Source organism: Silvibacterium sp. (genome assembly GCF_047605705.1).
Classification (GTDB): Bacteria; Acidobacteriota; Terriglobia; order Terriglobales; family Acidobacteriaceae; genus Silvibacterium.
Genome location: NZ_JASGFD010000015.1, coordinates 1 through 57671 on the forward strand (window position 1 = coordinate 1; position 57671 = coordinate 57671).

Genomic DNA, 57671 nt, shown 5'->3' on the forward strand with positions numbered 1-57671 from the left:
GACACCAACAACCACGTCGTCCGCGAGATCGCGAAGTCCACCGGCGTCATAGGCGACAGCGCCGGGATGGGCGAGGGTCGCGTCGGTGGCAGCGCCGCTGTCGCCGGAGTAGCCGAGGGTCGCCGTCTGCCCGGCGACGGTGCCGGTGACGCGACCCGGCGTGACCTGCAGGATGCCCTGCGCATGCAGCGTCAGTGCGCCTGCAAAGCATGCCGCGAAGGTCGCGGTGCGAATAGCGGCAGGGGTACGCTTCATGCCATGGCCTCGGAGGTGCGAAGCCAACCCAGCATCTGCGGGTAGATGGTCTTCGTGGTGGGAGTCGTCAGCGTGGTGAGCCCGAGCCAGCCGAGATAGGGCACTCCGGCGATGCGGCCGGTTGCGACGTCAGCGCGCAGCTGCGGGGCCATGCCCTTGTAGCCCTGGTCGTGGAGGACGACTTCGAGCGGAATGCCGAGATGCAGGGCCGCGGCCGCGCTCCAAGCGATGGCGCCCATCTCGGACGCGGGATCGGTGGGGTTGCTGTCCGGGTCCGAGCGCTCTTCGGGCGTCATCACGGCAAGGTGGCCGGCTTCATGAAGCAGGTCGCCGGGATAGAGCAGCGTCTCGCGGTCCACGCGGATGCCGTTAGCGACGATGGCAATGCCCGGCAGCGTGCTGCGCGCGGAGACGGGAGCAAACTCGACGGTCAATCCCAGGTCCTCGAGAAACATGGCGATGGAGATGATCACGCCGTCGCGGTCGAAGGCGCCGTGTGTCATACCGAAGATGTCGTGCGGCGCGGCTGCGGGCTGCGCGGGCTGGAGGGACTCCGGCTCCCAGCGCATCTCCCAGAAGACTTCATTCGACGGCTGCTTCTGGAAGCCCAGCCGTTGATAGAGCCGCGCGGCGCGATTCTGCTTCGAGACGCTGAGCTCGATCGGCAGCCGTTCGACCTTCGCGAGCTGCTGCAGGCTGCGCAGCGCCCAGCTTCCAATGCCGCTGTTGCGATGCTCCGCGAGCACGGCGAGGTCGACGGAGCGATAGCCGTCCGCGCCGCGGTGTACCAGATGGCGTCCGACGACGGTGCCGTCAGAGCGTGTCAGGATCATGTTCAGCGAGCCTGGAAACTGACTGGCGTAGGCTCTCTCCCTGGCCTCGAACTGCATGCGGATGAGGGCGCCGGACTGCTCCTCGGAGAGCGCGAGGGGAGCGAGTTCCAGCCGCTTTTCGGCAGCGAACAGGGCGTACAGCATCTCCTCGTCAGAGTGGGATGCGGTACGCCATGTGAGCATGTCAGGGGAGGGCGTCATCGTGTCCGTTAACCGCGAGTGGGGAAGATGCCTTGCAGGGCGATGATGTAGTTCAGCGCGAGGTAAGGCTGGATATTGCTGTGCGGAAGGCTTCCGCCGGTGGAGGAGAGCTGGACCCCGGATAGATTCACTTGGCCGGTGGCAAGGGCAGCGAGGGTTCCGGCGCTGGCGGCCGGGGCGTAGTTCAGGTAATCCGTGCCCGCGCCGTCGCTGGCGTTCACGATGTAGTTGTTCGTCGGATCGTTCGTCGATCCGGTGCCGTTTCCGGCCTGGAGTGTGACCGCGCCCTGGCCCGCCGTCAGCGTGTGGGTGTGAGCGGGAAGCGTCGTGACATTCAAGGTGATGCTTTCGTCGCCGTCCTGCTGGCCGATCACGTAGTTGCTGAGGCCGATGCCCTGTCCGACTCCGACGGGAACGCGGCTCTGGAGATTGGGCAGCTGGAAGTTGGAGACGCCGTCTCCGCCATACGTGGTTCCGAGCAGAGAGAACAGTGCTGCGTTCTGGGCGATGCTGAGGGTCTGTCCCTGGCAGAAAGCCCATCCATACGGAGCGAAGTTCATCGGCCAAAGCAGGATCAAACCTAGATACGTTTCCATGACTCCTACCCTTTCTCGTATTCGGTTCGGAAGAGCGGTTGTGTCTACCGTCGTAGAGCCGGCCGGCGGCTCAGAGCGCGCCGGCCGGGCTCCGCAGCGGACCTATGGGCATTGACTACTGACACTGGAACGACCAGCCCAGGGTCTGGGCGGAAGTGGCGTCCTTGGCCATCTCGACGGTGATGAACTGGTTGGCGCTCACAGCAGCCGAGGCGGAGCAGCTGCCATCGCTGAATGTCGTACACGCCGCGAGCTCTGTTCCGAGCGAGCCGGTGGTGCCTGAGAAGGAAGCGGTATAGAGGTAGATCGGTGTTGCATTCAGGTCGCCGGTGACCGTCATCGTGGCCGTGCAGGCCGTAGGCACCCACACTGCTCCCAACGGCAGAGGCGTGGCCGAGAGTCCGTAGTAAGAGGAGTTGGGGGCCATGAAGGACGTGTTGGCCGTGCTCGTGACGCGGGAGCCATAGTAGAGCGGGATTCCGGAAGCGAAGGCGGAGCCAGTCGCGCCCGTCGCGCCGGTGGCACCCGCTGCGCCGGCCGCGCCCTGCAGACCCTGGGATCCTTGCGGGCCGGTGGCGCCGATGCCGCCGGCAGAAGCGATCTCCTGCCAGTAGGTGGTGTTGCTCGGATCGTTGCCGGAAGTGGGTGTGGCGTTGATGTAGATGTAGCTCGAGCCCTGGTCGCTGGTCTCGCAGAATCCGGATGACGGGCAGTAAACCACCGAACCGTAGGAGTAGACCGTCGAGCTCTGGTAGTTCGTCACTGCGCCGATGGTTCCGGTTGCGCCAGTTGCTCCGTTTGCTCCGGCCGCGCCGGTGGCGCCCGTGGAGCCGGTAGCTCCCGTAGCGCCTGCCGTGCCTGCGGTCCCCGTGGCGCCGGTGCTTCCCTGTGCGCCCTGAATACCTTGCGCGCCCACGGCCCCGGTTGCGCCCGTGGCGCCCGTCGCGCCGGTGGCTCCGGCGGTGCCGCTGCTCTGTACCCAGTAGGCGGAGTTGCTGCCGGGGACGACCGTGGTCGTGCTGGGACCATTGTTTGTGATCGCCAGGTACGTGGAGTTGTTGTATTCGACGACGGAGCCGGGTACGTAATCGATGGCCGTGTTATAGATACCGCCTGCCGCTGCGCCGGTCGAGCCGGTAGCACCCGTCGCACCTGCAGCACCGGTCGCTCCGGTGACACCTGTAAGGCCTGTGGCTCCCGTAGCGCCCGCTGCTCCGGTGGCGCCGGTTACACCCACAGCACCGGTCGCTCCGGTCGCGCCCTGAATGCCCGCGGGTCCTGTCGGCCCTACCGCGCCCTGAATCCCCTGGATCCCTTGTAGCCCTTGTATCCCTTGAATGCCCTGCGGACCAATCGCACCGGTTGCCCCGGTCGCGCCGGTTGCGCCCATCGAGGTGATGGTGACGTCGAGATCGGCGGCGTGGCCGGTCTGGTCATTTTCCTTCGAGTCGAGAACGATGCTCGCTCCCGAGGAGCTGAGCGCGATGCCGTAGTTGCTCGCGGGGGTGGTGATCCACGACTGCACCAGCGAGGTGAGGTCGACCGTGATGTAAGTGCCGGCGGTGGTCGTGGTGAAGCTGTTCACCGGCGTCGAAGCGATGGCGGGCAGGTTGCTGTAGGTGAGGCCCGACTCCGTCCAAGTTCCGGAGACGGCGGCGACATTCACCGTGCCCGCGGTGAAGACGCGGTTCACAAAGAAGGTGACCTTGGCCGCGGAGACCTGCGAGGCGGTGATGCCGGAGGGAAGATTCGAGAGGTCGAAGCGGATCAGCGTCGTGTAGCCGTTGCCGACGTAGAGGTTCGACAGATAGCCATAATTCGTCGATGCGCGGGATGCGCTTACGTGGGCATCGGCTGCGACGGGCAGGTCCGAGGCATGCGCTGCAAGAGACGCAAACCCAATCAGCCCGGATACGATTAACGCGCGCAGAGAGATAAGTCGGGCGACAGCCGATCCAACGTTCACGGGGACTCCAAGGCAATCTACAGGATCACGGCAAACACGCCGAGCGGGGTAAGAGAACAGAAAAAGCGCAGCACGCTATGTCATGGAAGAGAGTTGTTTTACTCTCCATGTCTTAGCTAGTATGGCAATGCATTACTCATGCTTCCGTAAGTGCAGACACAGTCTAACCTTATATGTCGATGTCGTGCTCTGGAAAAGTTACCTTTGGAGATGCATTTTTCTTGCGCAGCACGATTGTGATATCACTCGTGATTTCACCGCGGCAGAATTCGCCTAGGGAGCATGGCCGATGAAGGCGAGACTCTGGTTATGGCGCGGCGCCGCGCTGCTTGCGCTGCTGCTGGCCTACGCCAATGCATGGCAGAACGGCTTCCACTTCGATGATTTCCACACGGTGGTAGATAATCCGTCGATTCGCAGCCTGCACAATATCCCGCAATTCTTTCGCGACGCGTCGACGTTCAGCGTGCTTCCCGCGAATCGGACCTATCGCCCGATCGTATCTGCGTCGCTATCTCTCGACTATGCACTGGGTCATGGTTACCGGCCCGTGTGGTTCCACCTGTCTACTCTGGTTACCTATCTTGTCCTTATCTGGTTGTTATGCGTTGTCTATCGAAGGGCAATGATTGCCGCCGACATAGATAAGGATGCGTCCTTATCTGTGTCGACGGAGTTGCTGGCGCTCGGCGCGGCGATGTGGTTCGGGCTGCATCCCGCCATGGCCGAGACGGTCAACTATGTCATCCAGCGCGGAGACCTCTATGTCACGACGGGGTGCGTCGCGGCCCTGGCGGTGTGGATCGCATGGCCGAAGGGCCGCTGGACCGGCGTATACCTGCTGCCGCTGGTGCTGGCCCTGTTCTCGAAGCCGCCCGCGGCCGTGTTTCCCCTGCTGCTGATGCTGTGGATCTACTTCTTCGAGTCGGAAGGCAGTGCGTCGCGCCGGTGGCTGCGCAGCCTGCGGCAATCGCTCCCGGCGCTGGCGGTTACAGCCGGGCTCATGATGCTGCAGTCCCGCATGACGCCGAAGTCGTTTGTCGGCTCGGTCGATTCGGCCTATGCCTACCGCATCACGCAGCCGTATGTATGGCTGCGCTACTGCACCACGCTCTTCTTTCCTTTCCACCTGAATGTCGATACGGATTTGCGAGCCTACGATCACCTGGCTGCTCCGGTGCTGCTGGGCTTTCTCTTCCTCGCGCTGCTGATTGCCGTGATTGCCGCCTGCTGCCGCCATCGCCGCCTCTATCCCATTGCATACGGCCTGCTGTGGTTTCTCATCACGCAGCTGCCGACGTCGCTCTATCCGCTGTCGGAGGTGGAGAACGATCACCGCATATTCTTCTCCTTTGTGGGGCTGATCCTTGCGGTGGTGTGGGCTCTCAGGCTTGGGTATGGCTGGCTGCGGGAGCGGGCTCTATCGCCCTCGCTGCTGCGCGTGCCGGTCGTTGCGTCGGTGCTGCTGCTGGCCTGTTATGCCTGGGGCACGCACACGCGCAACGCCGTGTGGAAGAGCGAGGAGTCGCTCTGGCTGGACGATGTGCAGAAGTGCCCGCACAACGGACGCGGACATATGAACTACGGGCTGGCGCTGATGGCGCGCGGAGATGCCCAGGGAGCCGACCGCGAGTTCACCGAAGCGCTCCAGTACACGCCCAACTATCCGTCGCTGTTTATCAACCTCGGCGTGGTGAACGGGCTGCTGGGCAGGCAGGCCGTGGCGGAGCAGGCATTCCAGCACGCGCTCACGCTGGCTCCGGCCGATGACTCCACGCATGCCTTCTATGGCCGATGGCTCATCGAGCAGGGGCGCTTCGAGGAGGCGGCCGCGCAGGAAAGGCAGGCCATCGCGCTGAACCCCGCGCGCACCTTTCAGAGAGATCTGCTCGCGCAGGCGCTGGGGCCGCACGCCGCGCCGCAGAATGCGAACCTGCCGCAGGACGCCGGTTTCTGGATGAACGCTTCGCTGAACCTTTATCGCGCGGGCAGGTACGTGGAGTCGGAGGCGGCAGCGCGCAGGGCGCTCGTGCTTCGCCCCGGGCTTGCCAGCGCGCACAACAACATCGGTGCGGCCGAGGCGTCGCTGGGGCACTGGGATGCGGCGGTTGCCGAAGAGCAGCAGGCGCTTCGGCTCGATCCGAAGCTGCAGATTGCGGCCAACAACCTGCAGGCGTACCGGAACCACTCGCTCACGCTGGGGACGCAGCCCACGGCAGGCCAGCCGGCGAGTGTGGATGCGTGGATCAACCGCTCGCTCCAGCTGAACCGCGAGGGGCGCTTCGAGGAGAGCATCGCCGCGGCGCGCGCCGCGCTTCGCATGAATCCTTCGTCGGCGGAGGCATGGAACAACATCGCCGCCGGGGATGAGGCGCTGCATCGCTGGGACGATGCGATCGATGCTTCGCGCAGGGCGCTCGCGATCAAGCCGGATCTGCAGATCGCGAAGAATAACCTGGCATGGTCTCTGCAGCAGAAGCAGGAAGCCGCCGCCGGACGCGGCGATACGACGCCGCGCTGAGCAGGCCATCCGCCATGGAGATATCTTCACGTCAAGATACCGGCTTCCGGCCTCGCACGGCGGTTCTCGTCACGGCGGTGTGCCTCCTGCTGGCAGTGCCCATCGTGTTCCTGGTGGGGAGTCATGCGCGGAGCGAGCGCATCGCCGAGGCTCCTGCATCGCCTGCGGTAGTGAGCGCGCCCGGGGATGCAGTCCGGCAGTATGAAGATGCGGCGCGGCGTGACCCGTCACCGGAGAATCGCCTGAATCTTTCGATGGCCTATCTGCAGGCGCATGCGCCGGGCCGCGCGTTGGCGATCCTCGAGGCGCTGGTGCGGGAAGAGCCCGGGAATGCGCCGGTGTGGAACAATCTGTGCGTGGCGCATGTAGAGGTGCGCGACCTGGGAAACGCGATCCTGGAGTGCCGGCGTGCGATCGCGCTCTCGCCCGGCTTCCAGCGTGCGCGGAACAACCTCGCGTGGGCGATGCAGGAGTCTGCTGCCGAGCAGGCGTCCCTCGTCGCCCTGGAGCGCACGCCGCAGGCCGCGCGCGATGGACAATTCTTCATTCAGAAGAGCGCGTATCTCATCCACCTTGGGCGCTATGACGATGCGATCGTCGCGTTGCACGGAGCCTTCGCCATCGATCCGAAAGATCCGGACGCCGCGATCAACATGGGAACGGCGCTGATGCTGAAGCATTCTCCCGAGGAAGCGGTCTCGTGGTTCAGGAAGGCAGTGGCGTGGAGCCCGGATTCGCAGCTGGCGAAGAATGATCTTGCCTGGGCTGAGGGCCGGTAAGCTCTACGCGACGCTTGCCCTCGCGCAGCTTCCTCGCAAAGAGAACGATCATGAGCGCGAAGAGAAGCAATGCGGGGATCACGCGGTCTGCGCGGATCCACTCCATCTGCGCAGGCGTGATGGCGGCGTTGCGGGGCAGGAAGACGAAAAAGCTCGGCAGCCAGAAGCAGGCGGAGAGGCCGAGCGCGAGCTTCTTCATCCACAGTGCGGGATAGAAGCTTCGCGGCAGCAGGCACAGCGCGGCGGCCACGGGATACGTCGCGGTGTACTGGTACTCCCAGATAGTGGGGTAACTGAGGAAGTAGGCCGTGGCGCAGGCGCACACGACGAGCAGCGCCAGCTGCATCCGCTCTTCGCGACCCGTACTGCGGCGTGCCGCAAGCACGCTCATGGCGATCACCAGCAGATTCGGCAGCCAGTAAACAAATTCGGGTGTGCTAACTCCGAAGAGCGTGTCGAGAAAGAGCGGCAGCGACAGGACGTCGACATGGTTCAGGCGATAGCTGGACTGCGCCACCAGGTTGAACCAGTGCACGCTATTGTCGAGCATCTCGGGTGTCAGCTGAAATCCATTCGCGTAGATATTCATGTGCGTGCGCACCCATCCGGGATGCACGGCCAGCCACGCCAGCCGCGCGAGCGGCAGCGCCTGCGGATTGAGCGCGGGCAGCAACTCGAACAGCCCGGAGATACCGGCATAGATCGCAGTGGCGATCGCAGCCGCGCGCCGTGTCTCGCGCAACAGCAGAAGAAGCGGAAGCATCAGCAGGACGACAGGCTTCGAGAAGAACGAGAGCAGCAGCCCGATGCCGATCTCCCACGCGCCCTGCCTGCCTCTGGCGATGCGCAGCACACCGCAGACGATCAGCGTGAGAGCGAGGACGAGGAAGGCCTGCGGATTGCCGACATAGAGCATCCAGTACGTGGGAAAGCCGCAGAGGAAGAGCATCCAGAGCGCCCGCCGAAGCAGCGGATCGGTGGATTCCCGTGCGGCAATGAACGCCGCGGCGGCCATCAGCAGGATGGAAAGAAGGACGAACGCACCATAACCGGTCCAGGGCGAGAGCAGGCTCAGAAGGCTGCCGCACCACACGGCCAGCGCGGGATGGCTGAGGTACCAGGTCGCGGCCGGGCCATACGAGGCAAGCGAGAAGGTGTCGTAAGCGCTTCTGCCGCTCTCGAGATTGAGAAAAGCTCGCGGCAGGGAGAAGTAGTCGATGCCCTGCACGTGCGCGTGCGTGCTGTCGTAAAAGAACGCGTCGAGCAGGCCGATGCGCAGGCTAATGAGTTCGAAGAGCAGACACAGGCCTGTGATCGCAGGAAGAAGGACCGTGAGCCACGTGCGTGCTCTGCTCCGAATATGGCGATACACCCTACGCCTCCGAGCCGAAGACGAAGAGGCGCTGCACCGAGAAAGTGGCAAGCGAGAGGCAGGAGTCGACACAGAGCTTCGCCAGCAGAGCGTTCCAGTGGAGCCGGTATACGAGCAGGCTGATTACGCCGTAGCTGAGCAGGATCACGCCCGAGGCCAGCGCGTAGTACCGCCAGAGCGAGGCGCCCAGCGACGCGGGGCGCGAGGCGCGGTTGCGGAAGACGAAGCGGCGGTTGAGCTCGAAGTTCAGCAGCGAGCTGACTCGTCCCAGCAGGATGGAGAGCAGCAGCGAGCCCGTGGCAGTGTACGCGAGATAGAAGAGCAGGAGATCGAGCGCCGATGCAAGCAGCGAGGAAATATAAAACCGCACCAGTACGAAGTAGATACGCATGGAGTCGCGCACAGGGTTGAAGTGCGAGCCGCGGTTCCGGTCGAGATAGACCGTTTCGATGGGTATCTCCTGCGGCGGTTTTCCGCTGCGGCATAAGTGCGCGAGCATGGTCATTTCATATTCGTATCTCTCGCCGGGCAGGGTAAGCAGGGATGGCAGCAGCGCGAGGGGCAGGCCGCGAAGGCCGGTCTGCGTATCGGTGATGCGGACGCCTACGATGAAGGCGAAGACATGGCGGGTGAGAGTGTTGCCGAATCTGCTCCGCAGCGGGACGTTTGCATCGGCATTCGCGTCCACATTCGCATTGAGGCTGCGCACGCCCAGCACGGCGCGCTTTCCATCGTTGGCGGTGGAGGCTTCGAGTGCGCGGGCGACGCGGGCGATATCGTGCGGCGTGTGTTGTCCATCGGCATCGGCTGTGACCACGCCGATGCATCCAGGGAAATCTGTGAGCAGCGTGTTGAAGCCGGTCTTGAGCGCACGGCCCTTGCCGAGGTTGACGGCGTGTCTGCGGACTGCGACGCCGGATGCAGCGAGGCGATCGAAGATGGGCTGATAGGCGCTGCCGCTGCCGTCATCGATCACGAGTATCTGGAACGATCCCTGCTTTCGCAGTTCCTCGACTAATTGCTCCAGCGCCTCGGTCGGTCTCCATGCCGGGATAAGTACGGCAAGAGTGCGGGCAGCAAGGGAGGAATCCATTGCTGCCAATGTAGCAAGAAAGCGAAGTGATGCGTAGAGCCGAGAAATGAAGACTTAGGTCATGTCGACATATTCGATTGGCTGCTTTGTTTCTAAATTCGAAACTGTCATTCCGACCGAAGCGACCACAGGGAGCGCAGTGGAGGAACCCGCAGTGAGGCGGCCGGCTTCAGCACATCTTCGGATAGGCCGGACAAACTGCAGGTTCCTATACTGCGCGAGACAGGAAAACTGTCTCGCTTCGGTCGGAATGACAAGCTTCTTCTAAAAAATCCTGCAAAAGGCAGGCATTCACACTCTGTCGATACAGCTTAGGATTTCTTCGCGTTCAGCTCTTCTATCTGGTGGCTGGTAAGTACGGGAGCCATCGTCTCGAAGACGCCATCCTTCCGGACGAACTTGTGGAAGAGCAGCGCGGACATATGCATGAGGATCACCGCGAAGAAGGCGAAGGCGAGGAAGGTGTGCGCCTGCCGCAGGAATGCATAGAGGTCCGCATTTACGGGCAGGATGGGGAACAGGTGCACGCCGCCGAAGAGGATGACCGGGTGCGACGAGGCCGACAGCATGCCCCAGCCGATCAGCGGCATGCCGAGCATCAGCGCGTAGAGGACATACTGCGAGAGGTCGGCGGCGAGGCGCATCGGTGTGGGCATATCGGCCGGCAGCGCGGGCGAGCCATAGCCGAAGCGCATGGCGAGGCGGATGATCGCGAGCACCAGGATGGCGATGCCGAGCGGCTTGTGGATCTGTACCAGTGTTAAGTATTTCGGCGCGATCGTCGACACCATGCCGACACCGATGAACAGCATGGCGAGGATGCAGATCGCCATGAACCAGTGAAGGAAGCGCTGCGGCGCAGCGAACCGTTTGGGATCACTCATTGCTGGCCTCCTGAAGCGCTGCCGGATGCGGTGTGGGGATACTGCTTCTCTTCGGCCATGCGGCGGTCATAGGAGACGCGATAGGCCGCCGAGCGCGCGGCCGGGAAGCCGTCGTCGGATGTGGTGATGCCTGCGGGCAGAACCGAGGGATCGTAGTTGATGTCGCGGCACGGGCCGTCGGCCTCTTCTTCGATCTGGTTGACGGTCAGGGTGCCGACGTCCACGGTGCGGCGATCCTCAGGCCACGCCTTTGTCGGGTCCGAGGTGGGGTCGCCGGGGTTGGCGAGCTGCACCACCAGCTCCCAGTGCTGCGGGCCGGAGGCGACACGCTGCTTGATGTCGTCCTGCAGGAAATCGGGGCCGCGCTTGGCCAGCTCATCGGCCGAGAGAGCGACGGGCGCAGCCGAGGGGACGAGCGACCAGCGGACGGCATGTTTCGTGCCCGAGGCATCGACAAAGAGGAAGGAATTGAGGCCGTTGAAGCGGGTCTCCGTCCAGCTCTCGGTGCGCGGATGCGTCTTGACCCAGCCAATGAAGTTGAGGATCTCCGGATGTGCGGCGATGTACTGCTTCATCGCGTTCGGGTCCTTGCTCCCGGCGGCGCTGACGAACTGGAAGAAGGCGGTCGGCGTGGGCGCGGCGAAGAAAGGCGCGTCAATCATCGCCGAGCGCCACTCCTGCCCATTTGGCGTGGTGATGCGGATGCCGAGGCCGCGCACCTGCGCCATGGCATCGGGCATGTGCGGATCGCTGCCCGCGAGGTTGAAGCGGCCTACCACCGGGTACTGTCCCGTGGTGAAGACCTGCGCCGTCGAAAGCTCGGAGCCCGCGCCGTTGGCGTTGAAGGTGCCGGTAAAACAGATGCCCTTGGCGTGGTTGCGGCGATGGCCGAGCGCAGGTCCGCCCGGCGGCGCCAGCACGCCCACCAGCTTCTGCGGCGTCAGCCGCGAGGGTGAGAGCCATCCGGCGGTGTACGCAAAGCCCAGCGCAATGACCGCGGCCAGGGCGGCGATGCCGAGCAGGGGAAGGATCGGCAGAGACTTTCGCTCTGCGCCTGGCTGACTCATCGGAGACCTCCAAAAGGGATTCGCATGGCCCACCATAGCGTAGGAAGCGCTGCCGGGCAATTGGAGAATACGTTATGGCCGACTGGGTTTGCTTATGGCCTGCGCGTGCCGGTTGGAATGACAGAAACAGAAGTGAGCGAGAATGCGGGTGGCCACTCAAGCCCGGTGTTGGCTTGAGCGGGGGACAAGCGTACCCGATTCGACACGGAGGGGTTCGTGCCTTCCCACGTCTCAAAGTCGAGACGTGGGGCACCCTGATTTTTTGTGCCTTCCCCCAAGCGGAGCCTGGACGGGGCACCCTGTTTCGTTTCCGCATCAACAAAACTCTGTCCTCCCGACCGAAGCGCAGCGGAGTGGAGGGACCTGCGTTTCTTCCTGCATGAGCGAAGAACTGCAGGTTCCTCCACTCCGCGTCCTGCGGACGCTCCGGTCGGAATGACAGCGATTGCGGGAGGGTGGGAAATGCACCTACCCTCCACCCTCAGTATTGCGACGCCCTAAGCGATGCCGCCCATCGCGGGATCGCTGATGCTCGCCTTGCCTGTCTCCACGCGACCTGCGAAGCGGGCTGCCTCGGTGCCGTTCGCCGTCACGGTAAGGTCGTACCAGCCGTGGCTCTGCTCAAGCGGCAGTACGACGGAGATTTGCTGCGAAGGCGCGACGCTCTTCGTCACGGGCTTCGCCTTATAGGCGTTGTCTGTAACCGTCACGCTTACAGATGCTCCGGAGGGGTTGCGCAGGTGCATGACGGCGTTGCTGGTCGGCCTGCCGTCCTTCTGCTCATAGCCCAGGTGCGCTTCGATCTGCGGCGTCTTTGCCTCTCCGGTGACCGACCGGTAGAAGCCGTTCGGTCCGGAGACCTCGATCGCATAGCGGCCGTCGGCGAAGAGATCGAGCGCGTAGGGCACGGTGAGCGTGTCGCCTGCCTTCACGGCGTAGGTGGCCGCGCGCATGCCGTTCTTCGCCGTGCCTGCGCTCCTGTCGCTCAGGTTGCGCAGATAGATATTGAACGGTGCGCTGGCCTGCTTCGCGCTCAGCGCCACTTCGCAGTGCGTGCCATCGGCGCTCAGGGTGAAGTCCGCATGCAGCTCGTAAGGCAGCGCGCAGGATGGGCGCACGCCCTTCTCCTGCTGCGGCAGCAACGCGGAGTCATGCGGCGCGTGATTGATCTGATCGATCTGCTGCGCGGTGAGCTTCGTGTACCCCGATGGCACTTCGCGATAGCGCGCCTGCGCGATGCTCACCACGAACGTGTCGCGATTGACGAAATCGAGGTGCGCCTCCTTCGGATCGTGCGGGCGGAAGGTCGATGTCAGGTCGCCTGCGATGGCGCGGCGCCAGCTGCTGATGTTCTCCTCGCGCGGTGTCTTGCCGTACTTCTCCTGCACGAAGCGCTCGAGGAACATCAGCGTCGAGGTGTGGTCGAAGAGCTGCGAGTTCACATAGCCGCCGCGGCTCCACGGCGACGCGATGACCATCGGCACGCGGTAACCCATGCCGATGGGGCCGGTGCGCGCATCGTTCGGATCCACGCCCATGCGCAGCTCGTCCTCGCGATAGACATATTCGAGGCTGGTGTCGATGCCCTCCGACGCGCCGCCGGTCTCGGGGCGCTTCGGATCGGCCGCGACATAGGACGGGGCGTGGTCGAAGTAGCCGTCGTTCTCGTCGTAGGTGAGGATGAAGATCGTCTTCTTCCAGACCTCGGGATTTTTGGTGAGGATGTCCATCACCTCGGAGATATACCAGGCGCCGTACCACGGCGAGCTGGGATGGTCGGAGAAGCGCTCGGAGGCAGTGAGCCAGGAGACGGTCGGCAGCTTGCCCTCGTTCACGTCCTTGCGGAACTGGTGGAGGACATCGCCCTTCGGCACCTGGATGTTCTTGTCCTGCCCTTCGAACTTGAAGGGGAGCGTGTCCAGCGTGCGGTAATCGGGATCGCCGGCATTGGTGACGAAGGCCGCATGGAACAGAGCCTTCTGCTCTTCGGTGAGCTGGTTGTATTTGGCTTCGCCGCCGTTCGCAACCGCGGCACTGAGCGCGTCGAGCTGCGCCTGCACCACGGCCAGCTGCTTCTGCATCGCCGCCTTGGCATTGGGATCGCTGGTGGCGGCAATGCCGGCCTTGAGCTTGTCGGCGTAGGGCGTGAACTCCGCGAGCCAGCGCTTGCCCGCGGGAATGAAGCCGGGATACGCATCGACGTTATAGGCGTTGAAGCTTTCGAGAATGTTGTCGCCGAAGTTCGAGAGCCACGACTCTTCTTCGCCGCTCATCGGTGAGCGCGCGAGGTCGTTCTGATAGGACTTCCAGCGGATGCCCGCCTCGCTCAGCCGCTCGGGGAAGGTCTTCCAGGTAAGGCCGCCGTAGTCGAGCTGCTCGTTGCGGATGTGCACGCCCGCGTCGGCGCGTTGCTCGGGGCGAATCGTACCTGTCCAGAAGTAGCTGCGGTTCGGCGAGGTGCTGGTCATCACCGAGCAGTAGTTCTGATCGCAGACGGTAAAGGCATCGGCCAACGCGTAGTAGAAGGGCAGGTCTTCGCGCGTGTAGTGGCCCATGGTCAGCGGCAGGGGCGCGTAGTCTTTCTCGCCGGAGCGCTTGGCATCGAGCCAGCCATCGTGATGGCCCTCGTTCCACGCATCCACCTGGCTCTCGCGCGAGTGCGGCAGCGAGCCCATCCAGGTGACGCGCGTGTCGCGGATATCGAGCCGCCACGGCGCGTAGGAGTCGCCGGTGGCCTCGGTCTGCACAAAGACGGAGTTGCCGTTGGCCAGCCGCAGGGCGCGGGGATCGTTGTAGCCGCGCACGCCGCGCAGGGTGCCGAATGCATGATCGAAGGAGCGGTTCTCCTGCATCAGGATGACGATGTGCTCGGCATCGCGCCAGGTGGAGCCGGGCGCCGGTTCAATCGCGTATGCGCGCTGGATCGACTCCGGCGCAATGCCCGCCACGCCGGCCGCGCCGGTGGCCAGTGCCGCAAACTTCAAAAAGTCCCGTCGAGTATGCATACCTTTATCTATCGCACAGCCATGTTGGCGTTTTATGAAGCAGCCGCGTGAGGTTTCTCACAGGGGCGCGGCTCCATTTTCACAGAACGTTGATTTTCATTCAGCCGGGCGGTATCGTTCAAGCATCTGGTGTTCGGGAAGGCGGTGCGAATCCGCCACTACCCCGTAACTGTGAACGCGGAGAGGTCGGCAATTTGCGCCACTGGGCTTGGTCCTGGGAAGGCCGTTCGATCTTGGTGAGGCGTGAGTCAGGAGACCGGCCAGATGCCAGTCCGGGCTGATTCAACTTCGATGGGAGAGTTGAAGAGCATGAACGCGGGATCGCTTTCCTGGTCGCGTGGCAGCGGATCTATTGTCCATTCCCCCTATGCCTGTGCGCGTTCGCCGTTACGGACGCCGGAGAGCTTTGCATGCCTGCAAGCACACATGCGCGCGTAACCCTCGTTCTGGGCGGGGTGCGCAGCGGCAAGAGCCGCCATGCCCTGGAGATCGCCTTCAGGGCCGACCGCGTGACCTTTCTCGCGACCGCCGAGCGGCGCGAGGACGATGAGATGCGCCGCAAGATCGAGCGCCACCAGGCCGAGCGCCCGGCGCACTGGAAGACCATCGAAGAATCGCTGCATCTGGCTGAGGCGATCGCATCGGTCGAGGACTGCGACCTGCTGGTGGTCGACTGCCTGACCTTATATGCGGGCAAGCTGCTCGACGCCTACAGCGGTGACCCTGCATCGCAGATGCAGGCGGTCGCGGGTCTCTGCGATGCGCTGAAGGCAGCGCCCTGCCCGGTGGTGCTGGTCTCGAACGAGGTAGGCAGCGGCGTGGTTCCGGCCTTCGAGCTGGGGCGGCGCTATCGCGACCTGCTCGGCGAGATCAACCAGCGCGTCGCGGCCATCGCGGACCATGTTGTACTGATGGTCGCGGGGCTGCCGCTGGCGCTGAAGGGCACACTTTCTTAGCGTCCTGCATCGCGCGAGCCGATTGCGGCTCGTCTCGATGCAGGGAGTTCATTCACTCATAACCGAACGATCAGCAGGGTGTCGGGAAGCGCGGTGCAAATCCGCCACTACCCCGTAACTGTGAGCGCAGAGAGTGGTGCAGGCAGGTGGAACGCCACTGGAGCGATGCTCCGGGAAGGCAGCACGCACTTGAAGACGCGCGAGTCAGGAGACCGGCCCGGCTGTTGCACGAACCCGAGGGGGAAATATGTCTTTTTCTGTACGTCGATGGTCTGCCGTTGGTGGTGCCGCGCTTCTTCTTTTCCCGGTGTCGCAGCTTTCTGCGCAGAAGTCCGGTGATATTCACGGAACAGTAGTCGATCCTCTGGGCGCGGCCGTGGCCGATGCTTCCGTAAGTCTCGTCGAGAACGATCGCGTGGTCGCAAGCACGCGCAGCGACCGCAGCGGCGCTTATCACTTCGCCATCCCGGCCTCTGGCCGTTACAGTGTGCGCGCGGCCGCGCCATCCTTCCAGGCAGCCAGCAGCCAGACGGTGTATCTCACCGCATCCGAAGAAGACGAGCTGAACGTGACGCTGGCCACGCCCACGCTCACGCAGCAGGTCACCGTAACTTCGACCGGCTCGCCCACGCCCGAGGCGCAGACGGGCACCGCCGTCACGGTGATGCCCTCCGACGACTTCCGCTACGACACCGAGGTGCAGCAGCCGCTGCGCACGGTGCCAGGCCTGCAGATGACGCAGACCGGCGAGATGGGCGGCACCACCGCGCTCTACATCCGCGGCGGCGGGTCGGATGCAAACAAGGTGCTCATCGACGGCATCCCGGCCAACTCCATCGGCGGCGGCGTGGAGTTCGCGAACCTCGCAAGCACGGGCATTGCGTCCATCGAGGTGCTGCGTGAGCCCAACAGCGCGCTCTATGGATCGGATGCGCTGGCCGGTGTGGTGAGCATGACCACGCCGCGCGGCGCCACCGGACTGCCCTACTTCACCTACGATGGCGACGCGGGCAACTTCGGCACCTATCGCAACAACGTGACCGCTGGCGAGGCGTATAAGCACTTCGACGCGTACTCGGCCTTCGCGCGCATGGACACGGACAACAACATCCCCAACAGCGAATTCCACAACGCGACGTATGCGGGCAACTTCGGATGGACGCCGAACGCGGCGAACGATCTGCGCTTCACCGTGCGCCACGTGATCGTCTCCGCGGGCCAGCCGAATGCCATCGCGCTCTACGGGATTCCCGACGTCGGCCAGCAGAAAGAGCAGGACAACTACTACGGCGTGACCTGGAACAACCAGGCCACCGACAAGTGGCATAACATGCTGCGGTATGGCGGCCTGCGGCAGAACTCCGAATACAACGACTACGGCGCAACCGGCATTTACGATCCCGAGATCGGTTACTGGCTGGGCGCGCCCGAGACCATCACCGGCGCGAACGGCTACTCCGTGCACGGGCAGGCCATCTTCCAGTACAGCGACACCTACTCGCAGTACCTCTCGCCTTCGAGCCGCGACTTCGCCTATGTGCAGAGCGACTACAGCGTGACGCCGCACTTCCTCGCGCTCGGCGCCTTCAAGTACGAGCACGAATACGGCGCGGCCGGATATACCGGCGAGACCGCGAGCACCATCAGCCGCGACAACTATAGCTATACGTTGCAGCTCTCGGGCGATGTGCAGAACCGCCTCTTCTGGAACCTGGGCACGGGCCTGGAAGACAACGGACTCTTCGGCTTCGCGGCGACGCCACGCGCCTCGCTCGCCTACTACCTGGTGCGGCCTTCGGATCGCGGCTTCTTCAACGGCACCAAGCTGCACGGCAGCTTCGGCAAGGGCATCAAGGAGCCGAGCGTCTATGACCAGAGCAACTCGCTCTACGGGCTGCTCGCGCCGCTCACGGATGGCGCGCAGCTCATCTCCGAGTACCGCGTGACGCCGCTCGGCGCGGAGGATTCGCGCACCTATGACGCCGGTGTGGACCAGACGTTCCTCCGCGGCCGCGGCGTGCTTGGCCTCACCTATTTCCACAATGAGTTCACCAACGGTGTGGAATATGTGGATCAGGCCGGGCTCATCGAGCTGGGTGTTCCCGCCGCCGACCTGCCGACTTTCGAGTACGGCGGCGCGTACATCAACTCGCTGGCCTATCGTGCGCAGGGCGCGGAGATCGAGCTGCAGTATCAGCTCGGCTCGCATCTTTTCGCGCGCGGCGGTTATACCTACACCGATGCCGTGGTGCAGCACTCCTTCTCGAGCGATAACCTCTCGCCCAGCTACAACACCTCGTCGAACTTCAGCACCATTCCCATCGGCGCGGAGTCGCCGCTGGTGGGCGCGCGGCCCTTCCGCATCGCGCCGCAGACCGGCTACTTCGCGCTCAACTACACGCAGAAGAAGTTCTACGCCACGTTCACCGGCACGCTGGTGGGGCGCCGCGATGACAGCGACTTCCTCTACGACGCGAACTTCGGCACCAGCCTGCTGCTGCCGAACCACAACCTGCTCGGCGCCTACCAGCGCCTGGAGCTTGGCGGCGGATACCAGCTGTCGCACCGCGTGAATGTCTACACTGACATTCAGAACCTGCTGAGCGAGCATTACTTTGAAGCTTTCGGCTATCCGGCGCTTCCGCTCACCTTCCGCTCCGGCATTTCGTTCAACTTTGGAGGGTCTTCATGGAGTCTGAAGTAAGCGAGCTGTTGCACGGCATTGTTGCGCCGAGTGAAGCATGGCGTGGCAAGGCGCGGCAGCATCTCGATACCCTGACCAAACCCCTGGGAAGCCTGGGACGCCTCGAGGACATGGCCGCGCAAGTCGCGGCCATTCGCGGCGAGCGCATGGGTGAGCCCGTGCGCAAGGCGATCTTCGTCTTCGCCGCGGACCACGGCGTGACGGCCTCCGGCGTGAGCGCCTATCCGCGCGAGGTCACGGTGCAGATGGTGCACAACATCCTCGCCGGAGGCGCGGGTATCAGTGTGCTCACGCAGCAGCATGATGTGGCGCTGCACGTGGTCGATATTGGTGTGGATACGGACTTCGGTACCGGCGTTGGCATGGCGCCCAGCCTGCTCCATCACAAGGTGGCACGCGGCACGCGCAACCTGTTGCATGAGCCCGCAATGAGCCGCGAAGAAGTACTTGCAGCGCTGCGCGTGGGCTATCGTCTGGCGAGCGAAGCTGCGGCCGAGGGCTGCAATCTGATCGCGACCGGAGAGATGGGCATCGGCAACACCACGGCGGCCAGCGCCATCACCTGCGCGCTCACCGGCGTGGATGCGGCGCGTGCAACGGGTCGCGGCACCGGCGCGAACTCCGCAACCTATGCGAATAAGGTGCGCGTGGTGGAAGAAGCGGTCGCGAAGCATTGCCCTTCGCCCGCTGCGATTGCGCCCTTCGAGATTCTGCGCCGCCTTGGCGGTCTTGAGATCGCGGCAATGGCGGGCGTGGTGCTGGCCGCCGCGCGACATCGCATGGTCATGGTGCTCGATGGCTTCATCGCCACGGCTGCCGCTGCCGTGGCCGTGGGCATTGCGCCCGATGCGCTCGGCTATTGCATCGCGGGCCATTGCTCGGAGGAGCCCGGGCACAGCATCCTGCTCGACTATCTTGGCCTCGCGCCGGTGCTCTCGCTCGGCATGCGCCTAGGCGAAGGAACAGGCGCGGTGCTGGCCATGCCGATCATTGAGTCGGCGCTCGCGCTCTACCTCCGCATGGCGACCTTCACCTCGGCGGGCATCAGCGGAGCCACTCCGTGAATCCTCCGGCGCAGCCTCGGCGCGCGCAACCTTTGCGAATATGGTTCGACCTGCTCGCCGCTGTGCAGTTCCTCACTCGTCTCCCGGTGCCCACGGCGCCCTACGAGCAGGATTCGCTGGCACGCGCCGTGAAGTTCTTTCCGTTGGTTGGGCTGCTGATTGGCCTCGGCAGTACCGCCATCTATCGCCTGCTCACGCCGCACCTGCCCGCGCTGGCAGTGGCGCTGATGGTTGTCCTGTTCACGATTGTCCTCACTGGCTGTCTCCATGAGGATGGTCTCTCGGACGCTGCGGATGGCTTCGGCGGCGGATGGGATCGAGAGAAGGTGCTGGCCATCATGCGCGACAGCCGCATCGGCACCTACGGCGCGGTGGCGCTGGTGCTCAGTGTGCTGGCCCGCGTGCTGCTCATCGCCTCGCTCCCACAGGCGGAAGCCGGCGCCTACCTGATGGCCGCACCCGTGCTGAGCCGCTGGAGCACGCTGCCGCTCAGCTTCGCGCTGCCACCCGCGCGCAATCGCAGCGAAGGTCATGTGGACGGGCAGGGTGCGCGCATCGCGCGGCTGACGACATCGAGCAGCCTCCTCATCGGCAGCGTGCTCAGCCTCGTCATCGTGGCCGCGCTGCTGCGCTGGCATGCGCTGGCGCCGCTGCTCGCAAGTGTCCTCGTGACGCTCGCCACCGCGCTCTATTACCGCAGGCGCATCGGCGGCATCACCGGCGATTGCTTTGGCGCGACCAATCAGCTTACCGAGATCGTGGTGTATCTCTGCGGAGTGTGGGTCTAGCCATGGCACTGCTCTTCATCCGCCACGCCGAGACCGATCTCGCCGGACGCTTCTGCGGGCATGCCGATCCGCCTGTCCATGCGAAAGGACTCGCGCAGATTGAGAAGCTGTTGCAGACGCTCGAAGGTGAACGTATCGATGCGATCTACACGAGCGATCTTTTGCGAGCGCGAACCACGGCGAATGCGATCGGCAAAGCCTTTGGCATAGGACCGGTCACTCTACCGGAGCTGCGCGAGATATCGTTTGGAGAGTGGGAAGCGTTGAGCTGGGCGGAGATCGAAGATCGTGATGCAGAGTATGCGCAGCGATGGACGGCGGAGTTTCCGCATCTGCCTGCGCCGGGTGGTGAGCGCTTCGATGCCTTTCAGTCGAGGATTTTGCGCGTGGTGAAGGAGCTGTTCGCATCGCAGGCAGAAAAGCCGGCCGCGGTGGTGACACATGCGGGCGTCATGCGCGTGGTGTTGCAGTCGCTGTGCGGAGTGAGCGAGCAGGAAGCGTGGGAGCGCACGCGGCAGTATTGCGGTTTCTTCCGCTGCGAGGCAGGAAAACTGGTATGAGCAGGACATTGATGCAGGTGCGAGAGCTGGCGGCGTGGGGGCTCGATGAGGATGAGTACCGCGCAGCCGCATACAGCGGCGATGTGGATGCCGCCCGCGCCGCGCTTGCCCGGCGAGCGCCGTTCGATGCAGCCTCTGCGCTGGATCCAGAGAAGACCGACGCCTTGCAGACCAGCTTCGCGCAGCAGGAAACACGCTCCGATCTTCTCGCCGAAGTAGCCGGGCTTACATGGTCGCTCGGTGTGGTCGACTTGCGGCAGCTCCTTGCCTTTCAGCGCCGCATCACACTCGACCCCGCACTCGCCGAGCCGAAACTCCCCGCCGCTGACGACTGGGCCGCGCTGATAGACCTGTGCTTTGCGCGGCCAAAGGAAGTTCATTGCGATGTGCAGCATGAAGACGGTGCCCTGGTGCTGCGTTCCGAAAACCCGAACATGCAGGTCCGCATCACCGGCGACGTCGCGAGCCCTGTGGCCGTGCATACTGGCAGCCCGTTCTTTGAGGTAGCGGAGTATCGCGGGCGCTGGTTCCTGCGCGACGGCTATCACCGCGCCTACTCCTGCCTGCGCGCGGGAGTCTTTCATCTACCGGCCGTCATCGTCCACGCGAAAACGCTCGAAGAGCTAGGGGCGGTGCGCCCGTGGTTCTTTGCCGAGGATACGCTGCTCTCAGCGAGGCCTCCGCGCGTGCTCGACTTTCTCGACGACGCGCTGGTCCTCCGCTATCCGCGCCGGCCGCTGGTCAAGACCATTCGCATCACGATAGAAGAAACCTATACCCTCGAAGGAGAAGCACGATGAGCATCGCAACCAAACGTGGAGACGGCGGCCAGACAGGCCTCGCCGGCGGCATCCGGGTCTCGAAGGCGCATCTGCGCGTCGAGGCTTACGGCACAGTGGATGAGCTGAATTCGCATCTCGGCTTTGCGCGCAGCATCTGCCAGAACAAGGAGATCGCGACGTGGACCGAGGAGATTCAGCGCACGCTCTTCCGCGTGGGCTCCGCGCTGGCTACACCGCCTGAGAGCCGCAAGAAGCCGCCCGTCATCACCACTGAAGATGTGGACAAGCTCACCGATCTCGTACACAAGATCGAGGCCGTCGAAGGCATCCTCGCTGACTGGTCGTTGCCCGGCGGGCACACCGAATCGGCTGCGTATGAAGTCGCGCGCACCGTCTGCCGCCGCGCCGAGCGCTGCGCGGTCCGCTTCGTCGAGACGGGCGAAGAGGTGCAGCCTGAGGTCCTCGCCTATCTCAATCGCCTCTCCGATGTGATCTGGCTCTTCGGCCGCCTCATCGAACACAACGCGGGCGTGAACAGCCGCCTCCGCGAAGACAGCCACGGTGGGCCAAAGTTCTCGCGGGCGTGGTGACGAAGGCCTTGAATCCGAAATCCGACTTGAAACCCGATTTGAAATTCAGTGAGGCCGAGCGCTCGGCCATCTATCGCGCCATCCACGAACGTCGCGACGTGCGCCGCGGCTTCGTCGACAGGCCGCTGGAAGATGACCTGCTGCAGCGCCTGCTCGCGGCTGCACACAGCGCGCCTTCGGTGGGATTCATGCAGCCTTCGCGCTTCATCGTCGTGCGCGATCTTGCAACGCGCAGGGCCGTGCATGGAGTCTTTGAGGCCGCGAACCGCAAGGCCGCTGCGAGCTACGACGACGGACGCGCGAAGCTTTATTCGGGGCTCAAGCTCGAAGGCATTCTCGAAGCGCCGCAGAACCTCTGCGTGCTCTGCGATGCGGATAGCGCACGCGGACACGGCCTCGGGCGGCAGACGATGCCGGAGACCGCGCTCTACTCTTCGGTCTGCGCCATCCAGAATCTGTGGCTGGCCGCGCGCAGTGAGGGCGTGGGCGTGGGCTGGGTCAGCATTCTCGATCCAGCGCCCATCTGCGAACTGCTGCACATTCCCGATCACCTCACGCTCGTCGCTTATCTCTGCCTGGGCTATGTCGATCAGTTCGCGAGCGAGCCCGAGCTTGAGCGCTTCGGTTGGGAGAAGCGCGTCGGCCTCGATGCGGTCGTCTCCTACGATCGCTACGCAGCGGAGCCCGCGCGATGACAGCTCGCGCCATCATGGTGCTGGGCACGTCGTCGCATGTGGGCAAGTCGCTGCTCACCGCCGCGCTGTGCCGCATCTTCGCGCAGCAAGGCTATCGCGTGGCGCCCTTCAAGTCGCAGAATATGTCGCTGAATTCCGCCGCAACGCCCGAGGGTCTGGAGATCGGCCGTGCGCAGGCGCTGCAGGCTGAGGCTGCGGGCATTGCGCCGTCCGTGCATATGAATCCGATCCTGCTGAAGCCTTCGGGCAACATGACTTCGCAGGTGATCGTGCACGGAAAAATCTGGGGCCGGCTTTCGGCAGCGGAATATCATCTGCGCCGCGTGGACGAGCTGCTGCCGCGCGTGCGTGAGAGTTATGAAGCGCTGGCCGCAGCGAACGATGTGATCGTGCTCGAGGGTGCGGGCTCGCCCGCCGAGATCAACCTGAAGCAGCACGACATCGTGAACATGCGCATGGCGGAGATGGCCGACGCGGCGTGCCTGCTCGTCGGCGACATCGATCGCGGCGGCGTCTTCGCCTCGCTGCTCGGTACGGTCGAACTGCTGGAGCCGCACGAGCGCGAACGCATTCGCGGCTTCATCATCAACAAATTTCGCGGCGATGTCGCACTGCTCGCGCCCGGCATTCGCATGATCGAAGAGCGGCTCGGCAAGCCATGCCTCGGCGTGGTGCCGCATCTCGACGGGCTTGCGCTCGAGGAAGAAGACAGTCTCGGATTGCCTGCGGCCAATGCAGAGCACCAGGCGCGATGGACAATCGCCGGGCCGCGCAGGCCGCTGCGCATCGCGATCGTCGCCTTCCCCTCGCTCTCGAACTTCACCGACTTCGACGCGCTGCTGGCCGAGCCTTCGGTGGCCGTGCGCTTCTGCCGCAAGGCGGAAGAGCTGCGCGAGGCCGATGTCGTCATCCTGCCGGGCAGCAAGCAAACCGTCGACGACCTGCTGTGGATGCGCAATGCAGGCATAGAGCAGGCGGTGCTCGCGCATGCCGGGATTGTGGTCGGCATCTGCGGAGGCATGCAGATGCTCGGCGCGCAGATCAGCGACCCGGAAGGGGTGGAAAGCCATGGCGATGTTCCCGGGCTGAGTTTGCTGCCGATCCGCACGACGATGCGCGCGGAGAAGATCACGCGCATCGCAACAGGAATGCTCGCGGTAGGATCGCTCTTCGGACAGCCGGTGCGGGATGTTCCTCTGCGTGGATACGAGATTCACGTTGGCGAGACGACCTATATCGGAGATGCTGAGCCCTTTGCACAGCTGCTGCGCCAGTCGCATGACTCATCGGAAGCTGTGATCGACGGCTGCATCAGCGCGGATCGGCGCGTTGCAGGCACGTATCTGCATGGACTTTTCGACGAGGATGCATTTCGCCATGCCTTTCTGGCTGCGGCCCGTGTCCATGCGCAGCTTGCGCCGGTGGATAATTTTCACGCGTGGAGCCGGAAGCGGCAGGAGTCGTTTGATCGGCTTGCGGAAACAGTGCGGAATTCGCTTGATATGGCAAGCATCTTCGCCTGGGCTGGATTGGCCTACGCGCCCGCACATGCAGACGGGGCTGCGCGATGAACGCGGAGCTGCTGCTGCCCGTAGCCTATCTCGCGGACCAGGCTGCGGGCGATCCGGAATGGTTTCCTCATCCCGTGCGGCTGATGGGTACGGCGATTACGCGGGGCGAAGCGCTGCTGCGCAGGCCGAAGCAGAGTGATAGAGAAGAGTTGCTTGCTGGTGCGATGCTGACTGCAGCAGTCGTGGGCTCAAGCTATCTGCTCACCAGGCTCGCGCTCGCCGCAGCCTATCGCTGCTCGAAGCAACTCGGCGTGCTTGCCGAGATCGGTCTGGGATGGACCTGCCTCGCCGCGCGCAACCTTCATGACGAAGCCTCGCAGGTGCTGGCTGCGCTCGATGCGAGCGATCTGTCGTATGCGCGCACGCGCCTTGCACGCATCGTGGGACGCGATACCGCGCAGCTCGATGCGTGCGAGATCAGCCGCGCGGTGATCGAGACTGTTGCGGAGAGCGCGTCGGACGGGGTGATGGCTCCGCTCTTTTACATGGCGCTCGGCGGCGTGCCGCTAGCCATGGCGTACAAGGCGGTCAACACGCTCGATTCGATGATCGGCCACGCGGACGAGCGCTATTTCTACTTTGGCAAGGCTGCTGCGCGTCTCGATGATGTAGCGAACTTCCTTCCCGCACGCATGACGGCGCTGGCCGTGATCGGCGCGTCGCGGCTGAGGAAGGCGGATGCTGAGGGGGCATGGCGCATCTGGCTGCGTGACGGCCATCGCCATAAGAGCCCAAATGCCGGCCAGCCCGAAAGCGCAATGGCCGGTGCGCTGGGCGTGCGGCTGGGCGGCGGCAATTTCTATGCCGGAGAATTCATCGCGGCGGAGCCGATGGGCGGTGAGTTCCGCGCGCCTGGGCCGCAGGATGCACGCGCGGCCGTGCGCATCGTCTCTGCTGCAGCGCTCCTGGGACTCGGAGCCGCAGTGCTCCTCGGCTTCGCGTTGCGCCCGCGAAGGACGCGCGGATGAAGACTACGCCACTCCACGGAGGCCAGCTCCGCGCGATCGCCGCACGCTTCGGCGTGTCTGCGTCGGAGCTGCTTGATTTCAGCGCGAACATCAATCCCGAAGGCCCGCCTTCTGCGGTGAAAGCAGCGCTCCTGCATGCGCTCGAAGCCCCGTCGACGCTGATGGACTATCCGGACCTGGAAGAGCTTGCATTACGGGAGTCGCTCGCGCGCTACGCCGGTGTGCGCGCGGAGAATGTCGCGGCATCGAACGGCTTTGTGTCACTGCTCGATGCGGCGCTGCGCGTGTTGCCTGTGAGGCGTTGCCTGGTGCCGATGCCCGCGTTCGTCGAATATCGCCGGACTTTAGAACGCGCAGGGGTGACCGTTGTGCCGCACGCTTTGAGCAGCGCGGAAAGCTTTCGCATCGATTCTGCCGCCCTCTTTGAGCAGGATTGCGATGCCATCCTGCTGGCGAATCCGCAGAATCCTTCAGGCGTGCTCACGTCACGTGAAGCGCTGCTCGAGATCGTGGAAGAGGCGGCGCGACGCGACCTCTTTGTCTTTCTCGACGAGGCCTTCATCGACTACGCGCCCGAAGCTACGCTCTCCGCCGAAGTCGAGCGCTTCCCGAAGCTCATCATCTTTCGCTCGGTGACGAAGTTCTTCGGCATGGCCGGGCTGCGCGTCGCCTACGCGCTGGCTTCGGTCGAGATGCGCAGCCGCATGCAGGAAGCGATTGCGCCCTGGTCTGTCACTACGCTTGCCTCGCTGGCCGCGGCCTGTGCGGTGCAGGATGAAGCGTACGCGCAACGCACACTCGCGCTGAATTTCGATCGGCGGCAGGGGCTGGAGCAGATGTTGGCCGCGTCGAGGATTCCGTTCTATCCGGCAGCCGCGAACTACCTGCTGCTGCGCCTTCCGGACTCGATCGATGCACAGGCATTCTGGGAGCGCATGATCCGCGAGCACCGCATCGTTCTTCGCGACTGCGCCAACTATGAGGCGCTGGAGCGCGGACATCTGCGCATCGCGGTGCGCACCGAAGCTGAGAATGCGCGACTGGTGCAGGCGTTCACAGCGCTCCTGCATGACCTGCGCTGAAGCACAGCCGTTACGGCTCGGTTGCGAGCAGTCCACAACCGGTGCAGCGAACCGTCCAGACCTCGCCGCTGCGGCGCAGGTCGGTCAAGGTCAGCGGCGCGATGTCGAATCGCCAGAAGAGCGGCGCAGGCAGGCGCAGCGTGTGGACGATGGCCGCGCGGATCCACGCCGGATGTGTAACCGCCACGGTATGTTGTTGCGTGGAGGCCGCATCGAGCCACGCGCCCACGCGCTCGATCAGCTGTGTGACGGACTCACCGCCGTGCGGAGCCGCGTCCGGCGCGGTGAGCCACGTCATCAACGCCGCAGGATCTTCGGCCTGTATCTCGTCCATCGTGCGGCCACGCCAGCGGCCGTAGTCGCAGTCGCGCAGCGCTCCCTCGGTTTCGGCTTCGAGCCCCAGCCGCCGCGCTGTCTCCTGCGCGCGAAGCTCCGGCGCAGAGCAAATGTGCGATGCGCGCGGGGCGCGCCAACCATGCGAAGCCAGCCGTTCCCGCTCGCATTCGGTGATCGCTTCGTCCGTGGGGAAGGCCGCCGTCCGCTGTGCCTCCGTGGCGGCGTGCGCGATGAGGGTAAATCGGGTGCTCATGCTTCCTTTATATGCGCGGAGGCGTGTGATTTCTGCACATCCTTGACACCCCACTGAGGGAGACATAGGGTTAAAACAGTCTTTGAAATGAAGTGAAGAAGCCGGTGCAATTCCGGCGCGGTCGCGCCACTGTGATTCCAAGCCAGACCTTCCTTCATTCCTGAAGCGATCTCTTGCTGTGGGACGCGTGATCCCGGGAGGCTTTCCAATGGCGCAAAATCTGGCCGGTGCTCTGGCACCTCAATCTGTTTCCATCCCCACCATCCCGGTGCGGGAAGTGCTGCCCTGGGCGCTCTTCGGCGGCCTGCTGATGCTGCTGGCGATTTATTTCGTAGGCGCGGAGCAGGGTGCCACCTCGCTCATCCACGGGCACACGGTGCATGAGTTTGTGCACGACGGCCGCCACCTGCTCGGCTTCCCCTGTCACTGAGAGGACACGATGACTCGCATCCTGCTTGTGCGCGGGATGCTTGCGGGGCTCATCGCGGGTCTGCTTGTCTTCGCCCTGGCCCGCTGGGTCGGCGAACCGCAGGTGGAACGCGCCATCGCCTTTGAGACGAGCATGGACCAGGCCCGGGGCGATGCGCCCGAGCCGGAGATCGTCAGCCGCAAGCTCCAGAGCAGCCTTGGGCTGCTGACCGCAACCGTCGTCGACGGCGTCGCCGTGGGCGGCATCTTCGCGCTTGTCTTCGCCTTCTCGCTCGGCCGCCTGCCGATCGCCGATCCTCGTTCGCTCTCCGTCACGCTGGCCGGGCTCGGCTTCGTTGCGCTCGCAGTGGTTCCGGCGCTCAAGTATCCGGCGAACCCTCCGTCTGTGGGCAATCCCGACACCATCGGCATGCGCACCGCCGCGTACTTTCTGCTGCTCGCCTTCTCGGTGGTTGCGATGGTGCTCGCGGCCAGGCTGCACGCGTATCTGCAGCGCAGGACAAGCGTGTGGACCGCAACGCTGCTCTCCGCGATCTTCTTTGTGATCGTGATTGCCGCCTCGTCGCACTTCCTGCCCAATATCGATGAAGTGCCTGCGGGCTTTCCGGCCTCGCTGTTGTGGAAGTTCCGCGTCGCCGCGCTCGAGATGCAGCTGCTCCTCTGGAGCGTGCTGGGCTTCGGTTTTGGATGGCTTGCCGATCGCGCATTGCAGGCGCGGCAACCGCAGCATGGATCTTTGTAATTTGTAAAAGGACTGGAACGATGCGTCCGATTTCGCGAATCCGCCGCCGGCTTCTCTCTCTTATTGTTGTCCTGCTGCTCTGCGCGGGCATGGCGAACGCGCAGGCAAAGCCGCAGCGCATCGTATCCACCTCGCCCAGCATTACAGAGACGCTCTTCGCGCTCGGCGTGGGGAATGAAGTGGTCGGCGTCTCGCAGTTCTGCAACTATCCGCCCGAGGTGCTGAAGCTGCCGAAGGTCGGCGGCTACGTGCATCCGAACGTGGAGGCCATCGCGCGGCTTGCGCCCGATCTCGTGGTGCTCGAGCACAGCTCCGTCGAGCTCACCGGCCGCCTCGACACGCTGCACATCCAATCGCTCGTGGTGCCGCACGAGACGCTCGAGGATATCTATACGGAGACGCAGCTCATCGGCAAGGCCGTGGCCGCGCCCGACCGTGCCACCGCGCTGGTCGCGCAGATGAAGAGCCAGCTCGCGGCAATCCAGGCAAAGGCGAAGGCCTCGCCCTCGCCGCGCGTGCTGGTCATCGTCGATCGCCAGCAGGGCACGCTGAACAACCTCATCGCCGTCGGCCCGAATAACTACGTCAACCAGATCCTCGAGATCGCGGGCGGCACGAATGTGCTGGCGCAGCCTGGCATCACCGGCTATCCGCGGATCTCGCTCGAGACGGTGCTGCGCGAGAACCCCGACGTCATCATTGACCTGAGCGGCACGCAGGCCACCGAGGAGGCGCGCCGTGCCTCGCGCCTGGCAGCGCTGGCGCTGTGGAATCAGCATCGCGAACTCAAGGCGGTGCAGACCGGCCACGTCTATGTAGGCACGGCCGATGCGCTGGTGGTGCCCGGTCCGCGCACGCCGCTCGCCACGCAGCGGCTCTTCGACTTCGTCCACGGCATCGGCGGTTCCGATTGACAGCCCTGCTCGAAGTCGAGGGCGTGAGCTTTTCCTATGGGAATCGCGCGGTCGACGTTCGCCCGATCCTGAACAAGGTAAGCTTTCGCGCGGGCGAGGGGGAGTTCGTCGCGCTGCTCGGCATCAACGGCTCCGGCAAGAGCACGCTCCTCGATGTCATCTCCGGCTTTCGCACGGCTTCGAACGGCGAGGTAAAACTGCGCGGCCGCGCCCAGCATGCGTGGAAGCGCCGTGAGCTGGCGCAGCAGTTGAGCCATCTGCCGCAGTCCATCCATGCCGATCTGCCTTTTACCGCGGAGCAGCTCGTGGGCATGGGCCGCTATCCGCACACCGACCGCTGGTTCGAGTCCGGCGAGGATCACCGGCGGATTCGCGCTGCGATGGAACGCACCTCGTGCTGGATGCATCGCCATCGCGCCTTCCGCTCGCTGAGCGGAGGCGAGCGACAGCGTGTGCTGGTGGCCGCGTGTCTCGCGCAGGATGCGGTCGCGCTTCTGCTCGATGAGCCGTCGACCTTTCTCGATATCGAGCAGCAGCTGCACTGCTTCAGCATCCTGCGCGACGAGGCGCAGTCCGGCAAGCTCTGCATCGCGGCCACGCACGATCTCAACCTCGCGCTGACCTACTGCACGCGCCTCATCGTGCTCGCGGATGGCGCGATCGCGCATGATCTTTCCACCGAAGAGGCGCATCGAGACAAGAGCTGGCTGCAGCTCTTCTCGAAGCGTCTGGACATGGCGACGACGCCCGCCGGCTCGCCATGGGTGTGGTACCAGTGAACGCCGTGCCGCGGCGCATCGTCTCTGCGCGCGCCAGCCTCGTTCTCTCAGTCGTCGTCTTCCTCGCGGCCGCGCTGCTGCTGCCGTGGGTGGGCGCAGGACCCATCAGTCTCACGAACGTGCTGCACCATCAGTCGCCGGACTACGAGATCCTGCTGCAGCTTCGCCTCTCGCGCACGCTGCTCGCGCTGCTCGCGGGCGGCGCGCTCTCACTGGCCGGAGCGCTCTTCCAGGCGATGCTCCGCGATGCGCTGGCCACGCCCTACACGCTCGGTATCTCCGCGGGCTCGGCACTGGGCGCGGTCATCGCCATCACCATTGGCGGAGAGACGCTGCTTGGCATTCCGATGACGTGGCTCGGCTCGCTGGTAGGAGCCTTCGCCGTGCTCGCGCTGGTGCTCGGTGGAGCGTTCCGTCGCCGGCAGGTGTCCTCCTTCGGACTGCTGCTCACCGGCATTGCCGTGAACAGCATCTGCGAAGCCTTCATCCTCATCCTCAGCAGCTTCGCGGGCATGTCGCGCTCGTTCTCCATTGCGCGCTGGCTCATCGGCAGTGTGGATTCGGTCAGCTACACCTCGCTCGCGATGCTTGCCGCCGTGGTGCTGATCGCCTCGGGCATCCTCTTCTCCCGCGCGCGCAGTTGGAACCTGCTCGCGGTAAGCGAGCGCTGGGCGGCCTCGCGTGGCGTGAACGTGGGCACACTGCTGGGGCAGGGATACATCCTCGGCTCCATCCTCGTCGCCGGATCGATCGCGCTCACCGGCCCCATCGGCTTCGTCGGCCTCATCGTGCCGCATCTTGTGCGCTCGCGCGTCAGCCCGGATTATCGCCTGCTGATGCCGTGCTCGTTTCTTCTCGGCGGATCGCTGCTTGCGCTGTGCGACGCCATCGGCCGCATCGTGATACCGCCTGCGGAGCTTCCGGCGGGTGCGGTAGTCGCGTTGATCGGCGGCCCTTACCTTGTCTGGATCATTCGCCAAAGAACACCCGCGGAGGAGCTATGACCACTCACCGGCAGCGCGTGATTCGCGCGGATGGACGCACGCTGAACATCGTGCAGCATCGCGGCCATCTCTCCTACTGCTTTACCGGTTGCTGCTGCGGCCGCACCGAGCGCGGCTACGCCGAGGTTCCCGTCGACGTCTACAAGGAAGAGTGGACGCGCCGCAAGATCCGCAACCAGGTGCATCTCACCAAGGGTGGATGTCTCGGCCCTTGCGTGCTTGCGAACGTCGCGAGCCTTGTCTTCGACGGTCAATCTGTCTGGTTCCACTCGGTGAACAGCGCGTGGCAGGTGCGGCAGATCTTCGACTACATCGAGTCGATGCTCCAGGCCGACCGCTTCCTGAAGCCTCCGGCCGAGCTGAGCGAATTCGTCTTCAATTATTACGACTGGGATGTGCGCAAGCCCGCGTCTTTATTGGATGAAACGCAGCCGCAGCAGGCGAGCGGCGGCATCATGCTGCTGTCGCATGCGGACACCGACCTGCTCACGCTGACGAAGGCGAAAGAGCTGCTGCCGCCCGATCTCGAGCTGGCCTCGTACTCGCTGAACGCGCTGCGCAGTGAAGACCAGATGGAGGTGCTGCTGGCCGGAGAGTTGGGCCGTGCGCGCGTCATCGTGCTGCGCGTGCATGGCCCTCTGAGTTCGGTCCCGGCCTTCGACCGGCTGCGCAAACACTGCATGGAGAGCGGCCAGTCGCTGGTACTCATCAGCGGTACGGGCGAAATCACGCCCGAGTTCACGCAGACCGTCAATGTGCCCTCCGATGTGATGGAGACGGCCGCGCGCTATCTTGCGCTTGGCGGCGTAGGCAACTTCGTCGAGCTATGCCACTTCCTCTCCGACCGCCTGCTGCTGAGCGGTTACGGCTACGCGCCGCCCACGCCCATGCCCGAGCACGGCATCTACCTGCAGGATATGGACGTGGCGACCATCGAAGACTGGCAGCGCACCGCCGATCCGGCGAAGCCCACCGTCGCGGTGCTTTTTTATCGCGCGCATCGCATGAGCGGAAACACCAACTTCATCGATGCGATGGCGCAGGCCCTCGAAGAGCGCGGGATGAACGCGCTGTGTGTCTTTACTTCGAGCCTCAAGTCGAAAGAAGCAGGCAGGCCGGCGGTCTTTCCGTGGATCGAAGGGCGAGCGGATGTGCTCGTCTCCACGCTCTCCTTCGCCATCGGCGAAATCAACACCGGCACGGTTACAGAAGCGGGCGATGCGGTGAACGCGCTCGAGTCACTCGGCATCCCGGTGCTGCAGGCCATCGCCAGCGGCATGGCGCGCGGATCGTGGGAGGGTTCGCGGCGTGGACTGAATGCGCTCGACACGGCTGTGAATGTGGCCATCCCCGAATTCGATGGCCGCATCATCACCGTGCCCATTTCGTTTAAGGAGCGCGGAGGCGTGGCGCAGGATGGCCTCTACGTCGCGGACAGGGAACGCGTCAGCCGTCTCGCGGGCATCGCCGCGCGCATGGCGAAGCTGCGGCACACGCCGAACTCCGAGCGCCGCGTGGCTTTCGTGCTTACGAACTCCGCCGCCAAGGCCTCGCAGATCGGCGGCGCGGTCGGCCTCGATACACCCGCGAGCCTGCTTACCACGCTGCATGCGCTGCGTGGCCGCCGCTACAGCATTGCCGGGCTGCCGGAGTCGTCCGATGCGCTCATGCAGCGCCTGCTCGAGCGCGGTTCGTATGACGACCGCTATCCGCTCAATCCGGCCCATGCCGAGCGCTTCTCCCGCATTGCTTACCATGCGCAATATTCCGCCTTCCCCGAGCGCGTGCGCCGCCGGATGGAAGGCTACTGGGGCGAGCCGCAACCGCGCGGATTCAGCACGCGCTCCGAGAAGCCGAAGACCGACAAGAAGCTGCTGGGCACGCTCGCCGGAAAGATCGCCGCGGTGGAGCAGGAGCCGTGGAGCGACGAGCAGAGCTACCACTTCGCGGCGATGAGCTTTGGCAATGCGCTCATCGCGCTGCAACCGCCGCGTGGATACGGCATCGATCCCGACGCGATCTATCACACGCCCGACCTGCCGCCGACGCATCACTACACGGCCTTCTATCGCTGGCTGGGCACGCCGCAGTCCGAGGGCGGATGGGGCGCGGATGCGATTGTGCACATGGGCAAGCACGGCACGCTCGAGTGGCTGCCGGGCAAGGGCATCGGCCTCTCGAACGAGTGCTACCCGGACCTGCTGCTGGGCGACACGCCGCTCGTCTATCCCTTCATCATCAATGACCCCGGCGAGGGCAGCCAGTCGAAGCGCCGCGCGCATGCAGTCATCGTCGATCACCTCACGCCGCCGATGACCACCGCCGAAACCTACGGCGCGCTCGCCGAGCTGAACCAGCTGGTGAACGAGTATTACGCCGTCGAGAAGCTCGATCCTTCGAAGCTGCCCTATCTGCAGCAGCAGATATGGGACCTGGTGCAACGAGCGAACCTGCAGGCCGATCTAGACCTGAAGACGATGCTGAGCCGCGACCATGGCGACCACAAGCATGAGTGGGATGACGAACTGACGCCCGAAGGCGTGCCGACGACGCTGGCCGAGATGAGCGGCAGCGATGTGGCGCATCTCATCGAAGACCTCGACGGCTACCTGTGCGAGCTGGGCATGGCGCAAATCCGCAGCGGCCTGCATGTGCTCGGCCAGATGCCGCCGCTGCCGGAGATGCTGCGCTCGCTCACGCGCCTCTCGAATGCGAGCGTGCCCAGCCTGCAGGCTGCGCTGGCCTCCGCGCATGGATACGATCTGCCCACGCTGATGCAGCAGCAGGGTGCGCGCCTCGCGACGGAAGGCACGCTCGCGGGCCGCACCGTGTACACGCATGCCGACGTGCTCGAAGCGCTCGACCAGCTGGCCTTCGATCTCTACACCATGCTCGAAGAGCTGGGCTTCCGCACGGATGCCATCTCCGACGCGCAGCGCGCCGTGCTCGGCCGCGAGTCGGAGGAGATTCATACGGTGCTGCTCTTTGCATGCACCGCGCTGGTGCCGCGCCTCGAGCAGGCCGGCGACGAGATCGAGCACATGCTCGATGCTCTCGAAGGCAAGTATGTGCCGGCTGGTCCGGCGGGCGCGCCGACACGGGGCATGGCGCACATCCTGCCCACTGGGCGCAACTTCTACGCGGTCGATCCGCGTGCTCTGCCTTCACAGGCATCGTGGCGCGTGGGGCAGCATCTCGCGCATGAGGCGGTCGAGCGATTTGTGCGCGAAGAAGGTACATATCCCGAGATGATGGGCCTCAGCGTGTGGGGCACCTCGCAAATGCGCACGCATGGCGACGATATCGCCGAGGCCTTCGCGCTGCTGGGCGTGGAGCCCATCTGGAACGCGCAGTCGCGGCGCATCGAGGGCATCTCGCTCATCCCGCTCGAGACGCTGGGGCGCCCGCGCATCGACGTTACGCTGCGCATCAGCGGTTTCTTCCGCGATGCCTTCCCGCACCTCATCGATCTCTTTGACCAGGCCGTCTCGCTGGTGATCGATCAGCAGGAGCCGCTCGAGAAGAACTTCCCGCGCAAGCATTACCTCGCCGAGCTTGAGAAAAAGCAGGATCAGCCTCTCGAAGAGGCCGAGACGCAGGCGCGCTATCGCATGTTCGGATCGAAGCCGGGTGCATACGGCGCAGGCATCCTGCCGCTGATCGAAACCGGCAACTGGAAAGACGATCAGGACTTCGCGCGCACCTTCCTCGAGTGGGGCGGTTATGCCTATGGGCAGAACGCCGCCGGCGTGGATGCACGCACCGTCTTCGCCGAGCGGTTGCAGGCCGTGCAGGTGGCGCTGCACAACCAGGACAATCGCGAGCACGACATCTTCGACTCCGACGACTACTTCCAGTTCCACGGAGGCATGGTCGCATCCATTCGCGCGCTCACCGGCGTGCAGCCCAAGGCGTACTTCGGTGACAGCTCGCGGCCCGATGCGGTGCGCGTGCGCGATCTGAAGGAAGAGGCGCTGCGCGTCTATCGCTCGCGCGTCGTCAACCCCAAGTGGATCGAGAGCATTCAGCGACACGGCTACAAGGGCGGCCTCGAGCTGGCCGCGACCGTCGATTACATCTTTGGCTTCGACGCCACTGCGCAGATCGCGCCGGACTTCATCTATGAAGGCCTCGCCGAGCACTACGCGCTCTCGCCGGAGATGCAGGAGTTCCTCCGCAAGTCGAATCCGTGGGCGATGAACGCCATCGCCGAGCGGCTGCTGGAAGCGGCGCGGCGCGAGCTGTGGGAGAATCCGAAGCCGGAGACGCTCGAAGGCCTGCGCGGCCTGCTGCTTGAGAGCGAGACCATTCTCGAGGCGCAGGGCGAGCAAAAGAGGGAGACGGTGGAATGAGAACGGTGAGCTATCCCTTCGCGGCGATCGCGGGGCAGGAGCAGATGAAGCTGGCACTGCTGCTCGCTGCTATCGACTGGCGGCTCGGCGTTCTGCTGCGCGGCGACAAGGGCGCGGGCAAGACCACCACCGCGCGTGCGCTCGGCGCGCTGCTGCCTGCGCCCGCTCCGTTTCTCAACCTGCCCATCGGCATCACCGAAGATCGTCTGCTCGGCGGGCTGCATCTTGAGAGCACACTCAAGGGCTCGCCGGAGCTGAAGCATGGCCTGCTCTCCGAAGCGCACGGCGGCATTCTCTACATCGATGAAGTGAACCTGCTGGCCGCGCATCTCGGCGACGCGATCCTCGACGCCGCGGCCAGCGGCACGCACGTGGTCGAGCGCGAAGGCTTCAGTGCTTCGCATCCTGCGGAGTTTGTGCTGCTCGGCAGCATGAATCCGGAAGAAGGTCTGCTGCGCCCGCAGCTGCTCGATCGCTTCGCGCTCTCTGTCGATATCGCCGCGCCGCTCGACCAGGCAGAGCGGCAGCAGATCGTGGAGCGCAGGCTTGCCTTCGATCGCGATCCCGCCGCATTCGCAGAGGAGTGGAGCATCGAGCAGGAGGAACTGCGCAGCAAGATCGTTCACGGTCGCGAGCTGCTTGCCTCGATCGCGCTGCCGCAGGCGATTCTCACGCAGATTGGAGAGGCTGTCTGCGCGGCGGGCGTGCGTTCGCTGCGCGCGGATCTCTCCGCCGTGCGTGCGAGCGTGGCCTGCGCCGCGCTCATGGGTGAGATCGCTGTCGCGCCGCATCATGTGGAAGCCGTGCTGCCGCTGGTGCTCAATCATCGTGCGCGCTCCGGAGGGCAGCCGCCATTGCCGCCGCCACCTCCTCCTTCGTCGTCCTCCTCTTCGCAGCCCGAGCAGGAAAGCGAAGGCAGCGATGCGCAGCAGGCAATCGAGCGTATCTTCGCACCGCGGCAGAGTGGGGCGCCCCTGCTGCAGACCATCGTCGATGACGCGGTGAAGCGCGGCGTGAGCCAGAAGGCGCCGGAATCGCAGACGGGGCCGGTTGTCGGCGCACGCCTTGCAGAGAGCCCGCGCGAGCTCGACATCCGTGCCACGGTGCATCATGCGATCGCCGCGACAGGCAGCGTGCAGCCGCGCCTCTCCGATCTGCATGAGAAGGTGCGCGCACCGCAGTCGGGTGTGCGTTATCTCTTCCTGATTGATTCGAGCGGTTCGCATGCCATGCAGGAGAAGATGGCCCGCGTGAAGGGCGCGGTGCTCGACCTGCTGCATCGCGGCTTCCGCAGGAACGACGAGGTTGCGATGATCGTCTTTCGCGGCGCGGATGCGAAGGTTCTGCTCGAGCCCTCGCGGCAGATCGAAGACGCTGCCGCGGCGCTCGAGTATCTGCCCACCGGCGGTCGAACACCGCTCGCGCATGCGCTGGAGCTGGCGAAAACGTATCTCACGCCATCGAGCGTGATGGTCGTGCTCACCGATGGACGCGCGAATGTGCCGCTGCGTGGTGATGATCCATGGCAGGAAGCGCTCGCCACAGCGCGCCAGCTGCACACGCGCGCGCTCATCATCGATACCGCAGCGGCGGATGATCCCTTTCGCCGCGCCGTGGAGCTGGCCGAGGCTCTGCGTGCGCGCTCCATCGCGCTCGATGCGCTTTCCGACTTCGATCTGCTCAGTCTCTCCTGACGTTTTTGCACTGCCCGCGCATGTGGTGACTGCCGTCACAGCGGCGGCCGCCGCGCGCTCCTACGATACGTTCATGAACGGTATCGCGTAGTCCCGCCGCCTGCGAACCGCTCGCAGAGCGGCGAGGCACGAAGCATCAAGGAGCGCAAACAACCCGGGGCTTGCCAATGAAAAGGATTGCGATCGTCGGTGGAGGCATCACAGGGCTGGCAGCAGCCTTCACGCTTCAGCAGCATGGCTACAGCAACTTCGTGCTGCTGGAAGGCTCTCCTCGCTGGGGCGGAAAAATCACCTCATCGGAGCAGGGCGGCTTTCTCACCGAAGGCGGTCCGGACTCCTTCCTGTCCAGGGATCGCACGGTGCAGGATCTCTGCCGGAAGCTTGGCCTCGGCCGTTTTCTCATCGGTTCGAGCGAAGGCCGCAAGGCGACCACCTACGTGTGGAGCAGGAAGCACCTGTATCCCATGCCGGAAGGCATGATGCTGATGACGCCGACGATGCTGGTGCCCTTTCTGAAGTCGCGGCTGATCTCCTGGGCCGGCAAGCTGCGCATGGGCCTCGAGCCGCTGATTCCCGCGCGCGGCGGCGGCGATGAGAGCCTGGCCAGCTTTGTGCGCCGCCGCCTGGGCCGCGAGGCGCTCAACAAGATTGCCGCGCCGCTGATGGCCGGTATCCACGGCGCCGATCCGGAGCGGCTGAGCCTGCGCAGCACCTTCCCCATGTTTGTGGAGATGGAGCGCTCGCACAAGAGCCTGGTGCGCGCGATGATGAAGAAGTCGCAGCTCGCGAAGAGCAAGGGGCATGTTGCCGTTGCCGGGCCGATGTTCGCTTCGCTGCGCGGCGGCATGCAGCAGCTCATCGAGGCGCTGCTTGCGGAGCTGCCGCCATATGCGCTGCGCACCGGCTGCGAGGTGAAGAAGGTCTTCCCCGAGCGCGGACGCTATCGCATGGAGCTGAGCGACGGCGAAATCCTGCTGGCCGATGAGATCGTCTTCGCCACGCCCGCGTCCGCCACGGCCGGCATGGTGCAGGCCGCGTCGCCCCTGCTGGCCATGCGCCTGCGCACCATCCCCTACGCATCCACGGCCAATGTCTCGCTCGGCTTCCACCGCGCGGATATCCATCACCCCATGCAGGGCAGCGGCTTTCTCGTGCCGCAGACCGAGGGCCGCCGCATCACCGCGTGCTCGTGGTCTTCGCAGAAGTTCGATCACCGCGCCCCGGAGGATTGCGTGCTGCTGCGCGTCTTCATCGGCGGAGCGACGGCCGAGGCGCTCGCGCGGCAGAGTGACGAGGCGCTGATCGCGATGGCGCGCGATGAGCTGCGCACCATCATGGGCATCGATGCCGAGCCGGTGATGGCGCGCGCATGCCGCTGGCAGAAGGCCATGCCGCAGTACGAAGTGGGCCATGCGACGCGCGTGCGGCAGATCGAGCTCGCGCTGGAGACGCTGCCCGGTCTCTCGATTGCCGGCTCGTCCTACTACGGCGCGGGCATTCCCAGCTGCATCGCCAGCGGCGTGCATGCTGCTGAAACCGTGATCGGCCACATTGAAGAGTCGATCCCTGATTTCCGCCGCGAAGCCGTATTCGCCGGCAAGGAGTAGCCGTCATGACGCCTGTCGATATTCGCACGCTTGCCTCTCCCGGTATGAAATGCCGGGAGGGCCGCGCACACCCACACAGCCAGCGGCTGCACGACTACTCGCGCAGCCCCATGCTGGTGTACTGGGAGACGACGCAGGCCTGCTCGCTGGCCTGCCGCCACTGCCGCGCCGAGGCTGTCTCCTGTCCGCATCCGGATCAGCTCTCGCACGAGGAGAGCCTGGCGATGCTGCGCCAGGTGGCGGAGTTCGGTGCGCCGGCGCCGCACCTCATCCTCACCGGCGGCGATCCGCTCGAGCGCGAGGATATCTACGAGCTGATCGATGAGGCCCGGCAACTGGGCCTCACCGTATCCATCACGCCAGCCGCTACGCCCAAGCTCACCATCGAGGTGATGCGGAAGCTCAAGGCGCATGGCATCGACAGCCTGGGGCTGAGCCTCGACGGCTCGACGGCCGAGCGCCACGAGGGGATACGCGGCATTCGCGGCAGCTATCAGTGGGCCGTGGAGGCCATCCGCAACGCCGCGGCGCTCGGCTTTCCCATCCAGGTGAACACGCTCGTCTGCGCGGAGACAGTCGACGACCTTCCGCAGATCTACACGCTGCTGAGCCAGTTCGCCATCACGCGCTGGAGCCTCTTTTACCTGATCGCCGTCGGCCGTGGCAGGGAGCTGCAGCCGGTGTCGCCTGTGCTCGGCGAGCAGCTCATGCGCTGGACCTACGAGCTCTCGCGGCAGGCGCCCTTCGCCATCAAGACGACCGAAGCGCCCTCCTACCGGCGCGTGGCTCTTTCGGCCATGCAGGAGGAAGGGCGCAGCGGGCAGGAGATCGGCCGCACCTCGGTCTATCGCGGCTTCGGCATCCGGGACGGGCACGGCATCATGTTCGTCTCCAATCGCGGCGACGTGTACCCGGCGGGCTTTCTGCCGCTCGCCGCAGGCAACGTGCGCGAGCATCGCCTGGCCAATCTCTATCGTGACTCGCCGCTCTTCCGCCTGCTGCATAATTCGTCGCAGTTCCACGGCAAGTGCGGACGCTGCGAGTTCCGCCAGCTCTGCGGCGGCTCCCGTGCCCGCGCCTTCGCCTACACGGGCGACCCGGCCGGCAGCGATCCCTTCTGCCCATACCTCCCGCGCGAATCGGGCAGGAGCACGGCAGACGCAAGAGCTTGACATGCGCCAGCGGCGCACAGTGTGCCGCGGACCGGGGAGGCTCCGCGGACAACCCGAACTGTCGCCGCAGGCGCGCCCCACCCCAGGCCGTATCGACAGATGTATTGATTGGCTCTTGTCGCTCAAAGCTGTCCTTCCGACCGAAGCGAACGCAGTGAGCTGAGTGGAGGAACCTGCGGTTCTTCGCTCACGCAGGCAGAAACGCAGGTCCCTCCACTCCGCTGCGCTCCGGTCGGGATGACAGATCTTCTCTGAAAGAGACAAAAGAAGATGGGTGCCCCACGTCTCGACTTTGAGGTGTAGGAAGCACGAACCCCTCTGTGGTGAATGGCTTGTCCACTCAAGCCAATATCGGGCTGGAATGGGACACCATCGGTAGTCTGCGAACCCACCTCTCAGAAGCGAGAGGTGGGCCCCCGCGTTCTCGCTCTCTCTCTATCTGCTGGAAACGACAGCCTGCACATCGTAACCAAACGCAACAGCGCGGGGAGCGATCCGGCTGTGCGGGCGAAGGCCGCCGCCATCCTCTGCGCCGAAATGCGTCTTCCCGGCGGATGACGCGGACGGGAGCGCTCGCCCGGGCAGCGCACGGCTCGCAATAACGAAAAGTTATCCAGTTTGGATTTCCTGCACTTTACGCTTGACAGGCTGCGGCAGACGAACCTAGAAAGTAGCATTACGAATTCAAACGAAATCAATTTGATTGAAAACGTAATCAGCTGGTAACTGGCCCCGCCCGCTTCCCCGCAGGAAGCGTCGCGCGGCGAGAGTGCGCACTGCGACCGAGGAGGTATCTATGATCGACCGCTGTAGAATCGCCTGCTGTACGATCGTCCGCCGTCTCGCCTGCCTTCCCCTGCACGTCCGGACAAGGAATCATCGGACGATGCGCCGCCAGGCCGGCTTTCACACCTTCCTTCGCGCTGCTCTCCGTGCCATCCCCCACACCTTTCTGCATGCCTCGTGTCGAGGCGCGGCGTTCGCTGCGCTTGCCGCATCGCTGGCTGTGCCGGCGATGGCGCAGTACACCACGGCGAAGCTGAGCGGCATCGTCACCGACAACTCCGGCGCGGCGGTGCCGGGGGCTGCGGTCTCGGTGGAGCAGATCGGCACCGGCTACAAGCAGGCGATCCGGACCGGGAGCACCGGCGAATATCTCTTCCCCAGCCTGCCGGTGGGCGTGTATCGGCTGACGGTCGAGATGGCCAACTTCACCACCTACGTGCAGAACGGCATCGTGCTGAGCGTGGGACAGTCGCCCACCCAGAACGTGGCGCTGCAGGTGGGCTCGGTGAACCAGCAGGTGACGGTGACGGCGAATGCCTCGCTGGTAACGACGGACGATCCGGCCATCGCGCAGGTGATCGACAGCCGGAGCATGCAGAGCCTGCCGATGAACGGGCGCGAAGCGCAGCAGCTGGTCTTCCTGATTCCCGGCGCGGTGGATGTGACCTCGCAGAACTGCGGCTCCGATTGCGAGGGCGGCGTGCTGCCCGGCGAGCAGTATGCGAAGGTGAACGGCGGCGGCTCGAACGGCGTCTACTACCTGCTGGACGGCGTGGATTACAACGACACGTACATCAACACGAACCTGCCCTTCCCCAGTCCCGACGCGCTGCAGGAGTTCAACGTGCAGACGGGCAACATGAGCGCGGCCTACGGCAACGCGACCGGCGGCGTCGCAAACGTGATCAGCAAATCCGGAACGGATGAGATTCACGGCGACGTCTTCGAGTACCTGCGCAATTATGCGATGGATGCGAAGAACTACTTCGCGACCTCGCCGGACCCGCTGAAGCAGAATCAGTTCGGCGGCACCATCGGCGGACCAGTGCTGAAGGGCAAGCTGTTTTACTTCGGCTCCTACCAGGGCACGCGGCAGAACACCGCCACCAACGGAGAGATTGCGCAGGTGCCCACGGCTGCCGAGCGCAATGGCGACTTCACGGATATGCTGCCGACGGTGCTGAGCAATCCGGACACTTCATCGCCCTATCAGTTCAACAACAACGTGATCAATCCTGCGGCCTTCGATCCCACGGCGCAGTATCTGCTGAAGGAGATTCCGCTGCCCAACGATCCTGCGGGCGGCGCGCACCAGCTGCTCTACAACGCGGCGCCCTCGATTCAGAACACGGACGAGTACCTGGCGAAGCTCGACTACAACGTGGGCAAGCACCACATCAGCGGACGCTACTTCCAGCTGCGCTACAACGTGCCGATCATCCTGCCCCCTGCGAGCAACATCCTGGAAGGCACGCCGGAGACGCCGCAGAAGCTGGGCCTGAAGAACGTCAGCGTGGTCGATATCTACACCATCTCGTCGCACACGCTGCTCAACAGCTATGTGGGCTGGACGAGCCAGACCGGGCTCACCGAATCGTCCGCGCCTTTCACCATCGCGCAGGCGGGCTCGCTCATTGCGCAGCCGACCAACTATGCGCCGACGCTGAACGTGGAGGTCTCCGGCAACTTCATCATTGGCGATCAGCCTGCGACAGGCGACTGGAATCGCGGGGACTTTTCCGACCGCGAGATTCTGAACCTGGTGAAAGGCACGCATGAGATTCAGCTGGGCGGCGAGTACAAGCGCATCCGCGCGCCCATGGGCAACACCTATCAGGCCGATGGCGAGTACGGCTTCGACAACGGACTGAGCGGCAGCAATCTCTCCGACTTCATGCTCGGCGATGTATCGAGCTTCACGCAGGGCGGCGGCCTGTATCTCGACTTCACCGGCCATCTCTGGAGCCTCTTCGTGCAGGACAACTGGCATGCGACGCGCCGGCTTACGATCTCGGCCGGACTGCGCTGGGACCCGTTCTTTCCCTACACCGACAGCGAGGGCCGCGTGGCGTGCTTCGTGCCCGGCGCGCAGTCGACGCGCTTTCCCAACGCGCCGGCCGGCCTGATCTTCGGCGGCAGCGACCACGATGCGGGCTGCCCCGCTTCGTCGATCTACAACAACCTCGGCAACCTCGGTCCGCGCTTCGGCTTCGCGTATCAGCTTACGCAGGACGGCAAGACGAGTGTGCGCGGCGGCGCGGGCTACTACTACCAGGCGCCGAACACGGTGGCGTTCGAAGATGTGGTGGGCGTGCCGCCCTTCGCGCCGATCGTCAACATCACCGATACGAACTTCACCGATCCTTACGGTGCTTCGGGCGTCGCGAATCCCTTCCCCGGGCAATTCGGCCCGAGCAATCCTGGCGCGAATGCGACCTTCCCGCAGAACATCTCGTTCACGCAGATCTTCGATCGCCACTTCCGGCTGCCGCAGATTCTCTCCTACAACCTCACGCTGGAGCGCGACCTGGGCAAGGGCCTGCTGATGCGCGCGCAGTACGTCGGCAACAAGGGATCGCACCTGGGCGGGACGGGCGATCAGGAGGCCGGACTGCTGCAGGTCTATATCCCCGGTGAGTCGACGGAAGACAACATCCAGCAGCGCCGCATCTATCCGCAGTTCGGCTTTGTCGACTCGATAAACTCCGGCGTGAACAGTACCTACAACGCGGGCCAGATCCAGCTGGAGGAGCGGCTGAGCCATGGCCTCTCGCTCGAGACCAACTTCACCTGGTCACGCGCGCTGAACGACTTCGGTCCCGCCGGTGAGCCGGGCGGCCTTGCGACGAACACCTGCTCCTGCGGCCGCTATTTCGATTACGGTCCGGACACCGGCGACGACAACAAGGTCTTCCGTCTCTCGGGCGACTACACCTTTCCGCATGCGCATGTGAAGGGCATCGCGGACCAGGTGGTGAACGGATGGAACCTCAGCACGGTCACGAGCTGGCAGTCGGGCTTCCCCTTCACCCTCTTCTCGGAGGATGACAACTCGTTCTCGGCGATCGGCGCCGACCGCCCGGACCTCACCGTGCCGAGCATCAAGAACGCAGTGCTGAGCAATGGCCGTTCGCATGCGGCGCTGGTGAACGAATGGTTCGACACCTCGGCCTTTACGCAGAATGCGGTCGGTACGTACGGCGATGTGGGAAAGAACTCACTGCGCGGGCCGCGGCTCTTCAATACCGATCTTGCGCTGCTGAAGACGGGTGACGTTACCGAGCGGGTGAACTATGAGTTTCGTGCGGAATTCTATAACGTGTTCAACAACGTAAATTTCGGCAATCCGGATGCGGGTCTGCAGGACAGCAACTTCGGACAGATCTCCTCTGCCGGCGACCCGCGTATCCTCCAGATGGCTCTGAAGATCAAGTTTTAGCGAACGCCAAACACAATTCGAACAAAACGGGTGATCATGAAGAACTTTCTCGCTTGCAGGACTTGCTTTCCCTTCGCGCTTCGCCGCTTTCCGCTTCGCCGGGTCACCGCCAGCGCCATTGCTCTTTCCGGCGCCGTTGCGTTCGCTGCCGCTTCGCCTACTTCGGAGCAGGCACTTCGTGTGAAGGTGGATCCCGCAACCGGTGTCTATGCGATCGGCGCGGCCGACTCTGCGTCCTACGCGCTGACGGCAGGCGTGGGTGTGGAGGTGAATGGCCAGTGGCTGCGCGCCGCCGACTACCCGCACTGTGCCGTCTCGCATGCGGAGACGCAGGGGGAGCTGGGGAAGGCCGCCGAGTGGACCGTGGTGTATTCCGGAAAGACTGATGCGCCGGAGCTGGTCTATCATCTGCGCGCCTACGCAGGACAGCCCTTCGGCGAGATCCAGGTCTCGGTGCGCAACACGACGAAGGCTGCGATTCATGTCGAAGGCCTGCGTTCAGTCGATGCGTCGGCGGGAGCGGTTGTCGATCTCGGCGGCGCGGCAGCGGACGATCGCGTGCTCTCCGACAGCTGGAGCGAGGACAGGCCGGGCATGACGATCCACGACCTTGCCGACGCGAAGGCCGGGATGCATCGCGCCGTCGGCAGCCAGCTGATCTACAACCAGAGCAGCCACCAGAGTCTCTTCCTCGGCGCGCTGAGCTCGGATCGTTTTCTCACCGTGCTTCGTCTGAAGCTCGCCGCTTCCTCCGGCAAGGACGAACGCCTCGCTTCGTACGAGGTAGACTCCACCGGAACGACAGAGCTGCAGCTCGAGAATGCGCTTGAACACTCGCCCAGCGAGGATCGCGTGACGCTGAGCCTTCCGGTCGAGCCGGGTGCGGAGCTCTCGTCGGAGCGCGTGCTCTTCAGCGTGTCCACGGACTACCATCGCCAGCTGACCACGTACGGCTCGCTGATCCGCACGCTGCATCATGCGCGAGTATCGGCGCCGCCCTTGATGGGCTGGTGGAGCTGGACCGCGTACTACTTCGGCCTCAACGATGGCGCGGCCGCGACGAATGCGCAGTGGGAGGCGCAACATCTCAAATCGCTCGGCTACAACGTATTTCATATCGATGAGGGCTACCAGTACGCGCGCGGCGAATACAGCACGCCGAACGCCACGCTTTTCCCCGATGGGCTGATCCCCGTATATCGCAACGTGCAGAGCCTCGGACTCACGCCCGGCATCTGGACTGCGCCCTTCGAGGTCTCGGAGCGTGCGTGGGTCTATCAGAATCATCCCGAGTGGCTGGTGAAGAACGCAGCAGGCAAGCCGATTCACGCGGGCTTTGTGGACACGGACAAGAACCAGGACCAGCTCTACATGCTCGACACGACGAACCCCGAGGCGCAGGCGTACCTGCGAAAGACCTACTCCACGCTGACGAAGGTCTGGGGCGTTCGCTACATCAAGCTCGACTTCATGGACGACAGCACGATCGAGGGCTACCACTACAAGCCCGGCACCACCGCGCTCGAGGCGCAGCGCATCGGCCTGAAGGTGATCCGCGATGCGGTCGGTGAAGATGTGTATCTCGATAAGGACGGCAGCCCCATGCTGAACCCCGTGGGGCTGGTCGACTATGGCCGCATCTCGCAGGACACCGGCCACTCTTTCGATGCGAGCAAGGAAGCGGTGACCGGCATTGCGGCGCGCTACTACATGAATCGCAATTTCTTCGTCGCCGATCCCGACGCCTTTGCCGTGTCGGAGCAGACCATCCCCGACCAGGTGTGGCATGAGAGCTCTGATCCCGCATCGCTGGATGTTGCCAGGGTCGCGATCTCGCTGGCCGCCGTCTCCGGAGGGATGTTCGAGATCGGTGACAACCTGCCGTCGCTGAGCAATGACCCCGAGCGGCTGGCGCTCATCGAGAATCCCGACCTAATGAACATGGTAAAGATCGGCAAGGCGTCGATTCCGCTCGACCTCATGACCTTCCCGGCTGAGCAGGGACGGCCCGGCGTCTTCTATCTCAAAGAAGACAGCCGGCAGAGCATTCTCACGGTCTTCAACTGGTCGGATGCGGCGCAGGATCGCACCGTCGATCTCGCCACGGCGGGGCTGCCTGCAGGCCGCGCATACACGCTCACGGACGTGCTCGATGCGAAGAGGCAGCCGGCGCTGCAGGGGGAAAGCCTGGCTCTGCATCTGGCTCCTCATTCGGTTGCAGTGATCCGCATCGTGGATACACAGGCACCCGCGCCGCAGTTGAAAATTGCAGTCGAGCATCCCGGCGAAGCCAGGACCGGCGATTCGATTGCGTTCTCTGCCAAAGGCAGTGAGGACGAGCCGGTGCTCTCCTGGCGCTGGGACTTCGGCGATGGCGTGACGCTGGAAGCTGCACATGTGCAGCATGCCTACACGGAGCCGGGCGAGTATGCCGTCCATCTCACGGCGACGGGCCTCAATGGCGCCACGGCGGAGGAGCACTTTAAGGTGCGCGTCTCCGGCCACATGCGCACCACCTTCGATCCGAAGTCCTTCCAGCGCTACACGCCTGCGAACTGAAATGACGGTAGCGAACCCGCAAACCGGAACCCCGTCGCTGAGGCGGCAGCTGAAGCTGCATCACCTCATCCTCTATGGGATCGTCATCATTCAGCCGACCGCGCCGATGGGTATCTACGGCGTGGTCAGCAATGCTGCGCGCGGCCATGTCGTCACCACCATCCTCATCTCGATGGTCGCGATGCTCTTCACGGCGGTGAGCTATGGCCGCATGGCGCGCATCTATCCCAGCGCGGGCTCGGCGTATACGTATGTCGGCAAGGGCATCCATCCGCTCGCGGGCTACCTGGTGGGGTGGGCCATGCTGATGGACTACATCCTCAATCCGATCATCTGTGTGATCTGGTGCAGCTCCGCGGCGCAGAACTTTCTGCCCCATGTGCCGTATGCGGCGTGGGCCATCTCCTTCGCGCTTGTTTTTACGGCGCTGAACCTGCGCGGGGTGCAGACCTCGGGCCGCGTGAATGCGCTGCTGGCCATCGGCATGAGCATCGTGGTGGCGATCTTCCTCGCCTACGCGGTGCGCTACATCGCTCTGGTCGCGCGGCCCATCGGCGGGCAGTGGCTGGTGCCGTTCTATGATCCCTCCACCTTCTCTGCCGCGCGCATCTTTCACGGCACATCGATTGCGGTGCTCACCTACATCGGCTTCGACGGCATCTCCACCATGTCGGAGGAGGTCGAGAACCCGCAGCGGAATATTCTGCTTGCCACCGTCTTCACCTGCCTGGTCATCGGCCTGCTCTCCGCCGTCGAGGTCTACGTTGCGCAGCTGGCATGGCCATATCGTGCGCCATTTCCCGGCAGCCTCGTCGATACAGCCTACGTGCAGGTCGCAATGCGTATCGGCGGCAAGTGGCTCTTCAATCTGTTGAACGCAACGCTGCTGATTGCGAACCTCGGTTCGGGCATCGCGGCGCAGTTCGGCGCGGCGCGCCTGCTCTACGGCATGGGCAGCGAAGATGCGCTGCCTCGCCGCTTCTTCGGCGCGGTGAGCGCGAAGTCCGGCGTGCCGAGCAGGAATGTCCTGCTGCTTGGAGCCATCACACTGCTGGGTGCCTTTGTGCTGACCTATGAAAAAGGTGCGGAGCTTCTGAACTTCGGGGCCTTCATCGCCTTTATCGGCGTCGACGCGGCAGCGTTCTTCTACCTGCGCTCGAAGCAGAAGGAGCGGATGGCCAGCGTCGCCTCGCTCTGTGGGCTCATTGCCTGCGTGATCATCTGGATCAACCTCAGCGGCGCGGCGAAGCTGCTGGGCTGCCTGTGGCTCGCGGTCGGCTTCGCTCTCTATCTGCTGCGCAGGAAGCGTACGCTGAGCGCGGCAACATAATTCTCACCTGCGCACACTCCCGACTATCCTTCTGAGACAAGGGAAACTTCTCCCGCGTGGTCGTGTCCAAGGATAAGTCCGCGGAAAAGATGTGCCGCGACTGGATGGAGAGTGTATTTCTATGATTCGCCGCTGTGCGCCCCTGCTTGCATTTCTGCTTCTCGCAGTTCAACCCCTCGTCCATGCGCAGAGGCACTCTCACGAGCACACACCGCGCGTGGAAGAGAACCCGTGCTTCAATCCGGCCGATCCCACCGAGGTGCCTCTGTGGAGAACACGCGCTCCGGGCGCGGTCGGTGACGATCCCTGCCGCGACGTGCCCTATCTCCAGATCTTCCGCGCCGGTGCTCCTTCGCGCGAACCGCGCCCGGTGATGCTGATCATCCCCGGCGGTGGCTATGACAATCTCACCGACCATAAAGAGCAGGCGCCGGTCGCCGAGTACTTCGCCTCGACGCTGCACATCACCACCGCGGTGCTGCGTTACCGTCTCGTGCAGGAGAATGGCCTCTATCGGTATCCCATCCCCATGTGGGATGGGCAGCGGGCCATCCGTCTGCTGCGCGCGCAGGCCGCGCAGTTCGGCATCGATCCGAATCACATCGCGGTCTTCGGCTTTTCCGCCGGCGGACACCTCGCCAGCACGCTCGCGCTTCATCCGCGGGAATCGTTTGGCGCGAGTGTCACCGATGAGATCGACCGGGCGCCTGCGGATGTGAACCTGCTCGGGCTGGGCTATCCCGTTATCTCGATGAACCCCGCCGCGGTGCCGCCCTCCGGCTCGTACAAGCATCTGCTCTTCGGTTTCGAAGGGCGCGAGCTGATGGACCTGCAGCATCGTCTCTCGGGAGAAGAGAACGTGACGCCGGCGCTGCCGCCCGTGTTTCTGTTCGAGAGCATGGACGATCGCAGGATCAGCCCGCAGAACTCGGTGCTGTTTGCCGACGCCCTGCGGCGTGCGCGCGTGCCCGCGGAGGTTCATCTCTTCCAGCACGGCGAGCATGGCTCGGGCCTGTCCATCGGAGTCCCCGAAGAAGATGCGTGGCCCGGCATGTTCCTCGCATGGATCACCGCGCAGTGGCCGCAGCTGGGACGGCCTCGTTCCTAGAGCGTGCCGCGGAGTTCGTAACAGCTTTCGGAAGGATCCACATATCGCCCCGCAAAAATGTCATTTCTACCGAAGCAGGACAGTTTTATCGTCCTGCGAAGTGGAGAAACCTGCGATTCTGCGCGTGCAGGCAAAACTGCAGGTTCCTCCACTCCGCTCCGCTGCGGTCGGAATGACGGGCTGGCGGGTAAGCCGTTTGCTTTGCTTTCCTCATGCCCGGTGGATAGAGCCTAAGCCTCGAGCGATTGCGATGGAATCATGGCTGGTTGTGGTGAGAGCATCATGACCAGCCGCTTTCTCGCGCGGCAGGAGCGCGATTTCGCCGCGGCCAGGCTGAGTGCCCGCTTGCGCGCGACCTCGGCCATCGACATGTCTTCATAGAGATGGTCGAACACCACGTCCTGGAGCCGTATGGGAAGCCTCGCGATTGCGAGCTCCAGCCTTCGCCTGCCATCCATCGCCAGGCATTGCTCCTCCGGATTCGGCGATGCATCGGAGAGGGCGAGAAAGGCGCTCGCCTCCGACTCCGACAAGGCATCGAGCGACGACGATGGCCTGCAGCGGGCGTAGCGAAGACGGGCAAGGCTGGCATTGAAGGCGATTCGCGTGAGCCATGTCGAAAATGCCGCCTTGCCCTCGAAGGCGTGGATGTTCCGAAGGCCCTTCAACGCAACTTCCTGCACGATGTCCTCGGCATCCTCCGCGTTCCTGAGGACGGAGTATGCGGTCCGGCGTATCAGGCCGGAGTGCCGCATCATCAGCTCTCCGAATGCGTCTCCATCTCCGGCTTGCGCGCTTTTCACTAAGGTGTCGACGCTCATGTGTTGCAGTGCCGCGTAGCTTCCCCGAGAGTACATGGCTGTCTCCTTGGCCGTGCGTGATCGATGGCATACATCCGGGCTCCGGCGCGCGCGGGAATGATGGGCGCCGGAAGAGATTGCGACCGGTAAAGCATCAAGGTATACGGGGAGACGTGCAGGAATCTTTGCCGAAAGCTGCGCCGTTTGGAAGAACGTCCTTCGATGACGGCTCTTCCTGAAGAAATTATTCGCTGCCGCGGGCGTACCTGCCGGAGCTAGCTACTCTCCTGCGAGTTCCAGTCGAAATAGCCATTCAAGACAGGCTGCCCTGTCTCTTCGTCGCGGGTATAGAGAGCGAAGCGAACGTTGTATCCTTCCGCCTGCACCGTAAGTGCGCCGACCTCGCAGGCGAAGACCTCTTCCACGAGCTTGATGGGCAGCGGCTCGGTAGGCGAGTCCGGCACCACGGCGAGCTTTGTATGCTTCTGGCAGTGGAACGCGTCCGATAACTGCTCTCCTTTCCTCCGGATGGGAGACATGCCATAGATCAGGACCGCGTCTTCGAAATTGTGGGAGCCCGACTTGGCAAATGCATGCACGGTGCCGTTGACAGTGGGGGAGATGCCCGGTTCTTCGGCCTGCTGCGCCGCAGCGCTTGCGGTTCTGTTGGCGAGCAGGAATGCATCGTTGTAGCGGATGGCCGTCGGGTTTTGCGGATCCTGGCTGGGGATGGGATGCTGCGCCCGGACACTGTCCGTGTCGACCACGACCAGCAGCCATACGGCGCGTTGCCCGGGCTTGTTCTGCGAATCCGGACGTTCTCTCTTTTCGTTCATGGCCGCTCCTTTTGCGCTCTCGTCGCAATCGCAGAGGGGATCCTGCGGCGGACGGCTGACTGAGCAGCCGCCCACCACAGGAAGCAGTATGGACCTGTTTCCTTTCGGGGAGTGTTAGCCCTGCACTTTGATTTCCGGATCCCAGGAGAAGTAGCCGTAGAGTACGGGCTGTCCCGTCAATGGATCGCGTGTATAGAGGCCGAACCGCACCTCATAGCCCTCGGTGCCCTTCGAAATGACACTGGCCTGGTAGAACCAGAACACCTCGTCGGCGATCTTGGCCGGCAATGGCTGCGACGTGGAGTTCGGCAGCACTGTCGACTTTGTAAAGTTCTGGTAGAGGAAGTCGCTGAAGACCTGGTCGCCCTTGAACTTCGGCAGTCCATAGAGCAGAACCGAGTCCTCGAAGTTGTCAGATCCGGAAGTCGCGAAAGCGCGCACGGTGTCGCCGACCAGAGCCGAAATGCTGAGATCCCCTGTCCCCTGCCCGGAGTTCACAATGGTTCCGGTGGCGACCATGAATCCCTTGTCGTGGGCCATGCCGGTCGGGCTGTCGGGGTTCTTGCTGGGGCTGGGATACTGCGCTTTTACGCTGTCCGTGTCGATGGTGATCAGGATGTTGATGGTCTTGCTCATGGCGATATCTTCCTCTCAAGCGGTTTGGAGCTGTTTCCCTCGGTGAATCCACATACGTGAGAGCGCTCAGTTGGGGGTTGGCTGCAAGAAGCAATCTCGCAGCCGACTGTTGCGAGAAGCCTCCAGTGTCGGGTGTGCCGCGGAGTGTTTTTCTGTTTTTAAGCGCAGCCCTGGTTATGCGCCGCTGTAACTTCCAGTGGTGCCAAGATACTCAAGTTATGAGCAGACAGCCTTGCCCTTACCTGCTCATGTCGCGGCGAGCATGACCTTTTCGCCCTGGTAATGGTGCGCTGGGAATTTATCCGCAGCGTTCAGGTCGAAGTGATTCGTTATGTCATGCATGCCGGAGTATGAGTAAGTTTCTGGCGCAGCTTTCCTGCGCAATGCCGGGCGACGCGCGCCGGCATACGGACCTTTCACAGTAGGGATATCGTTCTGGGAAAGCGAAGGCAGATAAATCATGCTGCCGCCATGGGTCAGCACGATCGCCCATGACTTTGCAGTAGTTCAGTGAAGCGCATGCAGGGTAACAACACTTGTTTATATCTTGCAAGTTATTTCTTGCATTATCGCGGGCTATCTCGAGGATGGATATAGATAGGGAGCAAGTGTGTTTCTGTGTATGTGTAGGCGCGGCCTGTCTTTGTCCGCGCGAGAAAAGAAATCGGGAAATATGTACGTGCCGTGAATATGCGTCTCTTTGCGACGGAGGTGCACCCGGTTCTCTAGCGTGTACGGCTTCTCGGAGCGCAATAGCCGTAGGTGGTGGGGATAAGATTCATATCCGGGTTGATAAGTGGAAAATGCTGTGGATATCATCGTAGGGTTACTTCGGGCCATGAGTCTTTAGATAGGTAAAGGTGGTCGATCAAGGCGTGCGGCCGTTAGGAAAGGCGTCTGCGAGAGAGACTGGATTCTCATTCGCGAGCTCGTGGCATGCGCGGCAAAAAGGACATCCTTTCGCAAAGAAGCGTCCGAGACGCTCCCTGATACTCAGAGTTGCGTCCATCCGCGTATTTCCGGCGTGAAGCTGGGTTCATCCATGTCTTCAGAGGATCGGAATCGGCACGTTCTTTCTGTTTTCCTGCGAGGCAATATGAAATCGGTACGCATTCTGGCCACTCTTCTGGCCTGCAGCTTTCCCCTCTGCGCCACGGCCGATCCGGCACAGCATGCGGACACGGAGACCACCCCGCCCGCACAGGCGACGGTGCCGTCGAGCCGCACTTACACATACGTATCTGCGTTCAATCACGAGCGCTATGGCGTCGATATCTTCATTCCGCGGGGTACGCCGCCGCCCGGTGGATATCCGGCGCTCTATCTGCTCGACGGGAATGTATTGTTCGCCACCTTTGCCGATGCGATGCACAACAAGTCGAATGCGGGCGAAGTCGAGCCGGCGGTGATTGTCGGCATCCGCAGCACCGACACTCCGGATGGCGGCGACCGCACCTACGACTTCACGTATTCCGATATGTCGCCGCGCGAGAAGTCCATCGTGGTCGATCTCGGTGACAATCCCCGCTTCGGCGGATACAACGACTTCTTCCGCGCGATCGAAGAAGAGATACGGCCCGCGGTAGGCCGGATTGTGCCGCTCGATCCGAATCGCGCGGTACTCCTGGGCTGGTCGCTGGGAGGGCTATTTGTAACACACACTATGTTTGTGCATCCCGAAGCCTTTCACGGCTATGTCGCGCTGAGCCCGGCGCTGTGGCGGAATGAGCGGGCCGTCTTCTCCGAGATCCCGCAGTTCGAGCAGAGTGTCACATCCAGCGGCCGCAGGCTGAGCCTGTTCCTGGGCGTGGGATCGCTTGAAGAGCAGATTTCACCCGGTATGCGGAAATGGAAGATCGACCAGACGAAGCTCGCAGCGGAGATGGAGCACGGCCGCATGGTGGGCAACGCGCGCGACATGGCAAAGGAGCTCGGTCCGTTCTTCCAGCAGAAGCAGCTGCGGTTCACCTTCCGGCTGTTCGATGGCGAGACGCACAACAGCGCGCCCTGGAGCGCGGTGAATCCTGTGCTCGACTTCGAGTTTCCGCTCAATGCCGATAGCGAGAGGTAGCGGCGTTCCTCTGCCGCTATACGCCGAACTGCCGAAGATGGTAGTCGATGTGAATCTGGAGTAGCTTTCCCCACTCGCGCAGCGACATCCTGCCGAAGGTGCAGTGTGGTCCCCAGTCTTTCGCCGATCTCTTCTTCCAGGCTGTCTCGAGGATCAGGATGAGCTTCGCCTGCTCGTCGAAGAAGTCGAAGTGCTGGTCGTGCGGGATCTTAAAGCCCGTAGGCAGCCGCAGCCCCTGTGGCTGCTCCGGAAACCAGTCCACGAGAATCCAGCGAAAGACGGTGCGCGAGGTGAGATAGCTCTCGTCGGGAAGCGTGTAGAAGCCGTGCGCGTGCCCGCACGCCAGGTTGAGATGATGCAGGCCCTGGTCCACGGTCATGGTTCCCCAGTGCCCCCTGGATTGCGGGGTGAGCGCGGCGATGCGGGAGCGATATTCCGCCAGCCTGCTCTCGGTGAAGAAGTCCATGCCGTCCACCTGCCACACGCGGAAAGAGCGCGGGAGATAGCGGATCATGGCAAACCCGGTCTGCCAGAAGTCGGCTGTGAGCGAGGCCGTCAGCAGGTTCGTCATGCGTACTCCGTTCTTCTTCCGGTAGCGGGCTTCCGGACCTGGGCTCGCCGCGATAGCGGGACTCTGCTGCAACCAGTCTCGGAGGTTGCGGGATGGCGATCTTGCCTGATCCTTGCAGATTTTGGTTTCCCTGCAGATTTTGGTCCGCTGGAAAAGGATCGGCGGCAAGCGATACGCTATGGCTGAGAGCCGCAGGCAGGCTGCGGAAAGGAAACATGAGGCGATCGAGAGCAGAAAAGGCAGTCACGCACTCCAAAATTCTTTCTGTCGCGGCAAAGCGGTTTCGTGAGCGCGGGCTGCAGGGAATCGGCGTTGCCGATGTGATGAAAGACGCGGGCACGAGCGTCGGCAATTTCTATAAGCACTTCGATTCGCGCGACGATCTCGTGATGGAGGCGCTTGCCGAATCCTTCAAGGACCTGGACACGCTCGAGGAAACCGTCGAGAGCCTGTCGGCGTACATGGCGGAGTTCATGTCGGATCGCCATCGGGACGCGCCCGCGACGGGATGCCCGATTACCGCGTTCGCCGGGGAGATGGCGCAGGCCAGCGACGGCGTTCGAGCCGTGTACACGCAGCGCGTCAAGCGGACGCTCGGCTACTATGCCGACCACCTGAAGGGCGGCGATGCAGGCGCGCGCCATGCGCGTGCGATCCTGATGCTCAGCGCCGGGATCGGCGCGCTTTCCCTGTCGCGCGCCGTCAACGACAAGGCGCTCTCGCGAGAGATTCTCACCGTGCTGCGCAAGGAGCTCACCGGCCTGGCAGAGCGGCCATTGCCCGCGAAGCGCACTGCAGTGGTGAAGCGCATTGCGACGGCGAAGCAGGCAGGCGCGAAGAAGGCTCGCGCGAAGTCCCGGTAAGCTGTCTCTTCTCTTTTTGTTCCCGCCGCGCAGAGCTTCGCAAGCGCATGTCCCTTTTCACGAAGAGCGACGGTTTCCGCCAAGCGATAGGCCGCGGCGTGCCGGTACATTCTGCACAAGGCGCGCTTCGGGGCGCACGGATGGGTGCTGCGCGAGTTGGAACGCGTTGCCGGAACAGGATGTCCGAAATTGCTGGATTCCTGTCGTGGCGCTGCCCGGAATCCCTGCGTAGCCTGAGATTCAGAGGGGAGATTCAGACAATGGTCACGCAAAGTTCGATACTGCAATCGGTGGAAGTTCCGGACAGCAAGCTGGTCAAGGGCATCACGGAGTTCGTCCGGGATAATGAGACGGAGCTGCTCTTCAATCACTCCAGCCGCGTGTACTACTTCGCGGCGCTGGCCGGAATCAAGCGCGGCCTTCACTTCGATCGCGAGCTGCTCTACGCCGGCGCCATGTTTCACGACCTCGGCCTGATGCCGAAGTTCAGCAGCCAGACGGAGCGCTTCGAGGTCGACGGCGCGAATGCGGCGAGGGACTTCCTCAAGCAGCATGGCGTCGATTCGCTGGACATCACGCAGGTGTGGACTGCCATTGCGCTGCACACCACGCCGGGAGTGCCGCAGCACATGCATCCGGTAATCGCGCTGGTGACCGCCGGCGTCGAGATGGACGTGCTGGGCCTGACCTATGCCGAGTATCCGGATGAGGAGCGCGAGGCCGTGGTGGAGCGCTTCCCGAGATCGGCGCGCTTCAAGGAAGACATTCTGCAGGCCTTCTACGACGGCATCCACTTCAAGCCGGAGACGACCTTCGGCAACGTGAAGGCGGACGTTCTCGCGGACAAGGATCCCAGCTTCAAGCCGGGCAACTTCTGCTCCGTGATCCGCAACTCCGCCTGGCGCGCATAACGGGCGAGCCCGTTGCAGCGAGGGCGCGCCGGTCGGATATCGGCGCGCCCCTGGCTGTTTCCAGTCTTGAAAAAGAATCGGGACCACGAAGAAGGGGATTGAGAGCGCCGGAGGCTTCCGGCTGTTCTCAATCCCCTTTGTGCTGCTTCCCGGCGCTGCGGCGGAACGCTATACGTGCTCGGTCGTCGGTGAGGCTGCTCCTTCGAGCGACTCCATCGCCTGGCGCACGCCTGCGCCGTACTCCGGATGCGCCCTGGTGCAGTTTTCGATGTGGCGCTCCTGCACCTCGCGCCTTGCGCCGTAGAAGGCGCGGGCGGTGTTGGCAAAGAGGCGTTCCCGCTCGCCGGCGCTCAGCATCAGGAACAGGGCGCGAGGCTGGGAGTAGTAATCGTCGTCATCCTCGCGGAAGTTCCAGTGGTCGCCGTTGCCGCCGATCGCAAGCGGAGGCTCGCGGAAGGCAGGCTGCTCGATCCATTCGCCCTTGCTGTTCGGCTCATAGCTGGGAGCCCCGCCGGAGTTGCCGTCGACGCGCGTCTTGCCGTCGCGATGATAGCTGTGGAAGGGGCACTTGGGAGCATTCACCGGGATCTGGCTGTAGTTCACGCCGAGCCGGTACCGCTGCGTGTCTCCGTAGGAGAAGAGGCGGCCCTGCAGCATCTTGTCGGGCGAGAAGCCGATGCCCGGCACCACATTGGCAGGAGAAAAGGCAGCCTGCTCGATGTCGGCGAAGAAATTTTCAGGATTGCGGTTCAGCTCCATCACGCCGACTTCGATGAGCGGATAGTCCGCGTGCGGCCACACCTTGGTGAGATCGAAGGGGTGAATGTGGTAGGTGTCCGCATCCTTCTCCGGCATGATCTGGACGTAGAGCGTCCACTTCGGGAAGTCGCCCTTCTCGATGCTCTCGAAGAGGTCGCGCTGGTGGCTCTCACGATCATGGCCGATGAGCTCGGTGGCTTCCTGATCGGTTAAGTTTTCGATGCCCTGCTGTGTCTTGAAGGTGAACTTGACCCAGAAGCGCTCATTCTGCGCGTTGATGAAGCTGAAGGTGTGGCTGCCGAAGCCATGCATGTGGCGGAAGGATTTCGGAATGCCTCGGTCGCTCATCACGATGGTGACCTGGTGCAGCGCTTCGGGAAGCAGGCTCCAGAAATCCCAGTTGTTGTCGGCCGAGCGCAGGCCGGTACGCGGGTCGCGCTTGATGGCGTGGTTGAGGTCGGGGAACTTCAGCGGGTCGCGCAGAAAGAAGACCGGCGTGTTGTTTCCGACCAGATCCCAGTTGCCTTCCTCGGTGTAGAACTTCAGTGCGAAGCCGCGGATATCGCGCTCGGCATCGGCCGCGCCGCGCTCGCCGGCCACGGTCGAGAAGCGCACGACCATTGGCGTCTGCTTGCCGATTTCGGAGAAGATCCTGGCGCGCGTGTACTGCGTAATGTCATGTGTAACCGTGAAAGTGCCAAATGCTCCGGCTCCCTTGGCGTGCATGCGGCGTTCGGGGATGACTTCGCGGTCGAAGTGGGCCATCTTTTCCAGAAACCAGATGTCCTGCAGGAGCGCCGGTCCACGTGGGCCTGCGGTCTGAATATTCTGATTGTCGACTACCGGCGCACCAAACGCTGTGGTGAGTTTGTTCATCTCGATGTCCTCCTGATAGAGCTCTGGGCCTACCGTATCGCCTGGGCCTGGAGGCGATCTTTGCGTTTCTGCTCATCCTTCATGGAAAGTGCCATGGCTGCCTGCGCGGGCTGGTGTCTGCGCCGGAAGCGCCCGGGCGGAATGCCGGTGATCTTCGCAAAGCTCTCGGTGAAAGTGGCCTGGTCGGCATAGCCGAGATGGAGCGCGATCGCGCCGAGCGGGGTTTCGCTCTCCATCAGCAGCTGCTTTGCACGCTGGATGCGCAGGTCGAGCTGGAACTTGTAGAAGGGCATGCCGAAACTCTGTTGAAAGGCGCGCGCAAACTGGCGGCTTGAGAGACTGCACTCCGCGGAGAGCGTCTCGATGGAGATCTTCACGCCCTGCGCGGTGTGGAGAGCCCGTTCCACGAGGCTGCGGTTGCGCGGAGAAAGTCCTCCCACGGAGCGCTGCGGCGCGCGGCCCTCGATGCCATAGCGGTTGAGGAGATGGAAGTAGAGGGAGAGAGCGAAATA

General features: G+C 63.8%; 46 protein-coding genes and 3 riboswitches (1 of these 49 running past the window's edge). Of the genes, 29 read left to right on the forward strand and 17 right to left on the reverse strand.

Features of this window, described 5'->3' with window-relative positions; all coding sequences use genetic code 11:
• The 4 genes from QM649_RS07420 to QM649_RS07435 all read right to left on the reverse strand — a co-directional run.
• A partial coding sequence (locus QM649_RS07420) for a hypothetical protein (RefSeq protein WP_415198389.1) occupies positions 1–255 on the reverse strand: 255 nt, incomplete at its 3' end.
• The gene (locus QM649_RS07425; protein WP_415198390.1) at positions 252–1232 is read right to left on the reverse strand and encodes a GNAT family N-acetyltransferase; all 981 of its coding nucleotides are present in this window, start codon (positions 1230–1232) and stop codon (positions 252–254) included. The genes QM649_RS07420 and QM649_RS07425, both read right to left, overlap by 4 nt.
• Before the next feature lie 65 nt (positions 1233–1297).
• Positions 1298–1885: a phage tail protein gene (locus QM649_RS07430; RefSeq protein ID WP_415198391.1), complete on the reverse strand. Its 588-nt coding sequence runs from the start codon at positions 1883–1885 to the stop codon at positions 1298–1300.
• A gap of 115 nt (positions 1886–2000) precedes the next feature.
• A complete protein-coding gene (locus tag QM649_RS07435) occupies positions 2001–3851 on the reverse strand; it encodes a DNRLRE domain-containing protein (protein WP_415198392.1) in 1851 nt (616 codons plus the stop codon).
• Positions 3852–4140: 289 nt separating this feature from the next.
• On the opposite strand from QM649_RS07435, the gene QM649_RS07440 reads away from it, so the two are divergent.
• Both QM649_RS07440 and QM649_RS07445 read left to right on the forward strand, forming a co-directional pair.
• Entirely contained in the window at positions 4141–6372 is a 2232-nt protein-coding gene (locus tag QM649_RS07440) for a tetratricopeptide repeat protein (RefSeq protein ID WP_415198393.1), read from the forward strand.
• A gap of 14 nt (positions 6373–6386) precedes the next feature.
• The gene (locus QM649_RS07445) at positions 6387–7151 is read left to right on the forward strand and encodes a tetratricopeptide repeat protein (RefSeq protein WP_415198394.1); all 765 of its coding nucleotides are present in this window, start codon (positions 6387–6389) and stop codon (positions 7149–7151) included.
• Here QM649_RS07445 and QM649_RS07450 read toward each other — a convergent pair.
• The 5 genes from QM649_RS07450 to QM649_RS07470 form a co-directional block, all read right to left on the reverse strand.
• Positions 7078–8523, reverse strand: a complete 1446-nt coding sequence (locus tag QM649_RS07450) for a hypothetical protein (protein WP_415198395.1) — start codon at positions 8521–8523, stop codon at positions 7078–7080. The genes QM649_RS07445 and QM649_RS07450 overlap by 74 nt on opposite strands.
• Before the next feature lies 1 nt (position 8524).
• Entirely contained in the window at positions 8525–9616 is a 1092-nt protein-coding gene (locus tag QM649_RS07455; RefSeq protein ID WP_415198396.1) for a glycosyltransferase, read from the reverse strand.
• A 311-nt stretch (positions 9617–9927) separates the two neighbouring features.
• Entirely contained in the window at positions 9928–10500 is a 573-nt protein-coding gene (locus QM649_RS07460; protein WP_415198397.1) for a cytochrome b, read from the reverse strand.
• Entirely contained in the window at positions 10497–11567 is a 1071-nt protein-coding gene (locus tag QM649_RS07465; protein ID WP_415198398.1) for a catalase family peroxidase, read from the reverse strand. Before QM649_RS07465 ends, QM649_RS07460 begins: the two co-directional genes overlap by 4 nt.
• 497 nt (positions 11568–12064) lie before the next feature.
• Entirely contained in the window at positions 12065–14572 is a 2508-nt protein-coding gene (locus QM649_RS07470) for a phosphocholine-specific phospholipase C (RefSeq protein ID WP_415198399.1), read from the reverse strand.
• 110 nt (positions 14573–14682) lie between these two features.
• Positions 14683–14852: riboswitch (cobalamin riboswitch) on the forward strand.
• 130 nt (positions 14853–14982) lie between these two features.
• On the opposite strand from QM649_RS07470, the gene cobU reads away from it, so the two are divergent.
• From cobU to QM649_RS07525, 11 genes are all read left to right on the forward strand, one after another.
• A complete protein-coding gene (gene cobU, locus QM649_RS07475; RefSeq protein WP_415198400.1) occupies positions 14983–15528 on the forward strand; it encodes a bifunctional adenosylcobinamide kinase/adenosylcobinamide-phosphate guanylyltransferase in 546 nt (181 codons plus the stop codon).
• 59 nt (positions 15529–15587) lie between these two features.
• A riboswitch (cobalamin riboswitch) is annotated at positions 15588–15764 on the forward strand.
• A gap of 11 nt (positions 15765–15775) precedes the next feature.
• A complete protein-coding gene (locus QM649_RS07480) occupies positions 15776–18232 on the forward strand; it encodes a TonB-dependent receptor (protein ID WP_415198401.1) in 2457 nt (818 codons plus the stop codon).
• Positions 18217–19296: a nicotinate-nucleotide--dimethylbenzimidazole phosphoribosyltransferase gene (gene cobT, locus QM649_RS07485; protein WP_415198402.1), complete on the forward strand. Its 1080-nt coding sequence runs from the start codon at positions 18217–18219 to the stop codon at positions 19294–19296. Before QM649_RS07480 ends, cobT begins: the two co-directional genes overlap by 16 nt.
• Before the next feature lie 32 nt (positions 19297–19328).
• Complete coding sequence (cobS, locus tag QM649_RS07490; protein ID WP_415198403.1) at positions 19329–20084, forward strand: adenosylcobinamide-GDP ribazoletransferase; 756 nt, start codon at positions 19329–19331, stop codon at positions 20082–20084.
• A 2-nt stretch (positions 20085–20086) separates the two neighbouring features.
• Entirely contained in the window at positions 20087–20644 is a 558-nt protein-coding gene (locus QM649_RS07495) for a histidine phosphatase family protein (protein ID WP_415198404.1), read from the forward strand.
• Positions 20641–21444, forward strand: coding sequence for a hypothetical protein (locus QM649_RS07500; RefSeq protein WP_415198405.1), 804 nt, complete (start codon positions 20641–20643; stop codon positions 21442–21444). The genes QM649_RS07495 and QM649_RS07500 overlap by 4 nt, the downstream gene beginning before the upstream one ends.
• Complete coding sequence (locus QM649_RS07505) at positions 21441–22016, forward strand: cob(I)yrinic acid a,c-diamide adenosyltransferase (protein ID WP_415198406.1); 576 nt, start codon at positions 21441–21443, stop codon at positions 22014–22016. The genes QM649_RS07500 and QM649_RS07505 overlap by 4 nt, the downstream gene beginning before the upstream one ends.
• Before the next feature lie 38 nt (positions 22017–22054).
• Positions 22055–22711 (forward strand): 5,6-dimethylbenzimidazole synthase, encoded by a 657-nt coding sequence (gene bluB / locus QM649_RS07510; RefSeq protein ID WP_415198407.1) that lies wholly within the window; start codon positions 22055–22057, stop codon positions 22709–22711.
• Positions 22708–24282: a cobyric acid synthase gene (locus QM649_RS07515; RefSeq protein ID WP_415198408.1), complete on the forward strand. Its 1575-nt coding sequence runs from the start codon at positions 22708–22710 to the stop codon at positions 24280–24282. The genes bluB and QM649_RS07515 overlap by 4 nt, the downstream gene beginning before the upstream one ends.
• The gene (gene cbiB, locus QM649_RS07520) at positions 24279–25250 is read left to right on the forward strand and encodes an adenosylcobinamide-phosphate synthase CbiB (RefSeq protein ID WP_415198409.1); all 972 of its coding nucleotides are present in this window, start codon (positions 24279–24281) and stop codon (positions 25248–25250) included. Before QM649_RS07515 ends, cbiB begins: the two co-directional genes overlap by 4 nt.
• Positions 25247–26332 (forward strand): pyridoxal phosphate-dependent aminotransferase, encoded by a 1086-nt coding sequence (locus QM649_RS07525; RefSeq protein WP_415198410.1) that lies wholly within the window; start codon positions 25247–25249, stop codon positions 26330–26332. The genes cbiB and QM649_RS07525 overlap by 4 nt, the downstream gene beginning before the upstream one ends.
• Positions 26333–26342: 10 nt before the next feature.
• On the opposite strand, the gene QM649_RS07530 is transcribed toward QM649_RS07525, so the two are convergent.
• Entirely contained in the window at positions 26343–26921 is a 579-nt protein-coding gene (locus QM649_RS07530) for a histidine phosphatase family protein (RefSeq protein ID WP_415198411.1), read from the reverse strand.
• Positions 26922–26970: 49 nt separating this feature from the next.
• A riboswitch (cobalamin riboswitch) is annotated at positions 26971–27092 on the forward strand.
• Between the two features lie 37 nt (positions 27093–27129).
• Between QM649_RS07530 and QM649_RS07535 the strand changes: the two genes are divergently transcribed.
• From QM649_RS07535 to QM649_RS07595, 13 genes are all read left to right on the forward strand, one after another.
• Complete coding sequence (locus QM649_RS07535; protein WP_415198412.1) at positions 27130–27351, forward strand: CbtB domain-containing protein; 222 nt, start codon at positions 27130–27132, stop codon at positions 27349–27351.
• A 9-nt stretch (positions 27352–27360) separates the two neighbouring features.
• A complete protein-coding gene (locus QM649_RS07540; protein WP_415198413.1) occupies positions 27361–28092 on the forward strand; it encodes a CbtA family protein in 732 nt (243 codons plus the stop codon).
• A gap of 20 nt (positions 28093–28112) precedes the next feature.
• Positions 28113–29006 carry an ABC transporter substrate-binding protein gene (locus tag QM649_RS07545; protein ID WP_415198414.1) on the forward strand — a complete coding sequence of 298 codons (894 nt, stop codon included), beginning with the start codon at positions 28113–28115 and terminating at the stop codon, positions 29004–29006.
• Complete coding sequence (locus QM649_RS07550) at positions 29003–29785, forward strand: ABC transporter ATP-binding protein (RefSeq protein ID WP_415198415.1); 783 nt, start codon at positions 29003–29005, stop codon at positions 29783–29785. Before QM649_RS07545 ends, QM649_RS07550 begins: the two co-directional genes overlap by 4 nt.
• Positions 29767–30789 (forward strand): FecCD family ABC transporter permease, encoded by a 1023-nt coding sequence (locus QM649_RS07555; protein ID WP_415198416.1) that lies wholly within the window; start codon positions 29767–29769, stop codon positions 30787–30789. The genes QM649_RS07550 and QM649_RS07555 overlap by 19 nt, the downstream gene beginning before the upstream one ends.
• Positions 30786–35141, forward strand: coding sequence for a cobaltochelatase subunit CobN (gene cobN / locus QM649_RS07560; protein WP_415198417.1), 4356 nt, complete (start codon positions 30786–30788; stop codon positions 35139–35141). Before QM649_RS07555 ends, cobN begins: the two co-directional genes overlap by 4 nt.
• A complete protein-coding gene (locus QM649_RS07565) occupies positions 35138–36835 on the forward strand; it encodes an ATP-binding protein (RefSeq protein WP_415198418.1) in 1698 nt (565 codons plus the stop codon). The genes cobN and QM649_RS07565 overlap by 4 nt, the downstream gene beginning before the upstream one ends.
• Positions 36836–37002: 167 nt before the next feature.
• On the forward strand, positions 37003–38442 hold the full coding sequence (gene hemG / locus QM649_RS07570; protein ID WP_415198419.1) for a protoporphyrinogen oxidase: 1440 nt from the start codon (positions 37003–37005) through the stop codon (positions 38440–38442).
• Between the two features lie 5 nt (positions 38443–38447).
• Positions 38448–39614, forward strand: a complete 1167-nt coding sequence (locus tag QM649_RS07575; protein WP_415198420.1) for a TIGR04053 family radical SAM/SPASM domain-containing protein — start codon at positions 38448–38450, stop codon at positions 39612–39614.
• A gap of 886 nt (positions 39615–40500) precedes the next feature.
• A complete protein-coding gene (locus tag QM649_RS07580) occupies positions 40501–43839 on the forward strand; it encodes a TonB-dependent receptor domain-containing protein (RefSeq protein ID WP_415198421.1) in 3339 nt (1112 codons plus the stop codon).
• A 36-nt stretch (positions 43840–43875) separates the two neighbouring features.
• Positions 43876–46398, forward strand: coding sequence for a PKD domain-containing protein (locus QM649_RS07585; RefSeq protein WP_415198422.1), 2523 nt, complete (start codon positions 43876–43878; stop codon positions 46396–46398).
• A gap of 1 nt (position 46399) precedes the next feature.
• A complete protein-coding gene (locus QM649_RS07590) occupies positions 46400–47728 on the forward strand; it encodes an APC family permease (RefSeq protein WP_415198423.1) in 1329 nt (442 codons plus the stop codon).
• Between the two features lie 121 nt (positions 47729–47849).
• Complete coding sequence (locus tag QM649_RS07595; RefSeq protein WP_415198424.1) at positions 47850–48836, forward strand: alpha/beta hydrolase; 987 nt, start codon at positions 47850–47852, stop codon at positions 48834–48836.
• 230 nt (positions 48837–49066) lie between these two features.
• On the opposite strand, the gene QM649_RS07600 is transcribed toward QM649_RS07595, so the two are convergent.
• The 4 genes from QM649_RS07600 to QM649_RS07615 all read right to left on the reverse strand — a co-directional run bounded on the left by QM649_RS07600 (position 49067) and on the right by QM649_RS07615 (position 51570).
• A complete protein-coding gene (locus QM649_RS07600; RefSeq protein ID WP_415198425.1) occupies positions 49067–49693 on the reverse strand; it encodes an RNA polymerase sigma factor in 627 nt (208 codons plus the stop codon).
• Between the two features lie 218 nt (positions 49694–49911).
• A complete protein-coding gene (locus QM649_RS07605; RefSeq protein WP_415198426.1) occupies positions 49912–50472 on the reverse strand; it encodes an AidA/PixA family protein in 561 nt (186 codons plus the stop codon).
• Positions 50473–50586: 114 nt separating this feature from the next.
• Positions 50587–51108, reverse strand: a complete 522-nt coding sequence (locus tag QM649_RS07610; protein WP_415198427.1) for an inclusion body family protein — start codon at positions 51106–51108, stop codon at positions 50587–50589.
• A gap of 246 nt (positions 51109–51354) precedes the next feature.
• Positions 51355–51570, reverse strand: a complete 216-nt coding sequence (locus tag QM649_RS07615) for a hypothetical protein (RefSeq protein WP_415198428.1) — start codon at positions 51568–51570, stop codon at positions 51355–51357.
• Positions 51571–52204: 634 nt separating this feature from the next.
• On the opposite strand from QM649_RS07615, the gene QM649_RS07620 reads away from it, so the two are divergent.
• Positions 52205–53179 carry an alpha/beta hydrolase gene (locus tag QM649_RS07620; protein ID WP_415198429.1) on the forward strand — a complete coding sequence of 325 codons (975 nt, stop codon included), beginning with the start codon at positions 52205–52207 and terminating at the stop codon, positions 53177–53179.
• Positions 53180–53195: 16 nt separating this feature from the next.
• Here the strand turns inward: QM649_RS07620 and QM649_RS07625 are convergent, their stop codons facing one another.
• Entirely contained in the window at positions 53196–53750 is a 555-nt protein-coding gene (locus QM649_RS07625; protein WP_415198430.1) for a DUF1569 domain-containing protein, read from the reverse strand.
• A gap of 215 nt (positions 53751–53965) precedes the next feature.
• On the opposite strand from QM649_RS07625, the gene QM649_RS07630 reads away from it, so the two are divergent.
• Together QM649_RS07630 and QM649_RS07635 are read left to right on the forward strand one after the other, a co-directional pair.
• Positions 53966–54613 carry a TetR/AcrR family transcriptional regulator gene (locus QM649_RS07630; protein WP_415198431.1) on the forward strand — a complete coding sequence of 216 codons (648 nt, stop codon included), beginning with the start codon at positions 53966–53968 and terminating at the stop codon, positions 54611–54613.
• Positions 54614–54873: 260 nt separating this feature from the next.
• A complete protein-coding gene (locus QM649_RS07635) occupies positions 54874–55524 on the forward strand; it encodes an HD domain-containing protein (RefSeq protein WP_415198432.1) in 651 nt (216 codons plus the stop codon).
• A 168-nt stretch (positions 55525–55692) separates the two neighbouring features.
• Here QM649_RS07635 and QM649_RS07640 read toward each other — a convergent pair whose 3' ends face one another.
• On the reverse strand, positions 55693–57159 hold the full coding sequence (locus QM649_RS07640; protein WP_415198433.1) for a catalase: 1467 nt from the start codon (positions 57157–57159) through the stop codon (positions 55693–55695).
• A gap of 29 nt (positions 57160–57188) precedes the next feature.
• Positions 57189–57671, reverse strand: partial view of a helix-turn-helix domain-containing protein gene (locus QM649_RS07645; RefSeq protein ID WP_415198434.1) — the end only. The gene runs 525 nt beyond the window's last position; the window shows 483 of its 1008 coding nt (coding positions 526–1008); its start codon lies off the right edge, out of view; it ends in the stop codon at positions 57189–57191.

What these genes read in the sequence shown, in the direction of transcription:
- QM649_RS07425 (WP_415198390.1), bottom strand. Translation starts at nt 1,232, where the DNA reads ATGCTGTACGCCCTGTTCGCTGCCGAAAAGCGGCTGGAACTCGCTCCC.
- QM649_RS07430 (WP_415198391.1), bottom strand. Translation starts at nt 1,885, where the DNA reads ATGGAAACGTATCTAGGTTTGATCCTGCTTTGGCCGATGAACTTCGCT.
- QM649_RS07440 (WP_415198393.1), top strand. Translation starts at nt 4,141, where the DNA reads ATGAAGGCGAGACTCTGGTTATGGCGCGGCGCCGCGCTGCTTGCGCTG.
- QM649_RS07445 (WP_415198394.1), top strand. Translation starts at nt 6,387, where the DNA reads ATGGAGATATCTTCACGTCAAGATACCGGCTTCCGGCCTCGCACGGCG.
- QM649_RS07455 (WP_415198396.1), bottom strand. Translation starts at nt 9,616, where the DNA reads ATGGATTCCTCCCTTGCTGCCCGCACTCTTGCCGTACTTATCCCGGCA.
- QM649_RS07460 (WP_415198397.1), bottom strand. Translation starts at nt 10,500, where the DNA reads ATGAGTGATCCCAAACGGTTCGCTGCGCCGCAGCGCTTCCTTCACTGG.
- QM649_RS07465 (WP_415198398.1), bottom strand. Translation starts at nt 11,567, where the DNA reads ATGAGTCAGCCAGGCGCAGAGCGAAAGTCTCTGCCGATCCTTCCCCTG.
- QM649_RS07470 (WP_415198399.1), bottom strand. Translation starts at nt 14,572, where the DNA reads ATGCATACTCGACGGGACTTTTTGAAGTTTGCGGCACTGGCCACCGGC.
- cobU (WP_415198400.1), top strand. Translation starts at nt 14,983, where the DNA reads ATGCCTGCAAGCACACATGCGCGCGTAACCCTCGTTCTGGGCGGGGTG.
- QM649_RS07480 (WP_415198401.1), top strand. Translation starts at nt 15,776, where the DNA reads ATGTCTTTTTCTGTACGTCGATGGTCTGCCGTTGGTGGTGCCGCGCTT.
- cobT (WP_415198402.1), top strand. Translation starts at nt 18,217, where the DNA reads ATGGAGTCTGAAGTAAGCGAGCTGTTGCACGGCATTGTTGCGCCGAGT.
- QM649_RS07495 (WP_415198404.1), top strand. Translation starts at nt 20,087, where the DNA reads ATGGCACTGCTCTTCATCCGCCACGCCGAGACCGATCTCGCCGGACGC.
- QM649_RS07500 (WP_415198405.1), top strand. Translation starts at nt 20,641, where the DNA reads ATGAGCAGGACATTGATGCAGGTGCGAGAGCTGGCGGCGTGGGGGCTC.
- QM649_RS07505 (WP_415198406.1), top strand. Translation starts at nt 21,441, where the DNA reads ATGAGCATCGCAACCAAACGTGGAGACGGCGGCCAGACAGGCCTCGCC.
- QM649_RS07515 (WP_415198408.1), top strand. Translation starts at nt 22,708, where the DNA reads ATGACAGCTCGCGCCATCATGGTGCTGGGCACGTCGTCGCATGTGGGC.
- cbiB (WP_415198409.1), top strand. Translation starts at nt 24,279, where the DNA reads ATGAACGCGGAGCTGCTGCTGCCCGTAGCCTATCTCGCGGACCAGGCT.
- QM649_RS07525 (WP_415198410.1), top strand. Translation starts at nt 25,247, where the DNA reads ATGAAGACTACGCCACTCCACGGAGGCCAGCTCCGCGCGATCGCCGCA.
- QM649_RS07530 (WP_415198411.1), bottom strand. Translation starts at nt 26,921, where the DNA reads ATGAGCACCCGATTTACCCTCATCGCGCACGCCGCCACGGAGGCACAG.
- QM649_RS07535 (WP_415198412.1), top strand. Translation starts at nt 27,130, where the DNA reads ATGGCGCAAAATCTGGCCGGTGCTCTGGCACCTCAATCTGTTTCCATC.
- QM649_RS07540 (WP_415198413.1), top strand. Translation starts at nt 27,361, where the DNA reads ATGACTCGCATCCTGCTTGTGCGCGGGATGCTTGCGGGGCTCATCGCG.
- QM649_RS07545 (WP_415198414.1), top strand. Translation starts at nt 28,113, where the DNA reads ATGCGTCCGATTTCGCGAATCCGCCGCCGGCTTCTCTCTCTTATTGTT.
- QM649_RS07555 (WP_415198416.1), top strand. Translation starts at nt 29,767, where the DNA reads ATGGGTGTGGTACCAGTGAACGCCGTGCCGCGGCGCATCGTCTCTGCG.
- cobN (WP_415198417.1), top strand. Translation starts at nt 30,786, where the DNA reads ATGACCACTCACCGGCAGCGCGTGATTCGCGCGGATGGACGCACGCTG.
- QM649_RS07565 (WP_415198418.1), top strand. Translation starts at nt 35,138, where the DNA reads ATGAGAACGGTGAGCTATCCCTTCGCGGCGATCGCGGGGCAGGAGCAG.
- hemG (WP_415198419.1), top strand. Translation starts at nt 37,003, where the DNA reads ATGAAAAGGATTGCGATCGTCGGTGGAGGCATCACAGGGCTGGCAGCA.
- QM649_RS07575 (WP_415198420.1), top strand. Translation starts at nt 38,448, where the DNA reads ATGACGCCTGTCGATATTCGCACGCTTGCCTCTCCCGGTATGAAATGC.
- QM649_RS07580 (WP_415198421.1), top strand. Translation starts at nt 40,501, where the DNA reads ATGCGCCGCCAGGCCGGCTTTCACACCTTCCTTCGCGCTGCTCTCCGT.
- QM649_RS07585 (WP_415198422.1), top strand. Translation starts at nt 43,876, where the DNA reads ATGAAGAACTTTCTCGCTTGCAGGACTTGCTTTCCCTTCGCGCTTCGC.
- QM649_RS07590 (WP_415198423.1), top strand. Translation starts at nt 46,400, where the DNA reads ATGACGGTAGCGAACCCGCAAACCGGAACCCCGTCGCTGAGGCGGCAG.
- QM649_RS07595 (WP_415198424.1), top strand. Translation starts at nt 47,850, where the DNA reads ATGATTCGCCGCTGTGCGCCCCTGCTTGCATTTCTGCTTCTCGCAGTT.
- QM649_RS07600 (WP_415198425.1), bottom strand. Translation starts at nt 49,693, where the DNA reads ATGTACTCTCGGGGAAGCTACGCGGCACTGCAACACATGAGCGTCGAC.
- QM649_RS07605 (WP_415198426.1), bottom strand. Translation starts at nt 50,472, where the DNA reads ATGAACGAAAAGAGAGAACGTCCGGATTCGCAGAACAAGCCCGGGCAA.
- QM649_RS07610 (WP_415198427.1), bottom strand. Translation starts at nt 51,108, where the DNA reads ATGAGCAAGACCATCAACATCCTGATCACCATCGACACGGACAGCGTA.
- QM649_RS07615 (WP_415198428.1), bottom strand. Translation starts at nt 51,570, where the DNA reads ATGATTTATCTGCCTTCGCTTTCCCAGAACGATATCCCTACTGTGAAA.
- QM649_RS07620 (WP_415198429.1), top strand. Translation starts at nt 52,205, where the DNA reads ATGAAATCGGTACGCATTCTGGCCACTCTTCTGGCCTGCAGCTTTCCC.
- QM649_RS07625 (WP_415198430.1), bottom strand. Translation starts at nt 53,750, where the DNA reads ATGACGAACCTGCTGACGGCCTCGCTCACAGCCGACTTCTGGCAGACC.
- QM649_RS07630 (WP_415198431.1), top strand. Translation starts at nt 53,966, where the DNA reads ATGAGGCGATCGAGAGCAGAAAAGGCAGTCACGCACTCCAAAATTCTT.
- QM649_RS07635 (WP_415198432.1), top strand. Translation starts at nt 54,874, where the DNA reads ATGGTCACGCAAAGTTCGATACTGCAATCGGTGGAAGTTCCGGACAGC.
- QM649_RS07640 (WP_415198433.1), bottom strand. Translation starts at nt 57,159, where the DNA reads ATGAACAAACTCACCACAGCGTTTGGTGCGCCGGTAGTCGACAATCAG.